Below are 57,671 nucleotides of genomic sequence, written 5' to 3'. Positions count from 1 at the left end.
CAGGAATATTATGGCTTTCCTTGGCGAGCACAACACGAAAGCCCGGAAAATACATGGCTGGCAAGCAAATTAAAATACGAACTCTATTACCGTGCTTTGGAAGATGTTTTCACATATGCTAAAGAATATGGAAAATCGAAAGGTATGGATGTTAAGTGCTATGTGCCTACGCACTCTTTGGTCAACTATTCGCAGTGGCAAATAGTCAGTCCCGAAGCCAGTTTAGCTTCACTGCCTTGTGTCGATGGATATATTGCCCAAGTGTGGACAGGAACATCGCGCGAACCAAATTACTATAATGGAATTCGCAAGGAACGTGTATTCGAAACTGCTTTTCTGGAGTATGGCAGCATGGAGTCGATGACAGCACCCACCGGGCGTAAAATGTTTTTCCTTACCGACCCTATCGAGGACTGGCCGCGCGACTGGGAAGACTATCGTCGTAATTACCAAGCCACTTTTACAGCCCAGCTTCTTTATCCCAATATGGCTAACTATGAGGTAATGCCTTGGCCCGAACGTATTTACGAAGGGCTTTACAGCGTTTCGAAAGGCAGTAAGGAAAAAGCCCGTATCCCCAGGGATTATTCTACGCAGATGCAGGTTATGATAAATACATTGAACAATATGCCTGTATCTACAAATAAGGTAAGCGGGTCTACAGGGATAAGTGCACTTATGGGTAATTCCCTGATGTTCCAACGTTTTCCTACACACGATGGATATGATGATCCTCAATTGGCTAATTTTTACGGGCAAGTGCTGCCTTTCCTGAAAAGAGGCGTGCCTGTAAGCATCGTACACATCGAGAATCTGGGTTATCCCGCTACATTGAAGGATACAAAAATTCTGCTGATGACCTATTCGAACATGAAACCACTAGATAAGGAAGCCCATAACCATCTTGCAAAATGGATCAATGACGGTGGAATCCTGATTTACAATGGTCGCGATAATGATCCGTTCCAGAATGTAAGGGAATGGTGGAATCTGGATGGGATGAAATACCCTACAGCATCGGCACACCTGTTCGAAAAACTTGGACTTGAAACTACTCCGGCCGAAGGGGAATATAAGATAGGGAAAGGGACATTATATATAGTCCGTCGAGACCCGAAAGAATATATACTGAATGCAGGAGGTGACGTCAAGTTGATAGACATTGTAAAGAACCAGTATGAAAATGTAGCTAAGGCTGGTAAGCTTCAGTTCAAAAACAACTTTCACTTGACACGAGGAAATTACGAACTGGTTTCTGTAATGGATGAAAGCGTAAGTAACGAACCTTTTACAATGAAGGGGTTGTTTATAGATTTATTTGATCCTCAACTATCCATTTTGTCCGGCAAAACGGTACAACCCGGCAACCAGTCTATGCTGTTCAATATCGAGAGTGTGAAAAATAAGAAAACACCTCAGGTTTTAGCTACTGCTGCAAGGGTTAGCGACGAAAAGCATAGCAAAGGAACGTATTCTTTTATTGCAAAAAGTCCGATAGAAACAGCCAATGTTATGCGTGTTTTATTACCTTCTAAACCAAAAGGTTGTGACATTCTCAATTCGGATGGCAGTAAACCGGCTTCTGCTTTATGGCAGTGGGATAAAAGTAGTAATACTGTTCTGATCAGATTTGATAATAACCCGGATGGCGTTTCTGTAAAAATAACTTATTAATGCCAATCGGAAGAAGAAAAATTTATCTATATAAGCCCCCCTACACCGCCCTCAGCCCCTCCAGCGGGAGGGGAGTAGAGCAAAACTAAAATGGGGAAAGGTAACAATGGAAAAAGTAACGAAAAGGTGTTACATGTGCACAGTATATGACAAAAAAAGATATTTCCTCGAAAGCCTGTAGGGGCGTAATATCTTACGCCCGATACAATCGACGGGCGAATAATAATTCGCCCCTACAAAGCTCATATTACAATGATTCAAATTTTTTGTCATGTACTGTGTACATGTGTTACTTTTTCACCTCACTCCCCGCTCTCTCCAAAGGGAGAGAGGGTTGCAAAGCCACGACAAGAGAGAGGAAAAAAGTAACTACGAGAAAAATGAATAAAACCTGTTACATGTGTTACTTTTTGGGGGATACAATATACCAGTGGACGAGTTAACGAATTGGTTTCTTGTAAAATAGAAACTTGTATCCCGTGTCTTGTTTACTTGTATCTAAGGAAAAAGTAACATTACTTACTTGCAGCCTTTACCCGATTTGTAAAATGAAAAAATAGTTGATGTATAATTAATATTAACCTATTAGTAAAAAAATGAAAATTAAAAACATCTTTGTTGCAACCCTACTAGGTAGCGTCCTTATTGGATGTAATACCAAAGAGGTTGCTTATCAGCCGACAACCGAGGTCGGTTTGCGTGCTCCGGCCTATCCGCTTATCACAATAGACCCTTATACCAGCGGATGGTCTTTTTCCGACAACCTGTACGGTACCCCTATTCGCCATTGGTCCGGGCAAGACCAACAACTGATTGGAGTAGTACAGGTAGATGGACAAAACTATCGTTTCATGGGAGAAGAAAAAGTTCCAATGCAACTTATCGTACCTACTTTCGAAAAAGAACATTGGGCAGCTCTTTACACTACCGATGCCCCTAAAGGAGAATGGACTGCCGAAAATTATGATGCTTCTTCGTGGAAAGAAGGTAAAGGATCGTTTGGTTCTCCTGGCCGGTTAAGAGCAATAACAAGCTGGAGAACTCCCGATATCTGGGTTCGTCGTGAAGTGAATATTGATGCCGATATGCTCAACCGTGATCTTTTTATAGAATATTCGCACGACGATGGTGTCGAAATCTATATCAATGGTTATCGCGAAGTGAATACCGGAAATTCGGCACGTGCAAATGTGATGCACCGTATGTCTGACGAAGCTAAAAAACGGCTTAAGCCAGGCAAAAACATGATAGCTGTTCACTGCAACGATGGCGGTGGGGAAAGCTTCCTCGATTTTGGTATCTGGATGCGTAAAGATAACGAACAAAAATTTGTACAAACAGCACAACAAAAGAGTGTGAATGTATTGCCTACCCGTACATTTTATAGCTTTGAGGCCGGAGGTGTACAGCTAGACGTTATTTTCACCGCGCCACTATTGATGGATAATTTAGACCTGATGACGCGTCCTGTAAATTACATTACATATCAGGCTAAATCTATAGACGGAGGAAACCATGATGTATCTGTATATATCGAAGGTAGTCCTCAGTGGGCACAGGATGTAGTTCATCAATTGGTAGTAAGCGAGCATGTTGATAACGGCAGCTTACATTTATTGAAGTCAGGAACAAAATCGCAACAAGTATTGGGCAAATCTGGCGACAATGTCCGTATCGACTGGGGATATGTGTATTTTGCCGCACCTAAACAAAGTAACATCACTTCGGCGATAGGTGTTGCTGCCGATATACAAGAGCAATTTGCCAAAAGCGGGGTGTTAAGCAATACATACAATCCTAGCACAACAGGTGACCTTACCGAGACTATGGAAGCATTATCAATCGCTCATCAACTTGGTTCGGTAGGAGCAGACTATTCTACAGGATATGTGATGCTGGCTTACGATGATTTGTATTCTATCCAATACTTCGGCGACAACCTTCGCCCTTATTGGAACCGTAGTGGTAATACAACCATTACAGACCAGATACAAGCAGCTGTTGAAGAATATTCTTCCATAATGGCTAAGTGTGCCGAATTTGATGCTAAATTGATGGACGAAGCTACTGCAGCGGGAGGTAAAGAGTATGCCGAACTTTGTGCATTAGCATACCGTCAGGCTATCTCTGCCCATAAGCTTGTTGAAGCTCCTAACAAAGACTTATTGTGGCTATCGAAAGAAAACTTCAGTAATGGTTCTATTGGGACAGTAGATGTCACCTATCCGTCTGCACCACTATTCTTGTATTACAATCCTGAACTTGCCAAAGGCCTGATGAACCAAATATTCTACTACAGCGAAAGCGGAAAATGGACAAAACCTTTCCCTGCGCACGATGTAGGTACTTATCCTCTTGCTAACGGGCAAACTTATGGGGGCGACATGCCGGTGGAAGAAGGAGGAAATATGCTTACCCTTACTGCTGCCGTAGCTGCGATAGAAGGTAATGCCAAGTATGCCGAAAAGCATTGGGATGTGCTTACTACATGGACAGACTATCTGGTGGAAAAAGGGCTTGATCCTGAAAATCAACTATGTACAGACGACTTTGCCGGTCACTTTGCTCATAATGTAAATCTTTCTGTTAAGGCCATCATGGGTATTGCATCTTATGGCTACCTTGCTGATATGTTGGGCAAAAAAGATGTGGCTGAAAAATATACAGGTAAAGCAAAAGAGATGGCTCAGGAATGGATGAAAATGGCCGACGACGGCGACCATTACCGTTTGACATTTGACAAACCGGGAACATGGAGCCAAAAATACAATCTGATATGGAATAAGTTGTTGAAGTATAATATCTTCCCCGAATCGGTGGCTCAAAAGGAGATTGCATATTACCTGACTAAACAAAATGTGTACGGGCTTCCGTTGGATAGCCGTCGAGAATACACCAAATCGGACTGGATTATATGGACAGCTACTTTAGCAGATGATGATGCTACTTTCCAGAAGTTTATCACTCCATTGCACAAATTCTATAACGAAACAACCGACCGTGTGCCAATGAGCGACTGGTATAATACCGACAATAAAACTCATGAAGGCTTCCAGGCTCGTTCTGTTGTAGGAGGATACTATATAAAAATGCTTGAAAACAAGCTAAATAACCTAAGCGGTAAATAGTGTTATTTTATGTCTGAGGTTATTCCTTTCTTCAAAGGGTAACCTCAGATTTTTATTTTAACAGATCGGAAAAAGATTTGCTATATTCTTCTCCTAAAGCCTTTTTATACTCCGCAGTGAAGAAGTAATACCTGCGTTTAGCTTCATCCTTCAAATCCAGCTTAGACAAAGACCTGATCAGGTAGTGTAATGCTTCCTCGTCTAAAGGATCGAGATTGAAAAAGCTATCGCATAAAGAAACGGTGGCAGGATAGTTTCCTGATGTATATGTCTTCTCCATATAATAATGGATGGTAGACTCTATCTTACTTTCAATATATTCTTTGAATGAATCTTGTGTTGAGGAGTCCTCGCTTTCCAGGAATTTTCCCCGAGAAATAATGGATATAAACTCATTCATATTCTCATCTAAACTGTCTCCAAGTACAATTTCGAGGCAACGTAGATAGTCGCAATAGCATTCGTCTGAAAATGTAATCTTGTATATTCCTTTTTCATGTATCAGGTTTATTCCATCAAGGTCACCAAGAATCTTCCTTAAATTATTTAAGGTCACCCCTCTTGAGTTTTTCGCCTTTTCGTACGATTTGTTAGGCCACAGATACTCACTGAATTCCTGCGAAGTTATACCTTTTTTGATGCTGTGATAAAGAATAAGGAAGAATGCTTGCCTCAATTTGGCACTAAGCATGTAATTAATCTCGCGGTTATTCCGGTCTATTAATGAAAACTCGCCAAAGAGATATATCGAATTGGGTTGAGTTTCAACCGGCATATTATCCTCTTTTATCTCAGGTTTCGCTAAAGGCGTATTCTTCAATACCACTTCAGCCTCCTTTTTATGTCTGCTCTTCCTTCTCAAGAAGAAGAATATCAGTGCCACTATAATTAATCCTAGAGCAGAAAGTATGATTGCCCGTATCCAATTTATAGGCTTTGACATATATAGTGTAAGTTCTGCCTCTGTTACGGGAGGGGATGAGATGGTGTATATTTGGGCTGTAGATCCAATGTCATTGTTTTCAAATTCCTGTACTATAGACACCAACTCGTTTGTCCGGGAATTATAGTACAAGTTTGCGTTTGTAGTAATTTTCTCCGACCGGATGGGGATAGAATCTCCTAACACTTCATATTGTCCGTCTGTAATCGAAAAACGATATAACTTAAGATATGAACGGGAAAAATGCTCCGGATAACATAATGTATAAAAACTATTGTCATTGGAGAAAACCATATTTCTTACAGGGACAACGTTTTCTTTATCCCAAGGTATTTCCCATAGTTTTTCAATGATATGGTTATCTAAGTTGATTCTGTACAATTCATAATAATAAACCCGCCCTACTGTCTGGTCTCCTGCCTTGTTTCCCATTCCACCAAATACATAGAGGTTTTTGTCCGCTTCATTATATCCCATCGAAGTGAAATACCGGGGAGTGATCACATCGCCCTTGAAACTGAGCTTTTTCCAATGCTGTGAAGATAAGTCGAATGAATAGAAGTTGTTGAAATACGAAATACCGCCGAATCCTCCAAATATTACATATTGCCCGTTTTTAGTATCCATATAATTGCTATGGTGGTGAAGCTGCATCGGTAAAACTTCCGATGTGACTGCTGTCCATTCATAGCTTTGTAGGTCCAGATAAGAAATTACTATATCTCCTTGTGGAGGATCGGCAACTTCGTAAATATATAATCTGTTGTTCTTGTAATCGATGAAATTCGTGCCGAGACGCATAGGCATCGGGCACTTGTTAGTGTATTTACTTGATCTTGATCTTGTTCTTTCTGTCCTTATATTGTAGATAGTTATTGAATCCTCGTTGAAATAATAAATATCCTGCGTTTCAGTATTAAAATTTGAACCTGCTACAGCATCAGACGAGAACGAAGGCTTCTTCTTCCAATAATATGCATCATTTATAAGCCACACCGGATTGGTTACATGGCCAATAACCTTTCGGTTTGAATCGTGGACAATTTCTCCATCACTTTCATTCAAAGGGAAATTGTATGCTTTTTCATTATCGGTAATAGTCAGGTTACATAGTTTGAACGCCGGCACATCAATAACATGTTCGCTGCGCCCAAAATAAATTACCGGCTTCCACATCTTTTCTTCTTGTGTTAGCTGTACAGATGCTTCATTGCCATTGATCCGCAATTTTACAGAATCTTTTTGCATATCGAACTCCACACGAACCTTTATCCATTGGTTCTCGTTTAGAATATCCTTATCAAAAGGTATAGATGTCAAGGTATTCTTACCTTCGTGATTGAGTTTGAAAACAGGATTGTTACCCTCCCCGTTATATGAAATATTATAAACCGCTCCAACTTTTTCGTCTTTAATGCGCACGAGGCTTCCTCTCGAACGAGGATCTTCTACTACAAGTTCAAAGTCTATTGTCAGGATATTCTTAAATGTCGGGATTACTTTGTCGAAAACATTATAAGAGGTCCTGTCATCTATTAAGGAATTATTCCCTTTAATATATAGACCTTGTGAAAACGTTTGAGAAGTATATGTGAAAAATAAGATAAAAGTAATAATTATGCGATAGCCCATCTATTTAAGCTTTTTTAAAGTTTTAGCCTTTACACAAAGATAAACATCTAGAATTTATTAATGAAATTTCAGAAGCAAAATATCTGAATTCAGAAGTAAGGTTAGTGTAATCAGAATCTCAATAACCCTTATTTAATCCTCAGTTAATCGTAAAAATATGATTGATACTTTATCTTTGTTATCATAGTTTTTATAATATTGAGTTGCAGAAATACCTGCATTCTTATGATGAATGTTCTTTAAATATTAGTCATTATTTTTACGTTATATCTGATAATTTATGAAAAGAAAGAATTATGTTTTGTGTGGTGCTATAATTGCAGCTTCTCTCTCCGCATTGAATTTGCATGCATCCGGATTGTCATTACCATTGGACAACACGACCGTCGTAAACTATGCTGCCGCAGATCCTGTTTACAAAACAAACCGTCCTTCGAAAGAAAAAAGGCTGTTTTTTTCTCCGGCTGTAGAAAACGAAATAATCAGGATTAAGAAACTCCTTGTTAATAAAAAACTTGCCTGGATGTTCGAAAATTGCTTCCCGAATACCCTTGATACCACAGTCAGGTTTGCAAAGGTAAATGGCAAGCCCGATACAAGTGTATATACAGGCGATATCCATGCTATGTGGCTACGCGATTCGGGGGCACAAGTCTGGCCTTATATACAGTTTGCTAATGAAGATGTATTGCTGAAAGAAATGCTGGCCGGTACTATTTTGCGCCAGTTCGATAGTATAAATCTCGATCGCTATGCAAATGCGTTCTATACCGATACGAATGAATCGGGGCACTGGAAGTCGGATATTACCGAAATGAAACCGGGTGTGCACGAACGCAAATGGGAAATAGATTCTCAATGCTATCCCATTCGTCTGGCTTATCAGTATTGGAAGACAACAGGTGATACAAGTGTCTTTCAGCAAGAATGGCTCGATGCTATCGAAAATATATTGAAGACTCTCAAAGAACAACAACGCAAGGATGGTGTTGGCCCATACAAATTTCAGCGCAAGACCGAGAGGGCTCTCGATACTCTAAATAATGATGGGCTAGGTGCTCCTGTAAAGCCTGTAGGGCTAATCGTGTCATCGTTCCGTCCGTCGGATGATGCGACAACACTCCAGTTCCTTGTTCCATCAAACTTCTTTGCCGTAACTTCTTTGCGTAAAGCTGCGGAAATACTGACAAGTGTGAATCGTAAGCCAGAAATAGCCAAACAATGTACTGAACTGGCAGAGGAGGTTGAAGCAGCTTTGAAAAAATATGCGACATATAATCATGCTAAATACGGGACAATCTATGCTTTCGAAGTAGATGGCTTTGGGAATCACCTGCTTATGGATGATGCAAATGTTCCAAGCCTTTTGGCTATGCCATATCTTGGAGATATGGATGTTAACGATCCTATTTACCAGAATACGAGGAGATTTGTATGGAGTGAAGATAATCCTTACTTTTTCAGAGGTAAAGCAGGAGAAGGCATTGGTGGCCCGCATATCGGCTACAACATGGTATGGCCGATGAGTATAATGATGAAAGCCTTTACCAGCCAGGATGACAACGAAATCAAATGGTGTATAAAGATGCTGATGGATACCGATGCAGGAACAGGCTTCATGCACGAATCTTTTCATAAGGATGATTCAACAAACTTCACCCGTGCTTGGTTTGCATGGCAAAATTCTTTGTTCGGAGAGCTTATCCTTAAGCTGGTGAACGAAGGCAAGACTGACCTGTTGAATAGTCTCGAAGATTGACTACTATTCTGAAGAATCGGATAGGTTTATCTGGTTTAATTGTCTGATAATTAATGAGATAGCCTCGGGTTGCCCTGGTGGCTATCTCGTTAAATGTTAAAGACTTATGACGGTTTTTTAGGCCTGAATAATGTGTTTAATTACGATTCTCTAGATAACACCCTGTGCCATCATCGCTTTAGCAACCTTCATAAATCCGGCAATATTAGCCCCTTTCACATAGTTGACATAGCCGTCGGCCTCAGTACCATATTTAACACAGTTTTCGTGGATGTTTTGCATAATCCATTTCAGTTTTTCGTCAACCTGCTCTTTCGACCAACTCAGGCGTTCCGAGTTTTGAGTCATTTCCAGACCCGAAACGGATACACCTCCTGCATTGGCGGCCTTACCCGGAGCGTAAAGTATTTTCGCTTTTTGGAATACTTCGATAGCCTCAGGAGTAGATGGCATGTTGGCGCCTTCCGATACTGCAAAGATTCCGTTTTCTGCCAGTTTCTTAGCATCTTCTCCGCTGATCTCGTTTTGAGTAGCCGACGGAAGGGCTATATCGGCTTTTTCGCCCCAAGGACGTGCGTTGGCTACATATTTGCAACCATAAGTTTCGGCGTATTCGCTGATGCGTCCGCGGTATAATTCTTTCAACTCTTTTACATACTCAAGCTTTTCTGCGGTGATTCCTTCCGGATCGTAGATATAGCCGTTAGAGTCTGACAGCGTAACAGGTATCGCGCCCAGTTCTATCAGTTTCTCGCAAGTATATTGTGCCACGTTACCCGAACCTGATACCAGGCAACGTTTTCCTTTGATATCTATATTTTTAGTTTTAAGCATTTCGAGTAGGAAATATACATTTCCATATCCTGTAGCTTCGGGACGGATAAGCGAACCACCGAATGTTAGTCCCTTGCCCGTAAATGTTCCTGTAAATTCGCGGGCAAGCTTGCGGTACATCCCGAACATAAAGCCTACTTCGCGTCCGCCAACGCCGATATCTCCGGCAGGAACGTCGGTGTCGGGACCTATATGGCGCCAAAGCTCTGTGACGAAAGCCTGGCAGAAACGCATGATTTCGGCATTCGATTTTCCTTTAGGGTTGAAATCCGATCCGCCTTTGCCACCGCCCATAGGGAGTGTTGTAAGTGAGTTCTTGAATGTTTGCTCAAAAGCAAGGAATTTCAGGATAGAAGGATTTACAGAAGCATGGAAGCGTATTCCCCCTTTGTAAGGGCCTATTGCATTGCAATGCTGAACACGGTATCCCATATTGGTACGAACATTTCCTTTGTCGTCTACCCATGTTACACGGAAAGAGAAGATCCTGTCGGGAATACAAAGGCGCTCTATCAGGTTGGCATTTTCAAACTCAGGGTGTTGGTTATATACTTCTTCTATAGATTCCAATACCTCTTGTACTGCCTGATGATATTCAGGTTCGTTGGGGAAGCGACGCTTCAGTTCTGCTAATACTTGTTCTGACTTCATTTTTATATTCGGTTTATTGATTTGTATAGAGTGCAAATTTAGTAAATAAAAATGACTTTTTGATATGTTTTTTGGTAAAAATCAAATATTTTTTTTATTTTAATTCAATTTATGCTTCATTTTATTATTTTGAATAGGCGAGAAGAATACAAGTAATCTGTGATTACGCGTGTGCAAATAATGCAATTCCGTAATTGGTGAATAAACAAGTTAGTTTCATTGTTACTTTTTCCTTAGATACAAGTAAACAAGATACGGGATACAAGTTTCTATTTTATAAGAAACCAACTGGTTAACTCGTCCACCGGTATATTGTATCTCCAAAAAGTAACACATGTAACAGGTTTTTTGCTATTTTTCTATTGTTACTTTTTCTATAGATACAAGTAAACAAGATACAAGGCACAAGTTCATATTTTATAAGAAACCAATTCGTTAACTCGTCTACTGGTATATTGTATCTCCCTAAAAAGTAACACTTGTAACAGGTTTTTTGCTGTTTTTCTATTGTTACTTTTTTCCTCTCTCTTGTCGTGGCTTGCAGCCCTCTCTCCCTTTGGAGAGAGCGGGGAGTGAGGTGAAAAAGTAACACATGTAACACCTTTTCATCACTTTTCCCATTGTTGCTTTTCTTCCATTTTAGCTTCGTTCTATTTCCCTCCCTTCGTTGGACTGTTAGGTTCAGGTATTTGTTTGGGTTATTCTTGTCTGTCATCCTGAGTGGCAGGGCAAACGTATTAAATTTATCCAAGCTCAATTCTGAGCTTCGTAGGGGCGAATTATCATTCGCCCGAAATAGAAAAAATCTGCGGACGAATGATAATTGCCTCCGTCGATTTTCAATTCGCCCTACAGTAGTCAAAACTGGAATATCATTTTTTCATGCGTTTACCCTGTTCTGAGTGGAACGAAGGATCTCTTGCTAGTTACGCTTTATAAGGCTTTTTAGGCAAGAGATGCTTCCTGTCGTCAGCATGACAGAGAGAGAATAATCAGAACTTGACAGCCCTACCTCCCGTTGGAGGTATAGGGGGCTTATATAGATAAACTTTTCTATTATTGATTGGCCTAAATAAGAAGCAATTTTGTCAATTAATTATAATCATACCGATAATTATATTAGGTTTGATGTTATCATATGGTTTTTTTCTTATTTTTGTCTTCAATAAAAATTAAAAAGAATAATGGTCTATCTAATCACCGGGGGAGCCGGATTTATTGGCTCTAATTTTGTAAAACATATGTTGGCAACATACCCTGAAGCCAAATTGATTGTTTTTGATGCTCTAACTTACGCCGGAAATTTAGGAACTCTATCAGAAGAATTGAAAAATCCCAATGTTATATTTGTCAAAGGCGATATATGCGATAGGGAGGTGACCGAAAAGATATTTTCGGAACATCAAATAGACTATGTTGTCAATTTTGCAGCAGAAAGCCATGTAGACCGCAGCATCGAAAACCCGCAGCTGTTTTTGCAGGTAAACGTACTTGGTACTCAGAACCTTCTCGACACTGCCCGCAAATACTGGACAACAGGCAAAGATGAAAATAATTATCCCACTTGGCGCCAGGGAGTCAAATTCCTGCAAGTATCTACCGATGAGGTATATGGCTCGTTGGGAGATGACGGGTATTTTACCGAAACCACTCCACTCGACCCCCGTTCGCCTTACAGCGCGGCCAAGGCAGGAGGCGACCTCATCGTAAAAGCATATGGCGAAACCTACAAGATGCCGGTAAATATAACCCGTTGCTCCAACAATTACGGGCCTTATCATTTTCCCGAAAAGCTGATACCTCTTATTATAAAGAATATACTGGAGGGCAAGCAACTGCCTGTATATGGCGATGGCAGCAATGTGCGCGATTGGCTTTATGTAGAAGACCACTGTAAAGCAATAGATGCCGTGCTGCACAGGGGACGGCTGGATGAGGTTTACAATGTAGGCGGACACAATGAAAAGAAGAATATCGACATCGTAAAACTGGTAATAAAGACCATACACGATATAATGGAGAAAGAACCAAAATATCGCGCAGTATTGAAGAAGAAAGAACAAACAGCCAACGGCGATATTGATATTAGCTGGATAAGCGACAATCTTATCTCTTTTGTTAAAGACCGCCAGGGGCACGATCACCGTTATGCCATAGATCCTACCAAAATATCGGAAGAATTAGGATGGCTGCCCGAAACATCATTCGATAAAGGCATTGTAAAAACCATATATTGGTATCTCGACAACCAGGAATGGGTAGAAGAGGTGACTTCCGGCGATTATATGAAATACTACGCACAGATGTATGGAAACCGTTAACCCAATGCAATTATATAATATTCCTCTATACTGTTGCCTTAGGGGCAATGCTTGCAGCCTGTTTAAGCGAACGCGCAGTTAACAGGCCATTGTTGAATCAATAACCGTCCAAATGGATTATTATAGTAAAACCCAATTAAAAGATTACAATTCATTTCAAACAGAAGCTATCGCAAAGATATTCTGTCAGCCTAAAAACGTAGAAGAACTCCGCAAATGCCTGCTGGATTACCCCAACGAAAATAAGTTGGTGATAGGAGGGGGGAATAACCTCTTTTTTACCAAGGATTTCGACGGGCTTGTTATCAATCCACAGATAAAAGGATTGCGCGAAATATCCGATGACGAAGAAGAGGACGAGGATATCTTCCTCGAAGTAAACACCTCTGAAAACTGGGACGAATTTGTCGAATATTGTGTCGTCAGGGGATTTGCCGGATTGGAAAACCTCTCGATGATACCTGGGACGGTTGGTGCGGCTCCTGTTCAAAATATAGGCGCCTATGGTGTAGAGGTGAAAGATGCGATCAGGGAAGTGGTTGCTATAGATATAGAAACAGGAGAAAGTGTTTCGTTTTCGAATGCAGAATGCGAGTTCGGTTATCGCGACAGCATTTTTAAAAGGACAAACCGGTATATTATAATCTCCGTCATTTTCCATTTGAAAAGGACTTTCGCTTATATACCTCGTTATTTCGACTTGAACAAAGAGTTGGAAGACAAAGCCGAGCCAACAATAGAAGATGTAAGGGAAGCCGTAATCCGTGTCCGTAGCCGCAAACTACCAGACGAAAAGGCTTTGCCCAATGCCGGAAGTTTCTTTAAAAACCCATATATATCGAAAGAACAGGCGGACAGCCTTATAAAAGACTACCCCGGTCTACCGGCATACCTGCAAAAAGACGGAATGGTGAAAACATCTGCGGCATTCTTGATAGATAAAGCAGGATATAAGGGGAAACGCGTCGGCGAGATAGGCACATATCCAAACCAACCTCTTATAATTGTTAATTACGGGTCTGCCGACGGAAACGATATTGTAGGTTTCATGCGCAAAGTACAGGATGCAGTCAAAAACGCGTTTAATATAATACTAGAGCCTGAGGTGAGAATATTCTAAAGCCTTTCAGGTATCTGGATATAAAGAATATGGAAGAAAAAAACAGCTTCAAGGCCGAGTTCTTCGAAGTTTTATACCAAAGCGAAGGTTCTTCATTTTGGTTTCGTGCAAGAAATAGGCTGGTAATCTGGTTGATGAAGAAATACTCACCCCGGTTTCAGCAATTCCTCGAAATAGGATGTGGAACGGGATATGTCTTAAATGGTATAAAGAAAAAGTTTCCGGAAGCACATTATACCGGAAGCGAATATTTTGCCGAAGGTCTCGGATATGCAAAAATGAGAATGCCGGATGTAAATCTGATTCAATTGGATGCAAAGAATATGGACGATAAAGAGAAATATGATGCAATTGGCATTTTCGATGTATTGGAACATATTGATGAAGACGAAACGGTTTTAAGAAACATATATAATGGACTAACCTCCACTGGCAAATTATACATCACAGTTCCCCAACATAAATTTATGTGGAGCAGCATTGATGTAAGCGCATGTCATGAAAGGCGATATACGCAAAAGGAATTGAAAAATAAGATGATAGAAGCCGGATTTGATGTAAAATATATGTCAGGTTTTGTATCTTTATTATTTCCTGCAATGTGGCTTTCGCGCAAGACACAGCAAGAAGAGGATATGGCAGAAATTAAGATAAATAAAATTATCGACAAGCTATTCTCATTCATTATGTATATAGAATACCTCATGATGCAATGCGGGGTCAGATTCAAGTTTGGAGGATCGATAATTGCTGTTGGAGTCAAAAAATAATAAGAAATAGAAAAAATAGAATATGGCATCATTTATTATAGAAGGCGGTTGCCGCCTCAACGGAGAAATTACTCCTCAGGGAGCGAAGAACGAAGCTTTACAAATTATATGTGCAACCCTGCTTACACCCGAAGAGGTTATCATTGAGAATATACCCGATATACTCGATGTAAACAACCTGATAGCCCTATTAGGCGAAATGGGGGTGGAAACACGCCGTGTAAATGAGGGTACATGGGCATTCAAAGCCGAAAATGTAAATATAGACTATCTGAGTACCCCCGAATTTATGAAGAAAAGCGCATCGCTCAGGGGCTCGGTAATGATAATAGGTCCGCTTGTAGCCCGTTTCGGCAAAGCTATGCTACCAAAGCCGGGAGGAGATAAGATCGGCCGCCGCCGCCTCGATACGCATTTTATCGGTATCCAGAAACTAGGTGCGGATTTCGTATACGACGATGCACAGCAAATCTACAACATAACAGCCGGCAAGCTGAAAGGGACGTATATGCTCTTGGACGAAGCTTCGGTAACCGGAACCGCCAACATACTGATGGCTGCTGTACTGGCAGAGGGCGAAACCATCATCTACAATGCTGCCTGCGAACCATATATACAACAGCTTTGCAAAATGCTGAACAGTATGGGGGCAAAGATAACAGGTGTGGGTTCTAACCTGCTCCGAATAGAAGGAGTAGAAGCCTTGGGGGGAACCAGCCACCGCATCTTGCCGGATATGATAGAAATAGGCAGTTTTATAGGAATGGCGGCTATGACTGCATCGGAACTAACTATCAAAAACGTAGCCTACGACGATCTAGGCATTATTCCTGATACTTTCCGCCGATTGGGTATACAGCTCGAAAGAAGAGGAGATGATATATTCATCCCTGCACAAAAAGAATATACAATAGATACCTTTATCGACGGTTCGATACTTACCATTGCCGATGCTCCGTGGCCGGGACTAACCCCCGACCTTATCAGTGTATTGCTGGTAGTTGCCACACAAGCCAGGGGAAGCGTACTCATTCATCAGAAGATGTTCGAGAGCCGCCTCTTCTTTGTCGATAAGCTTATAGATATGGGTGCGCAGATTATCCTTTGCGATCCTCACAGGGCTACTGTTATCGGAACAGGCAAACGCCCTATGCGGGCTACTACAATGACATCGCCCGATATACGTGCCGGAATCGCCCTTCTTATTGCGGCTATGTGTGCCGATGGAAAGAGCACTATACACAACATAGAGCAGATAGACCGTGGCTACCAGAATATTGATGTCCGGCTAAACCAACTGGGGGCAAACATTATGCGTCTCGATTAATCTAATAAATTATATATCAATCGTATTTTATTTACGCTATGACAGAAAATGAGAAGTATCTCTATGATCATTTCCTGATTAGTATAAAGTCAGGCTTTGATTCCCTTGAAGACATTATTGATGACACTCTCGAAGCCATAGAGGATGAGGGATGGGAAAGCGAAATCCCCGAGGAATGGGTAAAAGAAACCGTTACCCGCGAGTATAATAAAAACATGGAAGAGAGCAAGAAATGGCAGCATCCGACCGATACGGAAAAGCTCCATACTGTATTCGACAATCTTTGCAAGAAAAAGATTGTAGCTCTCCACAATGCAGGTTATACATTATCCGAAGCAGTTTACGACTGTCAGGAAGTATGGGCCGACCTGACCGATATAGGCATAAAGCCCATCGGATATTGCTACTATCATGGGCAAGACCTGGAACGGGTAATAGAAAGCGGCTCACTAAACATTGGTTTCGATGGCGAAAAACCTAAAAATGATAAGGAAGCAATTGCTATCGCCAATATCATCGTTGCCGAACTAAAATCCGCCGGATTCAACGTCAACTGGAACGGCTCGGCTTCGAAAAGAATCGAAGTTACAGGTTTCAATTGGCAGAACACCTTCACTTCCGACGAGGATTTTGAAGAAAAGTGGGGATACGAACGAGTATCTGAGTTGATGGAGGAATAGTACATTCTTATCACATATAAAATAAGCAGCAGGAGGTGTCCCCTAAGTAATAAAGGACACCTCCTGTTCTTTTGGAATAGTATTGACTTTACCTGCTGTTACTTTAATATTACTTTCTTCGTATACTTGCCCAACCGGATGTTTCCTTCTTCGAAAGTCTTGATAGGCTTGCCGTTTATCACTATATTTTCAAATACAACATCTTCTATATTCCTCTCATCGGAATAACCCTCTATGATGGATGGGTTTTCTTCTTTGTCGTTATAGTATATATTCTTGAACCGGACGTTTTTGATCCCTCTCCCCGGACCATTGCTATATTTTTCGTTGAACAAAACCCGCATATTGAATAACTGGCCTTCCTGTATCTTTTCTATTCTTATATCCGTAAAAGAGATATCCTGTACGAGATTGTGGTCGCTGATGCTGAATGCTATACAGCCCTGATAATTGCGGTCGTCTTCATCGTGTTCCAATATGTCGATATTGCTGAAATGGATATTTTCAATTACATTTCCTTCGTGCGACACATCGCCATGCAACCCGATATTGATGGGATGTGCCACATCAGCCCAAAGTATGGCATTTGTAATCTGGTAGTTGCGGGCATCACCGTAAAAATCCCACCTATGTCCGTAGATCGCTATACAGTCGTCGGAATTGCGCAGGAATACATCATTAACAGATACATCTGAGCAGCTCATCAGGTCGATGCCATCACTCCATCCCCGGCTGCTGAACGATTTCAGGTTGTTTATTTTCAAGCCCGATGTTTGCCCTCCATAAACCGTATAGTGTGTCGGGTTGACAACGGTAATGCCGTCTATTTCGATGTTTTTAGAAAATATTAGCTCAAAGCCACGTTGAGGATCATAGATAATACCCCTGCCCACAAATCGGACATTCTCTACCTTGTTGCAGATAAACTTTCCGTTGACAACAGCTCCCGGAGCCAGATAGACTGTAGTGTTGGACGGTATGTTGAATGCATCGTTGGGCGAATCTTTAGGCCTGTGATAGCCTGCTCCGAAATACATTACATTCGGGTCTTCCGGATTGGGTATTTCCTTTTCGGGTTCGTTGGCAAAGATGTGCAGGTTGTGCAGTTTGTCTCCGTTTACCTCCAGCGATAGTTTTTCCGGTTTGTCTAACGTGAAATAGATAAGGTTGCCGTCTTTCCTGCATTCTATACCTTTATCCGTTGGGCGTATCTTCACATCATTTACAATGCCGTTATTCCATTTTACACGTATCTCAACCTTACCTTCGAAATCGAACTGTACCATAGTGGCCTCCTGGGGCTTGTCCATATCCACTACAACTTTGTATTCGAACAGGTCTTGCCAATCTTGTCCGGGTATGCGGGCGCAAACAGTGAAGTCGTCGTTGTGCTTTGCATAGAATATTTCTTTGGGAACCGGCGCAATATTTAGTACCTGCGCTTTTATTGAGCAGGCCGTTATCAGCAGGATGCAGTGCAGTAGAATTTTTCTCATAGTTGATAGTTATATATTTTTCATTTTTCTTCTGGTCGGGAGAAGCTGCTAATGGCTTCAATTCTTATCGCAAAAATAACCAGAAGCACTTTAAGCCATGCGATGAATAGTTACAGATAGTGGTACAATTTGTAACATGAAACCAGAAATAGAGTCCTGTATCGTTTGTTGAATGCGAAATCGGGACGATAAACTGTAATGGATGCCTACTATTTTTATTTATTATTCTGTTTTTGAGCAAAGAGAATCTTCCCCCGGTCAGGATGACAGAGAGTGTGAAAAATTCAAATTTGTATCGTAAGGAATTGTATTTTACCTATCCTTATTTCTGTTTCATATTATCAGCCCTGTATTGCGATGGGGTAGTGCCAAATTCTTCTTTGAAATACTTGTTGAAATATTTCAGCGTGTTAAACCCAACAAGGTCGGCTATTTCCGACACATTGTATTGCGAATCTCGTAAATACTGTGCTGCCCTTTTCAGGCGTATGGCGCGGATAAAGTTGATTGGGCTTTGCCCTGTGATTACCTGTAGCTTACGGTAGAGGTGTACTCGGCTCAGTCCTATATCGCTGCTGAGTTCCTCTACCGAATATTCGGGATTGTCCATGTTTTTTTCTACGCAGGCAAGTGCTTTCTGTACCAGTTCTTCGTCGAGCGAGGTGATTGTAATACTGCTTGGCGAAATGTCTATTGTCTTATGAAATAATTCCTGACGTGTTTCCTGTTGTTCTATCAGTTTCTTTATACGGGTATGGAGAACTTCGAAGGAGAAAGGTTTCGATATATAAGAGTCTGCTCCGGCCTCGTATCCTTCTATTTTTGCCTCGTCGGAGCTCCTGGCTGTAAGCAATATCAGTGGGATGTGAGAGGTTTGTATATTCTTTTTCAGAAGTATGCACAGGGTGATTCCGTCCATTTTCGGCATCATTATGTCTGACACGATGAGGTCGGGCGATTTCTGTACAGCCAGTTTCTCACCTTCTTCTCCGTCGGGAGCTTCGATTACATTGTAGTATGGATTCAATTGTTCTGTCAGAAAACGGCGGAACTCTGTATTGTCCTCTATCACCAGAATTGTTTTTTTAGGGGCAATATCTATTACTTCCTCTGTTTCTTCGCAGTTTTCTTCTGCCGGAAGTATTTCTTGCCTGCTATCTGCCCAAGCCGGTATCAGGAATGTAAAGGTTGCACCTCCTTCTTTTTTATTTTCTACCGAAATTTCACCTTTGTGCAAGGATATATACTCATTTACCAGATGCAGCCCGATGCCTGAGCCTACCAGTTCGCTTTTTTGTTCGCTGCTCTGGTAGAATCTGGTAAATATTTTATTGATGTCTTTCTCCTGAATGCCCCGCCCTGTGTCCGAAACCGATACTTTGAGATATTCCTGCTCGTTGCGGAAAACCGTATTGGTTACTATCGTGATCGAACCTCCTTCGGGTGTGTATTTCAACGAGTTCGACAACAGGTTGTTCATCACTTTGTGCATCTTGCCTTCGTCCATATATATGTTTTCGGAATCGGCTCCCGAATCGATAATGAAGCTGATGTTTTTGGCCGAAACAGAATCTTTGAACTGTATGTATATATTCTGAAGAAAGGCTTTTATATTTACTCTTGTCAGCTTTAGTTCTTCTCCTTTCATTTCCAGTTTGCGGAAGTCGAGAAGCTGGTTGACAAGCGATAGCAGGTCTTTGGCATTGGTGTATATCGACCTTAGCTTGTCTCTCATACCCGAGTCTTTGGCGTCTTTTATCATAGTCTCCAATGGCATAAGTATCAGGGTAAGAGGTGTGCGGAACTCGTGGCTGATGTTGGTGAAGAAACGGAATTTCATCTGGTCGAGTTCTTCTTTTTGTTTCTGTTCGTTTATCAATTGCTGTTTCATCAGCCTTTTCTTGTTCTTCTTGTCTATCAGCGCCAGGCTGTAGATGATGGCTCCTACAAATAGCAGGCAGTATAAGACGATGGCATATATTGTTGCCCAAAACGGCGGTTTGATTATCACTGTCATTTCCGAAGCCTGTTGTCCCCATATCTTATCATTGTTGGCGGTATAGACTACAAACTTGTAAGTGCCGGGTGCAAGTCCGGTATATGTCACCTTTCCCAATCCTTCGGTTACTATTTCTGTCCATTCGTGGTCGAAGTTTTCCAGTTTGTACCTGAAATAAGTCTGCGAAGGGTTTATGTAGTTTAGTCCCGAAAATTCGAGGGTTATAAAGTTTTCGTTGTGGTTTAGTTTTATTTCTTTAGTCTGGTTGATAGGATATTCCAGTATGGTGCGGTTGTTGTACTTATCTCCCTCCTTTACAGGTGTGTTGAACAGGCTGAATGAAACAAACATGGGGGCGTATTTTGTCTCGTTGTATGTTATCTTCTGGGGGTTGAACAGGTTGAAGCCGTGTACACCGCCGAAATACATCATCCCATTACGTGCTTTTATGGCGGCATGATTGTAGAATTTTCCGCTTTGCAGCCCGTCTATAGGGCCGAAATTGACAATAGAGAATTTGTATTCTCCATCTACCTCTTTGGCCTCTATCTTGCTTATACCGCTGGCTGTAGATGCCCAGATAAGGCCGTTGGCATCTTCCAGTATGGCGGATATTGTATTGTTGGGAAGTCCCTCGTTGACGGTAATATTATACAATTTGTTACCCTTGTTGTCCCATATTTTTAGCCCGGCTTCTGTACCGTACCACTCCAGCGACTTGCTGTCGTTGAGTATGCAGTAATATTTTATACTTAAGTCTTTGAACTTAGGATTCTCAGGACTGTCTATTTCAGGAATCCACAGGCTGTCTTTCTGTGTGTCGTAATAGTAAATGCCACTTTCGCCGATTACGGCAAAGGAATCTTTATTTACAGGGTATATTTTGTAATCTATTTTATGGTAAGAAACTTTCGGATGGGTTTTGTACAGCATCTTAATCTCCCCGGTTTGCGGAAAAAATTCACCGACCCCTCCTGTAAAACTGACCCAGAATCGTCCATAACTGTCTTCGTATATATCGCGTGCCGTATTTTGTATTGGTTCCTGATCGTTGTCGTATATCCTTTGCTTGTAGTTCCTGATAGAATTTCCGTCGATGCAATACAGCCCGTTGAGGAATGTGGCGACCCATAGCCGCTTTTTACTGTCGCGGTAGAGGGAAAGGCACAATATATCAGACAGGCTTTTGTGTATTTGTTCTATCTTTTCTGTCTCGGGGGTATAGCGCGATAGCCCGTATTTTGTTCCCAATATGATGCTGCCATCTTCTTCTTCGATGAAACACCTGACATTATCGCTGGTCAACAGCGAACCATTGGGTACGACTTGTACCATCTGGAATTTCTTCCTGTTAGGCTGGTAATAACACAATCCCTGAAACAATGTGCCTACCCATACGCCATTATTGTCGTCGGCAAATACTGTATAGATATCATTCACCAATGTTGCCCCGTTGTCCAGATTCAAGCCTTTCATGGAGGTTATGGCAAATGTGTCGTGTTTTATATGCCTCAATTCGCCCGATGATGTGCCTAGCCATACATTCCCTTCCATATCCAGATCCATGCAGGTGAAGAAACTTGAATGCCCGCTTATCCTTGTTATTTCCTGCCACGACTGGTTTGTCCTGTTGTAAAGCGATACTGCCTTATTGTGCATCAGCCATACATCTCCGCTGCTGGTGGTGTGTATGTACAGGCGGTCGGTAGAGTCGTCTATTATATTGAGTAAGTGAGGGTCTTGCGAAACAAACTCGCGCGAAGTATAGTCCCAGCAGCGTATAAGTCCCGATGAATAAACCACCCAGCAGAAGTTCTTATATTGAGCCATTTCGCGAGGCACCCCAAATTCCTTGACAAAGGAATCCGTACCGGCAGTAATGGTGTGCAGTGTTTTTTGTGAAATATCGTAGAACAGAAAGTCATTATTTTCGGCAACAAACCAGAAGTTTTTCGAGTTGTCGATAAAGAGGTTCTTTATTCTCTTTCCTACTCCCATTTGGCTGAGTTCCTCACCAATATTGTAATTGTACTGGTTGGTTTTCAGGTCGAAGATAAGCAGATAGTCGCGTTCTTTCATCCATATCCTGCCTTTGTCGTCGTAGTATTCTTTGGGCAGCCTCCAGTAGTTCCATCTATATTCCAGATGCTTGTCGTGGTAGAAATTGTCGAATGTTGCGCCATTGTATATGTTCAGTATAGAGGCTGTCTTTATAGCCAGGCGGTTGTCGGGAGTCATGCTCAGGCTCCTGATCTGGTTGTCGGACAATCCATCGATTATATCCAGGTGCCTGAAAATATATTGCTGGCTGTTCGCGGTTTGTGTGGCAAGCAGGAAAATGAGTGGTATAAGGTATATGTATCGGTTTTTCATTATAATGCTGGTTTGTGAAATGAAAAATGTTAGGAAAACAGACTCTTACTATCTTCAAATTTATAAAAACTATTACAATAAACAGAGGTGTTTTGTTACATTTGGTATGTCAATTTGATACAGAGACAGACTTCCAACCCTAATCATTACTTGCTATGGACTCTCATCACTCTCCGATTTGTATTTATTAAAGGACTGGCTTCGATATTTAACACAATGTTACAAATCGTCCTAGCACCTGTAGCATTTTAACCGATATTCTTTTAAGTGTTAGCAATACATTTGTATTGTCAATAAACCATTAACTCTAATTCTTATGAACCTATTATTTATACAGTATCACAAACTACAATATTATATGGCTGGTACTAATTCTCTGAATCAGGAAAAACAAAATGAAAAATACTAATCAAATTCACTAAACAAAGAAGGAAATGTATGAACAGATTTAAATCTAAACTACTATGTAGTAAATGGGCAATATTAGCTGTTGTTATGTTGCTCGGCGGATCTTTCGGTTCTATTCTCAAGGCTGAATCGTATTCAGGCAACAATCTGATTGCGCAACAGGCCAACAGGACTGTGAAAGGAAATGTGAAGGATGCAACTGGAGAAGCCCTGATCGGGGTTTCTGTTTCCGTTCCTAATACAACTGTCGGTGTAATGACCGATGTAGACGGGAATTACACAATAAGTGTACCCGAAGGAGGCACACAGCTACGTTTCAGCTATATAGGCTTTAAGGAGCAGACAGTTAATATAGGAGGGAAAACCCGTATTGATGTTACATTGGAAGAGGATAACAAGGTGCTCGACGAGGTAATCGTCGTTGGTTATGGTACTCAGAAGAAAGCTACCCTATCAGGGTCTATCGAACAAATAAATAACAAAGCTCTGGAAAGCCGTGCTGTAACCAATGTAGGATTGGCATTGCAGGGGCAAACCCCCGGTCTGGTAGTGACCCGTTCTTCTTCTCGCCCCGGCAACGAAGGCTTGAACTTCAAGATTCGTGGCGAAACTTCTGTCAACGGTGCCGGTGTATTGATCGTCATAGATGGTGTGCCTGCGGTAAACGGTACTTCTTTTCAGAATATGAATCCCGATGATATAGAAAATATCAGTGTGTTGAAAGATGCATCGGCTGCCATTTATGGAGCAAGGGCAGCAGGAGGTGTAATCCTTGTTACCACTAAAAAAGGAAAAGGTAAGATTAAGGTAGATTACGATTTCAATATGCGTTTCACTACCACAGGGGTTAGTTCTTTCTCTCCCGATATGAAAGAATATGCAAGTATGTGGATAGAGGGAAATAAAGAAGAAAAAATTCCTAACTGGTGGAACTGGCTCACCGAAGAAAACCTGCTCAGGATGCAGCAGGGTATAGAAGGCATCTATTCTACGGCTCCTGCGTGGGGCGATATCTTTATCGGCAATGCAAACCGTATAGACGAAATGTTTGCCCGTCGCTATTCTTATCAGCACAATGTGAGCATATCGGGTTCTACCGATAAGTCGGACTACCGCGTTTCTGCCGTGTATGCCGACAATCAGGGCAACCTGGCTACGGCCTATGACGGACAAAAACAATTGAACCTTCGCTTAAATTATGGAATACAAATGACCAAATGGCTTAAGTTCGACACTTCTGCCAGTATGATCAAAACCGAGACCGAATCGCCATCCGTAGGGCTCGATGCTTCGCTCTATGGACAGGAGCCTCCATTCTTTCCTGCAAAGAATCCTTACGGCCAATGGTATGCCAACTATGGCACTATCGGCGACCGCCAACCGGTAGCTGCTACGTCTGATGGTGGACGCGATAATAAATCGAACCTGACTACCCGTGTCGACCTGAAAGCGACTGCCGATATCTGGAATGGCATTAGCTTCGAAGGTATGGTATCTTTCCAAAACGAAGAATACCGCAGAGACCGCTGGGTGACACCTGTTCAGACATACGATTGGTTTGGAAACCCTGTAAGCCGCATTGTGGATGCTACCAAGCCGTCGTTGATTTATCCTACCGATCCTCTTAATATCAAGGATATAAACAATCCGGGGTATCTGATGCAGGCTAATAATACATTGTATCAGTATTATTCGGGTTTGCTGAAATATAACAATACCTTTGCCAAGGTGCACAACATAAGCGGAATGTTTGGTATCAATGCCGAAAAATGGATGTGGAAAAATATGGCTACCGCCCGCGAATTGTTTGAAGACAGTGGTGTGTACGACCTTAATCTGGCTAGTGGAGCACAAGGAAACTCAGGAGGTAAAACCCAGAACGGGCTTTATTCATACATAGCGAAAGTTAACTATAACTATTCGGAAAAATATCTGGTAGAATTGATCGGGCGCCGCGATGGTAACTCCAGATTCTCGAAAGGAAATAAGTTCCGCAATTTTGGTTCCGGTTCTATTGGCTGGGTATTTACAGCAGAAGATTTTGTAGAACCCATTACTCCTGTCGTGAATTTCGGAAAGATTCGCCTAAGCTATGGTAGTTCGGGCAACGATAGTGGTATAGGAAACTTTGCATATGCTTCATTGATAAATCAAGGTATGGGGATATTGGGAGAACCTGCTTCTTCACAGGTTTCTACATCGTTGGCAAATGCAGGGCTGGTATCGTTGAACAATGTATGGGAGATAGTTTCACAGAAAAACATTGGTGTCGACCTTCACTTCCTCAATAGCCGCCTGACCGGATCGTTCGATTACTTTATCAAGGACAATAAAGATATGTTGGTGTCTGTCGAATATCCTCAGGTATTGGGCGGAACGGCTCCTAAAACCAACAATGGGCATCTCAATGTAAAAGGTTGGGAGGTGAATATAGGCTGGCGCGATAAAATAAAAGACTTTTCATATTATGTCAATTTCAATATAGGCGATACCAAGAGCTTGTTGAAGGAGATGGAAGGAGCTGATACGTACGTTGCCGGTAAGAATGCAAGGGTGGTAGGATATCCTTTAAACTCTTATTTCCTCTACCGTACCGATGGATTCTTTAAAGATCAGGCAGAGGTAGACCGTTATTATGCACTTTATGGCAAGAATGGCGCAGCGCTGGGAAATGTAGGTCAGGGTACGGTTACAGAACTTCGTCCGGGTGATACAAAACGTGTAGACCTCAATGGCGACTATGTGATTACAGGCGATGGTAGCAGCAACAGCGACTTGCAATATCTGGGCGACGCCAACCCTCACTATGTATTTGGTATAACAGTAGGCGGCTCGTGGAAAGGTTTCGACCTTAATGCATTTTTCCAGGGGGTGGGCAAACAATATATAATGCGTACCGGCTGGATGGCCTATCCGTTCTACGCACAATATACCAACCAGAACCCGAATTTCTTGGGCAAAACATGGACCGAAGAAAACCCGAATGCTAAATATCCTCGTATGACAACTTATCAGAACCGTGCCAAATGGAACTACGAAAATAACGATTTCATGCTGCAAAATAGCCGTTACCTGCGTCTCAAGTCGTTGGTCGTAGGATATACCCTTCCAAAAGTGTGGACAAGGAAGGCAAAACTTGAAAAAGTACGCCTTTACTTCTCAGGAAATGACTTGTGGGAAACTACCAGCATAAAAGACGGATTCGACCCCGAAATGGGAGAAACATCCAACAACAATGGATATCCGTTCTGTAGGACATGGTCGTTCGGTGTAAATATTGGATTTTAACAAGGTAACGATATAAAAAGATGAATTATATGAAAAAAATATTATATACAATGGCTTTTACCCTCCTGTTTGGGTTATCAGCCTGTCAGGATACATTCCTCGATCTCGACCCGCTCGATCAGAAGACAGATGTTGTGTACTTTAAGACTCCGGCACACTTCAAAGAGTATGCTACCGGGTTTTACGGTCAGCTCATCGGATGGCAATCGCGCTACGGGCACATCTATTCGCATATGGATGCTGCTACCGACCTGTCTGCGTATTTTGCTCAGTCGAGCGACGTTGGTACAGGGCAAATAATGGTAGGAACAAAGGATGACAGATGGAAAAACAGTTATGAAAATATCCGTACGGTCAACATCCTGCTCGAACGGGCGCTCGAATACTCTGGTAGCCAAAGCGATATTGCACAATTTGTTTCGGAGGCTTATTTCTTCCGTGCTTATACATACTTCTATTTGCTGAAATTCTTTGGCGGCGTTCCTATTGTAACCAAAGTATTGAATACCGATTCTCCCGAATTGTATGGCGCGCGCCATAGCCGCTACGAAGTGATCGACCGGATACTCTCCGATCTGGATAATGCTATAGCCGGATTGCCGCTCGAACAAAATATTTCGGGAGCAGACAAAGGACGTGTCAGCCAGTGGGCTGCCAAAGCATTCAAGGCTCGTGTGCTACTCTACGAAGCTACTTGGCGCAAAAACAACGGCACCAAGACCGACTATGAAGGATCGGCAGGGCCGTCGTCCGATCAGGTAAACAGTTTCCTCGAAGAAGCGATATCCCTGTCGGACGAGGTGATGAAAAAAGGTGGGTATGTACTATGGAATTACAACACACAGCTCGAAAACCTAAGCAGCCGCTACCTGTTCAACCTGGAAGATGCAGGCAGCAATCCGGCAGGATTGACCAAGCAGACCAACAAGGAGTTTATCCTATACGGAGTATATGACAATGTGCTTCGTCCGGGTGCTATAAACCTTAGCTGGACGGTATGGCAGATGTACCCTAGCCGCAAGCTGATAGATATGTTTCTTTGCACAGATGGTTTGCCGGCCGATAAGTCCGACAAGTTTATGGGCTATAAGAATGTTGGCGACGAATTTAAGAATCGCGATTACCGCCTCGAAGCTTATATTGGCAGCCCTAGCCCTACCATGAACCTGAATGGCGGAACTTCGGGCTATGGAAACCAGAAATTTGCTACTTACAATTATGGCAGCTACAGGAAAGATAAAGAAGAATCGGCCAACTATCCCGTACTTCGCTTAGCCGAGGTCTATCTCATCTATGCCGAGGCGCTGATAGAGAGGTATGGGCAGATAACCAACGCACAGTTGAACGAATCTGTCAACAAGCTCAGGGAACGCGCAGGAGTTAAAGGACTCACCACCGAAATGGCAGTTTTGCACGGTTTGGATATGAAAGAAGAAATCCGCCGCGAAAGAGCCGTAGAACTGTTTATGGAAGGGCACCGGTTCGACGACCTCAAACGCTGGGGGATTGCCGAAGCTGCCCTGAACGAATCGCGTTGCGGCATGGTGGTAGGCGATGCTTCGTATCCTACAGTCTTTGTCGACGACGAGGGCAATGCTACTTCCCGCTACGCAAAAAACACCTATGTTTGGGGAGAAGAAAAAGTGGAAACAGCAAAAGGAAAGCTGTCTTGTGTGGTTATCAGCAGCAAATCGAACCACTATTTTTCCAAGACACATTATCTATGGCCGTTGCCATCGGGGCAAATAGCCAAGAACCCAAGCCTGATACAAAACCCGGGCTATAAATAAACCTTAGCACGAGCTAATCAATTAATAGATTGAATATTATGAGACAGATAATAAAAAATAGTATAAATTTGTTGATATTTGCTTTGGTCGCAACATTATTTTCCGGTTGCGAAGAAGATCCTAAATTTAGCAAATATGTATATCCGCAGGCTGAGGTATCGCAGATGTACCCTTCCAGCGGATATGTTACAGAACAAGTGACCATTATAGGCAATAATTTCGGCGACCGTACCGAACCTGTAAAAGTGACATTCGGCGGCATTCCTGCCAAAAATGTACTCTCGTGCAAGAATAATGCTATTGTGGTGGAAGTTCCGGAAGGAGCGCTCACGGGAGAAGTTACTTTGCAATTGTGGACTAATCCGGCAATATCTATCGGTACATTTACCGTATTCCCTACGCCTACGTTGATATCTATAGCTTCCGATAATGCCGACTTTGGCCCTACGGTAGCAGTTCCGGGTGATATAGTAACCATTATTGGTACAGGCTTTGGCACAGATCAGGATGCGGTAAGTGTAAGCTTCAACGGCACACCGGCCAAGATCACAAGCTTAGAAGATGAAATGATTGTGGTAGAGACACCGGAAGATTATAAGTCGGGTGCGGTACTTGTCACTATCAATGGCTATACGCTGACAGGTACAGGGCTGATGAATCCAAATTCAGTGGGAGATGTTACAATGTTTTACCTGAAAAACTACAAACGTCCGTTTACACAAGTACCATACGAAAGCGGGCAGATAGGTGATGGCAAAGGGCTGGCTATCCCTACAGACTGGATAGTGAATGATGCCGCGAAAGTATTTGTAAATAAAAATGCCGATGCTGCGGCAGGCAAAGTAGGCGGTATGTTCCCTGGGGCTAATGCTTTAGGTATGCAGGTCGGATGGGGTGGAACAGGATCGGGCACATCGATAACCAATGGTAAGATGTACCAGACTACAACCCTTCCGTCGGGTGTTTACACTTTGGAGGTAACATATGTCGAGTGCAATGTTTCTACAGATGCTACTTATATTGTGGTAGCAGCGGGCGTCGGTTTGCCCGATACAGACCAAGTGGAAAGCAGTTCTATTGTTTTCACTAAATTTACACAGAACATCGGAGCTAGCAACCCTGCTGTGACCGAAACGCTTGAATTTACATTAGATAACAACACAGAGGTGTCGATAGGGATGTCTGCTACTTTTGGAAATAACAAGTATATTAAGATCAGTGATATCAAACTGAACCTGATAGAAAAAAGGTAAATTTAACCCAACCATTAAAGAGCAATGAATATGAAAAAAATATATAATTTTTTACTCCCTTTATTATTCCTGTTGCCGCTGATGACGGCTTGCGACGATGGCGGGGAAGAAGTCGTGAACCTTGAATATGAAGGACGGAATATAAGCGTTACAGGCGTTGCGCCGTCTTCGGGATATGCAGGTGAAAATATGACGATTTCGGGTACAAACTTTGGTATATCGAAAGAACTGGTTAAGGCTTATATCGGCGACGATGAGGTAGAAGTTGTCTCGTGCGATGATAATGAAATAGTGGTAAAAGTTCCTGAAAGTGCAACAACAGGGAAGATATCCTTGTCTATTTTGGGCAATAAGGTTGCATCAGATGTGATGTTTATTATACTTGGTAAACCGTCGGTAACATCAATAGAGCCTCTACATGGCTTTGTAGGCGACCAGATAGCTTTCGTTGGTACCAACTTCGGCACAAACAGAACCTTAGTTAAGGCTACATTTGCAGGTATGGAAACCACAGCAAAGGTTGTTTCGTGCACCAACGAAAAGATTGTGGTTGAAGTACCGGAAGGCGCAGCGACAGGAAAGATCAACCTGCAGATATCGGAACAAAAAGTAAATACTCCGGATGAGTTCACCGTATTGGAAAGAGCCACTTTCACAGGCCTATCTCCTGAAAGCGGATTCAGGAAAGGACAAGTGACCCTGACGGGAACCAACTTTGGCGGCAATGTAGAGGGTATGACCGTACTCTTTGGAGATAAACAGGCAACTGTGGTTTCTTGTACCAACGAAGAGATTGTGGTGACCGTTCCTGCAGATGCAGTAATCGGCAGCAATGTAGTTTCGGTGGAAACACCATATGAGAAAATAGAGACTACACAAACATTCACAGTGCTTCCAACTCCGACTGTTACATCTGTGTCGCCAGCGGCAAGCTATGTAGGGGGAACAGTGACCATCACCGGGACAGGGTTTGGCACAAAAGTAGAAGATGTGGAAATATACTTTGGCACGAAGCAGGCTGAAGTTCTTACCTGCACAGCCACTTCTATTACCGTGAAAGTACCTGCACCGGAAAATAATACGTTCGGAGATGTCGATTTCATATTGAATATCTTAGGTCTTGAAATCTATAAAGGTGAATTTACGATCAACGAAACGCCAATTGTTAATCCTTTAGATATCAAGTTGGTAAAAACAGGACAAACGATATCAATAACCGGATTGAGGCTTAATACTGCTACAGTAAAAGTTATGTTCGGAAGTATCGAAACCAGTCCGGTAAGCAATACTGGAACAACAATTCAGGTTGCTGTGCCTAACGGATTCGAAAGCGGAATGGTCGCACTCAAATTCGACGGAATACCCGATGCTCAGGATGCAGGCGAACTGGTGGTGATGAAAGCCGGTTTGGATATCACACAATATGTTTTGAAGAACTATACCAATCCATTCGAAAGAGTTGGCGATAAATATAAGAGCAACGAATGGGCAATGCCGGCTATCTGGGTAGTGGAAAATTCTGCGCTGAATGCCGGTGATGGAGGTGCAACGGTTGGTTTGCAATATATAAGCAAAAGTGAAACAAACACGGCACTGGTTCTACAAACAGACTGGGGATTTGCTACTACTAAGACCAACGGCAAAATATATCAGGTCACAACCTTGCCTGCGGGTAAATTCCGGTTTGTAGCAAATGTATCGGAGCGCAACATAAGCGGTTCGGCCTATCTGGTCGTATGCGAAGGCAGCGGTATTGCCAATACAGAAGATGTAGCTACCGGTACTCTTGGATATACCAGTGTTTCTAATACAGGAGCTTTGTCTGTCGACTTCGAACTAAGTGCCCAGAAAGAAATCTCTGTAGGCTTTGTTGCTACATTGACAGCAAAACAGCGTTATGTGAAAATAAACGACTTCAAAATAGAAGTAGTTGAATAATATTTTCAAAGCAAAAACAAATAATAGTTTCGTTAAACTAATAACCGAAAGAATATGAGAAAGTTATATTATATAATTGCTTTTGTCTTCCTTATGAGTTGCGGCAGTGGCGTCGACCTACCGGGAATTGATGCAGAAACAGATCTGGACAAAATACCTCTGCCCGAAGACGAAAGAGACCTCGTACAAATAGAATCGAAACCAGCAACCACCCCGATGATACATGTCGGGGGGCTACATACAGATGAAGACTTTGAGCGTGTAAGGACGAATCTGGAGAATACTCCGTGGAAAGAAGGTTGGGAATTGTTGAAAAACAGCAAATATGCTCAACTCAATTTTGAAACTTACCCTACCGAGATTATTGTCAGAGGAGGAGGCACCGGCGAAAATTATATGAATGCTGCTCGTGGCGCTGCGGCAGCCTACCAACTAGGCTTACGCTGGAAGATTGAAAACGATCCGCAATATGCAGAAAAGGCTATAGAAATATTGAATGCCTGGGCTCGGATTTGTAAAGGGCTTGGCGGTGATACCAATATATCGCTAGGTGCAGGTATTTATGGATACGAATTTGCCGTAGCAGGAGAGCTGTTGAGGGATTATGACGGCTGGTATGACGAAGATTTTAGTGCCTATCAAAAATGGATGTTAGATGTCTTTTATCCTGCCAATAAGGATTTCCTGGTGCGCCATCACAATACCAATCATCTCCACTATTGGGCCAATTGGGGGCTTTGTAATATCGCCTCTACTATGGCAATCGGTATCTTAGCCGACCGCCGCGATATTTATAATGAGGCAATAGAGCATTTCCAAAAAGGAGATACTAACGGGCGGTTGTCGCGTGCCATCTATTATGTTTATACCGGCGAATATGCCAACTTCGCGCAATTACAGGAAAGCGGCCGCGACCAGGGGCATACATTGATGTGCGTCGGGATGATAGGCACTATCTGCCAGTTGGCATGGAACCAAGGAGACGATTTTTATAGCTACAAGGATAATATGTTTCTCAAAGCCTGCGAATATGCAGCCTGCTATAACTATACTACAGACCATGTTCCGTATATGACTTATATCTGGCAAAAACAAAATGCCTGGGGCGGAATATCTCCTGAAGAGCAAACGGTATTGGGCGAAGGCGGAAGAGGCAATCTACGCCCGATATGGGCGCTCCCTTACTACCATTATTCTAAAGTAAAGGGGGTAGCTGATGCCGATAAATTTAAGTATACCGAGATAGGAAACAGCAGGTGCTTCCCTGAAGGTGGAGGCGGCAACTATGGGGAAAACAGCGGTGGATTCGATTCCTTAGGCTTTGGCACATTGATGTTTGCACAGTAAATAGATCTGGATAAAAGAGGTTTGGAGGCTGCAATTGCTTCCAAACCTCTTTTTGCGGTTATATATAACCTATTCCGGTTTATATTCGGCGTTCTTTATTTCTTGTTCAGATTGCTGGGCGGCACGCCGAAATGTTTCGTAAAGCAACGGGTAAAGTACTTAGGGTCGTTGAACCCTACCTCATAGGCTATCTCCGATATATTCATATTCCCTTTACTTTTCAATATCATCTCGCGGGCAATATTTAGCCTGTAGTTGCGGATGAAATTGCCTGCCGACTGGCCTGTGAGTGTCTGCATCTTTTTGTTCAACAGACTCTTACTTACATTCATGGCATTGATAAAGTCATTTACCTCGTATTCAGTATTCTTATAGTTTTCTTTGACTATCTCCAACGCTTTCTTCAGGAACCTTTCGTCGTTAGATTCCTCTGCTATATTCAGGTCGCCGATATTCATATTCATACTGAATTTGCGTTGATACCGTTTGCGGGTGTCCAGCATGTTCTTCACCCTTGTCAGCAGAAGTTCTTCATCGAAAGGTTTTGCAAGAAACTCGTCCACACCTATTTTATAGCTGCTGATCTGAGTTTCCAGCGATGTTTTTGCAGTAAGCATCAAGAACGGAATGTGCGATATAGATAAATCGGCTTTTACCTTTTGCGAAAGTTCGAGCCCATCCATGACAGGCATCATTAGGTCGCTGATAATAAAGTCTATGGAATTGCTTTTTAATACATCCAATGCCTCCGCTCCGTTTTCGGCTTCAGCCACATGATAGTAATCAGATAAAATGGAGGTGATATATTTTCTCATGTCCATATTGTCTTCTACTACGAGTATTGTAGTATCCTGTTTGTTGGTTAGGGGTGATTGTATGTCTTCTTCCTGTTCCGGCTCTTCGGTAGGGTCGGTTTCGACCTTGTTTAACGCGAAATAGTTGGCTATGTCTTCTCTCTTTATCGGTATCAGCAGCCTGAACGAAGCTCCCTGGTTATGGTTGTTCTTCGCATAAATCTTACCTCCGAGAAGGGTTACTATATTTTTGCACAGGTAAAGACCTATTCCTGTTCCGCTTTGGCCGTAGACTGGATATTTATCGTGGTCTTTCGACTGGTAGAAGCGGTTGAAAATACGGTTGAGGTCTTCATCCTTGATGCCAATACCTGAGTCTTGTACACAGATATATAGCTTTTCTTCGTTGGTCTTGTCATCGGTAACCGAGCCTACATACAATCTTACAGTTCCATTGTCGGGCGTAAATTTAATGGCGTTAGACAAAAGGTTGGTTATGAGTTTTCTTACAGCCTCTTCATCGAAAAGGATGTATGGGGACGCGACTCTATAGACCGTCTTTATTATTATACCCCGCTCTTGGGCAAACGATTCGAACGGTATGAGTATCTCGTCTATAGATGCGAGGATATTGCCTGTCGTAAGGTTTATCTTCATATTGTCCGACTCCACTTTCCTGAAGTCCATAAGCTGGTTGACAAGCGATAGCAGGTGCTTCGAGTTTCTGGCCACATATTGCAGTTGTTCTATAACCTTAGGGTTTGTACTTAGCTTTAGGGCCCGTTCTATGGGGCCTATTATAAGGGTGATAGGAGTCCTGAATTCGTGTGTGATATTGGTAAAGAAAGCGATGCGGTCGGTCATGGCCTCCTGCACCTTCTTCGACATGCTTATCAATTGGCGGCGTTGTGCAGAGATTTTTTCGTTTTGGGTGAACAGTACATTGTTCTGCAATTTCAGTTCTATGGCTTGTTCTTCGAGTAGCTTCTTCTGGTTCTCCAATTCGCGGGTGCGTTCTTCTACTTTCCGGTGCAGTATTTCCCTTTGATTTTTCAGCGAGTTTACCCTCCATTTGTAGAATTGCACAGCCAGGATAACCAATAACAGGATAACAAGCCCTATGAACCAACTCGTCTTGTAGAAAAACGGATGCACTGTGATTTCTATTTCGGCAATATCGTTGCTCCAGTCGTAAGACCTCGACATGCACCTTACCTGCAACTTGTAAGTATCGGGGCGCAGGTTTGTGTAACTGATAAAGCGTCGGTTGGCATCGGTTTCTACCCAGTTGTCGTCGAATCCCAACAGGCGGTAAGAGTAAATAACTGTGGAGGGATTGTCGTAATCGAGTGCGGAAAATTCGATGGAAAAAGACTTATCGCTTTCGTGCAGCTCTATACGGTTGGTGTATGATATGTCTTTGTCTATATAATTATTACCGTCGTACCAGATGGTACTGTTTAGTATTTGCAGTTTGGTGAACACCACTTTTTGCTGGTTTGACGAGGTGTACTGATGACTTCCTTTTAGTTCGATAAGCCCGCCCATACTCCCGAAGTACATATTTTTACTTGAGGGCGATTTGTAAAAGGCATTCCAATAAAACTGGTCGTTAGCCAACCCGTCGTTCTTCGTATAGTTCGAAAAACGTCTTGTCATGGGATTATAACACGATATGCCGCGTCCTGTACTTACCCATATTAATCCCTGTTCGTCTTCAAGAATGCCAAATATAGTATTGTTGGCTATACCCTGCGAAGTAGTATAGATTTCGGAGGTATATTTATCTCCGTTCAGTGCCAGTTTGCACATGCCATAACCGTTGCTGCCTATCCAGATGTCTTTGTCTTCAGCTTGGTATATGGAGGTGATGTTCTTAAGGAACCATTTGTTTATCTCCTCGTTGTCTAGTTCGAGGAAGCGGGCAGGGCAGGTGTAATTTGTATGGTCGAATGATTTTATGTCTACCAGGATCAGGCCGGCCGAACAGCCTATCCACAATTGGTTGCGGTCGTCTATTATGCAGCCGAGTGTACCCATTATGTTTTGTGTTATCTCATTGGGTAAGGGTGTCCGAAGGTTTCCGGTTTTTATATCGTAGTAGAGTATATTCCTGTTGGTACATATCCATATACCGTCGTTTACCGGGTCGTATTTCAATATTCCGATATAGTCCAGTCCCGGATTGGTCAGATGTCGTGGTGCGATTACCGGAGACTTTTTGATGTCGAATATACTGATACCTCCTCCCCATGTTCCTATCCACAGGTTACCGTATCTGTCTTCCTCTAGTGTGCTTACAGAGTTGTGACTGAGGAAATTTCCACTTGTTGTGTAATGTATAAACTGTTCGTGGCCTTTGTTCCTCAGGTTCAAGCCTCCTTCCACAGTGCCTACCCAGAGGTTGCCGTTGTGGTCTTCGTATATTGCATTTACGGGATTGGCCGAAAGGCTGTTCTTGTCAAGTGGAATATGCGTGTAATTGCGAACGGCAAGCCTTCTTTTGGTCATCCTGTTTAGCCCGCCTGCTTCTGTGCCTATCCACAGGTTATTGCCATCGGGCAGGATACAGTTTATAAAGTCGTTGTTGAGTGTTTGTTCATTATTGTGATGCGACAGTCGTTCGAAGTTGTCGTTCGATGGATTATATACATTCAATCCCTTCAGGGTGCCTGCTATGAGAGTGCCTTCACCGGTAAAGCACAGGTCGGTCACCATGTGTTGCGATATCGAACAATCGTCTGCCGGATTGTGAGTGTAGTGTTTTATCGACTTGTCCGACAGGTCGTACCTGAATAGCGCATTTTCTGTGCCAAACCAGATGTAGTTTTCCTTTTTCAGTATGGTAGAGATGAATAGTCCGGGCCCCAGCTTCGGTATTTCAGGTATCAGCTGAGGCAGCAGGCTATTGTTTCGGGTGGGTATTATTTTGTATATCGACCCATTGTTGCCTGCCCATATCTCATCGTTTATCTCGCAGAGGGTCGTAAAGAAATGATGCGAAGCATTGTCCTTTGCTGTTTGGGAGATGTTTCGTACCTCTCCGTTGTTGTCGAAATCTATTTTAAATATCCTGTCGTTGGATAGTAGCCAGACAGCACCTTTGCTATCTTTAAAGACAGTATTGATCGACGGGTTTGATAATACTTCTGCCAGATCGTTAACGTGTGACAAACCGCTTTCTTTCAATGTTTCCAGACTGATTATATCTATCCCATTGTTCGAAACTACCCACAGGCGGTTGTAATCATCCTCTATCGACTTCCTTATAAAGTTGCTTTTCAGCGAAACCGGGACGCTGTTGACATTGAAAGTGACAAACCCGTAGCCGTCGTAGCGCGACAATCCCCCTCCTTGTGTCGATACCCAGATAAAGCCGTGGCTGTCTTTAAATATATCGTCGATAAAGTTGCTCGGCAACCCCTGGTCGATAGATATAGCGCTGAATATATATTGGGATGCTACAGGATTGTTTTGTGAAAATGTCGTGCTATTTGATAACAGGCCTGCCAATATACCTAATAATATTATAAGGTTATTTTTCATGACTTAAGGTTTTGGTCTAGTAAAGTTATGAATAATATATCAGAAATGTATTTTTCACACTTAAAAATTGATTTGTCCACCTTAAATGGTCAAATGTCCACCTTAGATTTGGTTGTCCACCTATATATTTGTGATAGGAAAACCTGTAATCAAAAATATAGATTTTTAGGAAATCATAATTTATATACATTACAATAAATTCTAACACTGTGAAAATATTAAAGTATTTACTGCTCTTTATCTTTGTTGTTTCTGATATTCAGGCAACTGTTCAAGACACGATCTTCCGTGCCGAAAGCAATCCTGTTTTCAAATATAAATATACAGCCGACCCTGCGGCGTTAGTCTACAACGATAGGGTATATATCTATGCCGGGCACGATGAGTGTCCGCCTCCTCATCAGCATTACCAACTGAACGAATGGCTTGTCTTTTCGTCCGGCGACATGGTAAGCTGGACAGAGCATGCTGTTCCTTTGCGTGCGAGCGATTTTAAATGGGCTAAGGGCGAAGCGTGGGCATCACAGGTTATCGAAAAAAATAGTAAATTCTATTGGTATGTAACAGTGGAACACGGTACTACTCAAGGCAAATCAATTGGTGTCGCTGTTGCCGATTCGCCAATAGGGCCATTTCGTGATGCCAGAGGGTCGGCTCTGATTACAAACGATATGACCACAGAATATACCGGTATTTCGTGGGACGATATAGACCCTACTGTGTGGATAGACGACGACGGGCAGGCTTATCTCTTCTGGGGAAATACACAATGCTATTATGCCAGACTGAAAGACAATATGATAGAGCTAGACGGCCCGGTGATGCCGGTTCACTTACCCAATTTTACCGAAGCCCCGTGGATACACAAGCGCAATGGGTGGTATTATCTGTCTTATGCCCAGTATTTTCCCGAAAAGATCGGATATTCCATGAGCCGCAGCATACATGGCCCTTGGGAATATAAAGGCATATTGAACGAAATAGCTGGAAACTCGAATACCAATCATCAGGCTATTGTCGAATTTAAGGGACAATGGTATTTTATATATCACAACGGAGCTATACCAACCGAAGGGGGCAGTTTCCGCCGTTCGGTTTGTATCGACAGACTGTACTACAACGACGACGATACCATGAAGAGAGTGCAGATGACATCGGAAGGAATATTTTAATTCAAAATTTGTTATACAATATTTATTTACCATGAGAAGAATTATACTGGCTTATTTATCCTTGTTCGTCTGTATAACGGCATTTTCTCAGCAAAAGGCTGAAGTTGTTGTAAATACGGATAAAGGGAAATATCGAATCAACAAACACATCTACGGGCATTTTTCCGAACACCTCGGACGTTGCATCTACAACGGGCTTTGGGTGGGCGAAAATTCGCAAATGCCCAATGTGAACGGTGTGCGCAAAGATATAATAGACGCCTTGAGGCACATCAAAGTTCCCAACTTGCGTTGGCCTGGAGGATGCTTTGCCGACGAGTATCATTGGATGGATGGTATCGGGCCGAGAGCAGATCGTCCTAAAATGGTTAATACCCACTGGGGTGGCGTAGTAGAAGATAACAGTTTCGGCACACACGAGTTTCTTAACCTTTGCGAAGCGCTGGAAACCGAACCATATATCTGCGGAAATATGGGGAGCGGCAGTGTGGAAGAGATGTCGAAATGGGTCGAATATATTACATTCGATGGCGAAAGCCCGATGTCGAACCTAAGAAAGAAAAACGGACGCGAAAAGCCGTGGAAAGTTAGCCTTTGGGGTGTAGGAAACGAAAACTGGGGTTGCGGAGGTAATATGACCGCCGAAGGCTATGCCGAAAACTACCGTCGCTATGCTACATATTGCCGCAATTATGGCGAAAACCAATTGTATAAAATAGCAGGAGGGCCTAATGTAGACGATTATCACTGGATGGAGATAATGATGAAGAATATCCCGCACCATATGATGCGCGGCGTATCGGTTCACAACTATACATTTACTTACAGTTGGGAAAATAAAGGCAATGCGCTCGGATTCAATGAAGACGAATATTTCTCCCTGCTCGAACATGGTATGAGGATGGACGAGATAGTAACCAAGCATGCTGCTATTATGGATAAGTACGATCCTGAGAAGAAGATAGGGATGATTGTAGACGAGTGGGGTGCGTGGTATAACGTAGAGCCGGGAACCAATCCGGGATTCCTCTTCCAGCAGAATACACTGAGGGATGCCCTTCTTGCCGGGACTATCCTTAATATCTTCCATAAACATTGCGACAGGGTACAAATTGCAAACATTGCGCAGTTGGTGAACGTATTGCAGGCACTATTCCTTACAGAGGGCGACAAAATGTTGCTGACACCTACCTATCATGTATTCGATATGTACAAAGTTCACCACGATGCAACCATGTTGCCGGTAGATGTTATCAGTCCATCGTACAGCCGTTTAGGAAAAGATATTAAGTCTGTTTCTGTTTCTGCGTCGAAAGATGCGAATGGGAAAATCCATGTTTCGTTTGTAAATATCGACCCGAACCAATCGGTGGAACTTACATGCAATATCAAGGATTTGAATAATGGCCGTTTTGTCTCAGGAAATATAATTACAGCACCTCGCACCGATGCTCACAATACTTTCGATAAACCGGATCAGGTAATGTTGAGAGACTTTAAAGATGCTAACCTGAAAAACGGAGTGCTTACAGTTAAAATCCCGGCAAAATCACTTGTCACTGTCGAACTGGACTGAATCTGATATAATGAATTAAAACACTTACTTGCGGTATTATGAAAACTATTTTAAACACCTTGCTTTTGGGGTGTACAGCACTTTTTATGTCTTGTTCGCAGAAACCTTTTGTGCCAGTGCATAGCCAAAATCCGTGGGAGGATGACTATTCGGCTATGTCCGATATGAAGGATTATAAGCAATGGGGAACATATAATGTACACGACCCTTCGTGCCTGCTCGTCGGCGATACATATTATATGTATTCTACCGATGCCATCTTCAGGTTAGACAGCGTTGCTATAAAAAACGGCAACCTTCCTTTCGGCTATATACAGGTTCGTAAATCGAAGGACCTGGTAAACTGGGAATTTGCCGGATGGGCTTTTGATGAAATTCCTGTAGAAGCCAAGCAATGGGTATTGGAACAAAGCGGAGGAGTAGGGGCTAGTAATATCTGGGCTCCATATATCTGCGAATATAAAGGAAAATACAGGCTGTATTATAGTGTCTCTGCTTTTGCCAAGCAAACATCGTACATTGGTCTTGCCGAATCCGATTCTCCCGCAGGGCCGTGGGAACTGAAAGGATGTGTAGTGAAAACAAAAACAGGCGATGAGATGAATGCCATCGACCCCAGCATCGTTACCAATCTCGATAATGGAGAGCAATGGATGCACTATGGATCTTATTTCGGTGGATTGCACTGTGTGCAACTCAATCCCGAGACGGGATTGGCCATGCATGAAGGGGATCAGGGGCATCTGACGGCGCGCCGTTTCAACGGGAAGAAAAATAATATCGAAGCTCCTGAGATTATATACAATCCGGCTTTGAAGCAATATTTCCTTTTTGTATCCTACGATCCTTTGATGACCACCTACAATGTCCGTGTCGGACGTTCAGATAATCCTCAAGGGCCGTTCTTCGACTTCTTTGGCAAAGATATGCGCGAGGAAGAAGACAACTATCCGATACTTACATACCCTTATCAGTTCAAGAACCATGCAGGCTGGGCGGGCACGGCTCATAATTGTGTATTTACGGACAAAGATGGCCAGTTCTTTATGGCTCATCAGGCGCGGCTTCGTCCCGATAATCATATGATGGATCTCCATGTACGCGATATGTATTGGACTGCCGACGGATGGCCTGTAGTTTCTCCTCAGCGGTATGCAGCAGTGCCTCAGCGTCAGATTACAAAAGAAGATCTGGCAGGCGATTGGGAAATTCTCGTAATAAAAGGTGAAGCTCCATCGAGAGACCTCGAAGCAGGACAGATACTATGGGGCGAGAACAAGTTGAAGGAGGATGAAGAGAATAAATCAATTGTAATTACCATAAATAATGATCTTTCCATTTTGGGAGAATTAAAACGAATGTGTAAATTTGACGACATGAATTTGTTGACAATAGCCACTTCCGATACTGCGAGCTACACTGTACGTCTGTTTATGGGACAAGACTGGGAAAACCAAACACAAACTATACTGTTCACAGGACTGAATACCGAAGGACATTCTGTTTGGGGTAAAAAAATAAAATGAAGTTAACCTGAATTTATAACTCATAATTGATAAAACTATGAATATATCTATTACAAAGAGATTTATATCTCGTTGTTGTGCCGTTTTTTTAATGGCCATGATGTTCGTATCCTGCCAGGATATGAACAAATGGGACGATCCGTCGGGTAATCAGAAGGTGCCCAAGCCCGAGCCGCCTAAAGACACATCTGCAAAATTGCTAGCTAAATATACCTTCGAAAATGACCTGGTAAATGAGCAGAATGCTGGCGAGGCAGGGCAGTTAATGGCGCAATCTCAAGGCGTTAAGCCGGTGTTCGAAAATAATACGGAAAGAGGAAGTACCGTTTTGCATCAATATTTCGGGTATCAGAACGACGGGGAAGGCGTGGCATCTATTAGCTATACTCATTTTCCCAATCCATTGAAAGATGCAGAGGACCTCTATGGAGCGTCGGTTTCCCTATGGGTATATCGCAACGATGGAAATGTATGGGATGGAATCTGGTCGTTCCTCGATGACGACAATTCTGACGGTGTTGACGGACGTTTATTCTTTTCCCCTAATACTTACCTGGGCTTTAATGGAACCGGAGGCTGGTTCGACTGTAATAAGTCTGACGCCCTTGTTACTGATGCAATCGCTGTGGGGGAATGGAATATGGTGACTGTGACTATAGATATGGATGGCTTTTCCATTTACGTAAATGGAAAATTAAAGTATAAGGTATCGGCAGAAGGTGAGCTATCGGATACCGGGGCATGGAACTCAGATACAGGAGGTGCCGCCGCCACTTTCGACTATAACAGTGTAGTGAGTGTCATCAAATCTGCAGATCACTTTTATCTGGGATATGGTTCATTCTGGGGGTCTGCCGATCTGCTTATAGATGATTTGTTGATCTATAAAAATTCGTTGACAGCAACAGAAGTTTCGGCCCTATACGATTCTTACTCAGGACTTGTAGCCTATTACAATTTTGAGTCTAATCTCAAAAACCTGATCAATCCTCAACACGAAGGGGTATTGACCAGTCGAGGGACAGGAGCCCAGCCTATATACCAAGCTGATAGTGATAAAGGAAGTACTGTACTCCGCCATTATTTTGGTGCAGTGAATAATGAGAGCTATGCCGAATTTCCTAATCCGCTGAAAGGACAGAATATTCTGGGAGCTACCGTTTCGTTGTGGCTAAACCGTATGGATGGAAATGTATGGGATGGAATCTGGTCGTTCCTCGATCTTGATAATTCTGATGGAATTGACGGGCGTCTATATATGACTCCGAATGCTTATTTGGGATTCAATGGGACAGGAGGATATTTTGATTGCAACTGGCCTGAAACCCCAACGAATGCGATTCCTATGAATGAATGGGCACAACTGACTGTGACAGCCGATATTGATGGCTTCGCCATATATGTCAACGGTGTAAAGAAATATACTCAAAGCAGTTATGCAGCATGGGGTGCAAATGATGGAATTTCTTCTGCCGATTTTAATTTCAACCATGTAATCAACCTGTTAAATTCTGCCGATTATTTCTATTTGGGCTATGGCTCATGGTGGGGATCTTTGGATATTCTGGTTGATGATCTGATGATTTATAATAAGACATTGTCCGAATCACAGGTTAAGGAACTCTATGAATCGAGTAAATAAGGAATCTAATATGAAACATATGAAAAAATACAAATTTCAAAAAAATGCAGCTACAATGAAACATGTGTTGATGCTATCCATGTTTTGTCTGCTGAGTCTGGCAACGTGGGCTCAATCCCAGGTTGTGACAGGTGTCGTAAAAGATGTGACAGGTGAGCCGGTAATCAGTGCCACAGTTCAGATAAAAGGGACTATTACGGCTACCATGACCGATATCGACGGAAAATATTCTATCAATGCTGAGCCGTCTGCTACACTTATTTTTTCTTCTGTAGGATTTATTTCTCAGGAGATACTCGTAGAAAACAAAAAGACAATCAATGTAACATTGCGCGAAACCGCACTCCAGCTCAACGAAGTTGTAGTCGTAGGCTACGGGCAACAAAAGAAAGAAAGTGTGATAGGTGCTATATCTTCCATCAATTCCGACGAATTGTTGAAGTCTGCTTCTCCTAATATTACACAAGCAATGGCCGGAAAAATACCGGGTTTGATTACTAATCAGACTTCTGGTGCTCCCGGTTCCGACGATATGCAGCTATTTATCCGCGGACGTGCCTCTTTTGCCGGCGACAACCAGCCGTTGATAATGGTAGATGGCGTAGAGCGTTCGTTCTCTCAGATTGCGCCCGACGATATCGAGAGTATTTCTGTATTGAAAGATGCTTCGGCAACAGCAGTCTATGGTGTACGCGGGGCAAACGGGGTTATCCTTGTCACCACCAAGCGCGGGCGTGAGCAGAAACCTGTAGTCAGCCTTACTGCAAACTTGCAGTTGCAGACACCTACCTGTAAGGATACTTATCTCGATTCTTACAACTCAGTTACATTGCTCGAAGAGGCTTTGGCCAACGATGGGTTGGCGTCGCAATTCTCGGCACATGATATAGAAATGTATCGCAAATCGAGTCTGGGACAGCTCTCTCCTTTCGAACAACAACTATATCCTAATGTCGACTGGTACGATCAGGTATTGAAGAGTTCTTCGCCGTCGCAACGCTACAATGTTAACATTCAGGGAGGTACAAGGCGGATGTACTACTTTGCCTCTGTCGAATATTACGGACAGAAAGGGTTGTTCAAGAATTTCAACAACTATGGATATAAAAAGAGTTCTAACCTGAGTTTCGACCGTTACTCGTTCCGTGCCAATATGGACTTCCTGCTTACCAAAGACCTGACAGCATCGGTTAATATCGGAACTCGTTTCGAAGAGCGTAAAGGGCCGAATATTATAGAAAGAGACGACTATAACGATGTGTTTTATTTGTTGAACCACACTCCGGGATGGCTTTTCCCTGTAAAGTACGATAATGGGCTATATGGCGGAAATGCACAGAACCAATACAACGTGGTTGCACATCTGGCACAAGGTGGATTCTACCAGACAACAAACAATATCAACGAAACCAACTTTATCGTCAACTATAAGATGGATGCCATCACCAAAGGGCTTTCGGCTAAGGCTATGGTATCTTTCGACTACGAGACCACTTACGACCGTCGCTTCAACGCAGGATATGCTACATACGAATTGATAGACCGTTCGCGCCCCGAATTTGAGGATAGCTATACACGCTACAACGAAGATCAGGAAATTTCCTATGTGGGTAATATCCAGACTACTATCCAAAAATTGTATATGGAGTTTGCGTTGAACTATGCACGTACTTTCGGCAAACACGATGTTACTGCACTGTTCCTTTACAACCAAAACGATTACAGGTACCAGGCAGAACTCGCCAAACGTTATCAGGGAGTCGTTGGGCGTGCTACTTACAACTACGACCGCCGTTATTTCGCAGAGTTCAATGCCGGATACAATGGGTCGGAAAACTTTGCCAAAGGCCGCCGTTTCGGATTTTTCCCGTCATTCTCACTTGGCTGGATGCTTTCTAACGAGAAATTTATGGAAAAGACAAACACGTGGCTCGATGCGCTCAAGCTACGTGCCTCTTATGGTGAGGTTGGTAACGATGCATTTAAAGACGCCAACAACAACGATTTGCGTTTCCTCTACATCCCTTCGTGGACACAGCTCAACCCTGCATATACATTTGGCGATACAAATTCGCAAATGGGTATTTACGAAGGGCGTTATCCAAACTATCTGGTGACATGGGAGCGTGCGCGTAAATATAACCTTGCATTCGAATCGAGTATGCTCAACGGTTTGTTGGCTGTAAACTTCGATTGGTTTCAGGAAAGGCGCAACGATATTCTCACCAGTTATCTGACCAAGCCTTCGTGGATTGGCGTAATCGACTATGCTCCTGCCAACTTAGGAAAAACCAAGAACGGCGGTTTCGAACTTGAAGTAAAGCATCGCAATAAAATAGGTAAGGTCAATTATTTTGTAAATGCAACTTTTGCAAGGGCTAAAAATGAGATCCTTTATAAAGACGAAGCTCCGTTTATGACGGATTACCGCAAGCGCGAGGGGCATGCTATCAACCAATACTTCGGGCTTATCTGCGATGGATTTATTACTCAGGCTGATATAGATGGCGGGCAACTTGCACAGTCATCTTTCGGAAACACACAGGTGGGTGACCTCAAATACCGCGATATGAATGACGACGGATTTATCGACGAGCGCGACGAAACATTTATCGGCTACAGCGATATACCTGAAAATACATATAGCCTTACCCTTGGAGCCGATTATAAAGGATTTGCATTCAGCGTATTGTTTCAAGGTGTGAGCAACGTTTCACGTTACTACGATGCCGAAGCGCAATTTGCCTTTGTAAACGGTGGTAAAGTAAAAGAACATCACTTCCAACGCTGGAATCCGGCAAGGTCGGAAGCCGAAAACCTGGCAAATGCTAAATACCCGTTGCTGCATTACGATAGCTTTGGCAACCACAACCAGCGCACCAGTTCGTTCTTCCTCAAAAACGGTGAATTTCTCCGAATCAAGAATATCGAATTGAGTTATTCCCTGCCGATACAGCTTATCAAGAAGTGGTATATGAGCGAAATGCGTTTTTATGTAAATGCCAATAACCTGGTTACATGGGATAAACTGGATGGGCTGACCGACCCGGAAAGTAACGGATCGAACCGCTATCCGATAATGAAGACATTTAATTTCGGAGTTAACATCAAATTTTAATACTGAAGCAATATGAAAAAATACTTTTTATATACTGTTTTTGTCGCCATTATCTCCGTAGGTCTGTTCACATCCTGTGAAGACGCATTTGGAGATTTCCTCGACAAGCAACCGAGCAACGAGTTGACCGAAGAAGAAGTCTTCGGTAGCTGGAAAAATACCGAAGCATTCTATTATGATATATACAACTTTCTCCGCAATGGCATTAGCCGGATCAACAGCTCGTGGATGGATTCTGCTACAGACCTTGCAGAAACAAGCTATTCGAGAGGGGGTACGCGTACAAGCTTCAATATAGGCAACTATTATGCGTCAGCCGGTGCGCCCGAGCTGACCGATACATGGGGGCATTACTACAGAGCTATACGCAAGTGTAATCTCCTACTTGAGCGTATAGGCGATGTTCCTCTCGACCCAAGCGAAACCCAGGCCGACAGAAACTCTAAAGTAAACCAGATAAAGAACGAAGCGCGTGTGCTGCGTGCCTATTTCTATTGGGAACTGACTCTGCGCTATGGTGCTGTGCCTATTATAGAAAGTTCTCTCGAACCCGAAAAAGATAATCTGGATATCAAACGCCCGGAATCGGTAAAAACCTGTTTCGAATTTATTCTTAACGAATTGAACAATTCTTATGAATATCTGCTGGATGATGTGATCGATGACCCCAAAAATCCAAACAACAACGATGATGCACCACATATTACGGCCGACTTTTTAGGACGTATGACTAAGGGAATCAACCTAGCCTTGACCAGCCGTATAAAGTTATACCTGGCAAGTCCCCGTTATCAGTCGTTGGGATTGGCTACATGGCAGGATGCTGCTGACGCTGCCGATTTGTTTATCAATTATTTCGGACATAAAGGCAAAAGCCGTTATGTATTGTTCACCGATACCGATGCGCCTAAAGCCTATCAGCTGGCCACTAATCGCCGGGCAGTTGACGGAAATTCCGAAGTAATATTCTGGCGCAACGATGCAAAGGGAGACTGGTTCAGGGCCGAAGCACCTATAGGATTTGGAGGACAGGGAGGATTATGCCCTTCGCAAAACTTGATAGACATGTATGATATGGCCGATGGATCTTCGCCTTTCAGCCAGTATGACGAAACCGGTGCGCCGGTATATGCTAATGGAGTGCCGCCGATAAACGCTTCGTCGAACTACGACGACGGCCATCCGTACGAAAACCGAGACCCCCGTTTCTACAAGACAGTATTGTATAATGGTGCTACGTGGTGGAACAGGGCAATAGATGTAACAGAAGGCGGAACCGACAACCCTGTGGGGAATGCAAATGCAACACCTACTGGTTATTACAATCGCAAATATATGGACGATACGCAAACTCACCCAGTAACAGGGGGTGTTATGTACCGCAACTGGATCTTTATCCGTTATGCCGAAATACTGTTGAACTATGCCGAAGCTATGAACGAAGCGAATGGCCCTTCTCCAGAGGTGTTCGAAGCCCTTCAGATGCTTAGGGATAGAGTAGGTATGACTACGCAACTGTCCGCCCGTGCCGACTTGCAGAATAAGGAAAACCTGAAAAAGTTTATCCGTAAAGAACGTACTGTCGAACTGGCTTTTGAAGACCATCGTTCGTGGGATCTTCGCCGGTGGAATGTGGCAAAAGAAGCTCTGGCCCGTCCTATCTATGGTATGACTATAACTAAAAATGGTAATGGATTCAACTTCGAACGGAAAATAGCTCAGGAACGTGTATTCCAGGATAAGATGTACCTGTACCCTATACCGGAAGAAGAAATATGGAAAACCGGTATGGAAAACAATCCAGGCTGGTAACCGACTGATTTAATAACATTAATATTTATGATACTTATGTGTAATTCCATATATAAAATATTCATGAAAACACAACGTGCCTTCCTTTTGGCTCTGTTGCTTACATTAGTCGGTCAACAGGCTTTGGCACAGAATGATACAAGAGTCCTTAGCGGACGGATTGTAAACACGGACGGCATGCCGGTCGAAGGGGCTGTAGTAAATGTGGTGGAAGAAACCCGTATTGCAGTGACAGACAAGAACGGTTACTTCAAACTGAAAAAAGTAAAGCCGTCGGACGACCTTATAGTAACCAAAAAAGGCTACAAAAGCAGCAGCGCTGTAGCTGATTTCGATACCGATTTCGAAGTGGTTATAGAGAAGGAAACCGATGAGTACAAACAGATGATGGCAATGCCTTACCAAAATATTCAGAAGAAATTTGTATTAGGCTCAGCATCTACTACCACAGGTGGCGAGTTGGAAAAACATCCTGTAACGGTTTTGCAAAATGCTTTTGCCGGAAGCGTGACAGGTATTCAGACGTATGAAGCCCGTTCCGAACCGGGATGGTCGGAAACAGACCTTTATATACGTGGCTTACGCACAATGAACGCCGGAGCAAGGAAACCATTGATAATAGTGGATAATGTAGAGCGCGACTTATCTTTCCTCGATGCTTACCCTATCGAGACGGTAACAATATTGAAGGATGCAGCCTCGACGGCTATCTACGGTATGCGCGGAGCCAACGGTGTAGTTTTGGTAACTACCAAGCGAGGCGAAGCAGGCAGAACACGTATTAACTTTACGCAGGAGCTTGGCTTTCAGGCTATCTCAGGCATCCCTACTTCTCAGAATGCATATAACTATGCTCTGACAATGAATCAGGCACGCTACCTCGATGGTATGCAACCTATGTTTTCCGACGAAGATATTGAATATTACCGTCAGGCTGCCAATGGAACTCTCGACCCGTCGCTACGTTACAAATATATATCAACCAACTGGCACGACGAGATATTAAGGTCGACAGCACCACAACACCGTACCAACCTGAATATAAGCGGAGGTAACAATTTTGCACGCTATTTTGTCTCTATGTCTTATCTTCGTCAGGAAGGTATGTACGATTCTAAATGGACTGAATGGAATCCGGGATATTCTACACAACACGTACTAAACAGGTTTAATCTGCGCTCGAATATAGATATTGACGTAACCAAGTTTCTCAATGTATCGTTAGACCTCGGAGGACGGATTGATAATATACGCCAACCATTGGCCTCGACATGGTCTATCTTTACGATGGCTGCCGAAAGCTTGCCTACAAACCCTGTATTTACACCCAACGGATCGTTTTATGTGCCTACCGAGAATATAGATAAGAACCCTGCTGCTTTGATTGCAATGACTGGGGTCGATGTGAACAGGCGCAGAAACCTGTATTCGAATGTGACAGTAACAGGCGATCTCGATTTTGTAACCAAAGGATTGAAAGCTAAATTTACAGCCGGATTCGATGCTTATAATACATTCCGCTATACACAAAGCCAGAATTTCGACGCCTATTGGTACGACCGCAACTCAGGCGATGCAAGCGACCCCAGCTCATACAGGTACGACCGTATGCGTACAGCTACTGCTCTGGCAAACCCTGTCTCAGAGCCTCGCGATATGAATTATAATATCAACCTGATAGGGGCACTTACCTACGATAATGTATTTGCAGGCAAACATGCAGTAAGTGCACAACTGATGATGCGTACGTATAAGAATGTATTGGAAGGTTACCAGTCTTCTAAACGTTATCTGACATACGGTGGTATTGCAAATTATATTTACGATAATCGTTATGCTGTACAGTTTACAGCCTCATATATGGGCTCAGACAACTATGCACCGGGCGAACGTTATGCATTCTTTCCGGGGCTAAGCATCGGATGGATAGCCTCTGAAGAAGATTTTGTGAAGAATAAGGATATAAACTTATTGAAGTTCCGTGCTTCTCTCGGGCGTTCGGGACAAGCCGAAACAGGCATACGCCGTTATCCTTATCAGTTTGAATACCTGCAAGGAGGAGGTTATAATTTTGGTACGTCTCAAAGTTATCTGCAAGGTGTATATGAATCTGCTGCCGGTAGCCGCAATGTGAAGTGGGAATTATCGGATATGCTCAATCTTGGTGTAGATTTTGATTTCTGGAACAAGAAACTCTACGGTCAGATAGATGTATTTAAAGAATGGCGTTCCAATATACTGATATCTCCTGCCGTACCCGATATATTTGGTATGGCCATACCTCAAAACTCGTACGGAAAAGCAGAAACTAAAGGTATAGAAGTTACCTTGGGCCATCATGGCAATCTGGGTAAGTTCAACTACTTTGTAGAAGGAATGCTGACCTATAATACCAATAGGATAACAGAAATGCAAGAATTGGCTCCCGCATACGACTATCAGGCCAAAACCGGGAACAGGATAGGGCAGGCTCAGATATTCATGGTATCTCACCTGGCCAACGACCAAAGCAAGATTGCTACTTCTCATCAGGATGCAATAGACAATCCTGACAAATATCCATACCAGGGAAGTCTAAAACTGGGTAACGCCATCTATATAGATCAGAATGGCGACCGCGTGATAGACAGCTACGATATGGTTCCATACGGTTATGGCGATCCTAATGGCGCTCCTATCCCCGAACTTATCCCATCTATAAAACTGGGACTGGAATGGAAAGGATTCGATGCCCGCGTATTGCTTACCGCTTTCCTTAACCGTACAGTAGCATGTCGCGAAAATATGGACTATGGCTTCGGATGGGGAGGAACAGCAACTCATGAGGTTACCAATACATGGGGATACTATACCGACGATCCTAACGATCCGCGCAATCTGGAAGCAAAATATCCTCGTTTGTCGACCACATTCAGCGCAAACGACAGAAGTTATCCGCGCAACCAAACTTCTATCTGGATTCGCAATGGCAACTTCTTGTCGTTGAGGAATGTGGAAGTTGGTTATTCGTTGCCCGAAAAACTGATAGCCAAACTGAATATGACAAAATGCCGTGTATATTTTAGCGGTTACAACTTGTTTACATGGAGCCATTTCGATAATGGATTCGACCCGGAAAACCCTACAAATTATATATGGGCTTATCCTAAAACAAAATCATTCTCAGTAGGTATTAATATTGGATTCTGATATCTTAAAAAAAGAACAAAATGAAACACATAAATAAATATATTGCATTATGCCTTCTCTGCTTGTTGGGGGTTACGTCCTGCGACTCATTTCTGGACAAAGAATATGATGCATCTTTGCTGGAAAACCAGGTGTTTGAAAACGCAACGTTGACCCGCCAGTTTTTGGCCAATATATATACCAGCCTTCCCGACGGTATTGGTTTGTATCATATTGATAACGTGCAGTTTTATGGCGCTTCGCGGGATTGTATGACCGACAATGCCACCTCATTTTGGAGCGAACATGTTTACCGGAAAATCAACTCCGATAGTTATACCGCCAACGACCATATGCTTCTTGGCTTCTGGGGAACTAATTTTGCAGGTATCCGCAAATGTAACCAGTTTCTCAGAAACATTTCTTCAACAGTTATTCCCAATACCGAAGTTGAAGGTGACGACAATAAGTTATACGATCGTTTTAGGGCAGAGGCCATATTACTTAGGGCATTGTTCCACTTCGAACTGGTAGCCTATTTTGGCGATGCTCCTATTCTCGAAGATATTGTATTCGACCTGGACAATCCGGAAGCTATGAATGTAAGCCGTTCTAATTCGGCCGACGTACTGAAGTGGGTTGCCGACCAGTGCGACCTGATCAAAGACGTAATCCCTTTCCGCTATGTTTCGGAGGGTAATTGGGGCAGGGTCAATGGTGCTACGGCTTACGCCTTGAAGAGCCGCGCACTCCTCTACAGGGCAAGTGCATTGAACAACGAGGAGAATAAGACTGAATGGTGGGCCGATGCCGCCGACGCTGCTAATGAGTTTATTACGAAAAATAAATTGTCGTCGAACCCTTTCAAGCTTTACCCTGATTATCAGAAATGTTTTTATGAAACTCCTTATCAAAACGATGAGATTATCATGTCGCGCTCTATCTGGTACACGAATACGTTGGAAACAAACCTGCTGCCGGAAGGATTTTCGGGTTGTACAGGGCGTACTAACCCTACGCAAAACTTTGTAGACTGTTTCGAGATGGCCGATGGCAAGAAAATCGACGATGCCGGTTCGACCTACGATCCGCAGAATCCTTATGCAAATCGTGACCCGCGCCTCGAAGCTACTATCTTCCATCATGGTTCTGTTTGGGGACGTGCCGACTATAACGAGCAACGGGCTATCGATGTGCATTTCAATAGTGCGAGCGATAAAGGAGCCGACTACAGGGGATCGTTCGGGGGGACATATACAGGTTATTATTTAAAGAAATTTGTCAATCCGGATTTGATAATGCAAGACAAGAAAACTTTTGCGCATTCGTGGATTATCTACCGCTATGCCGAAATATTATTGAATTATGCCGAAGCAAAGAACGAATCGCTCCCTGCACCCGACAATTCGGTTTATGATGCTGTAAACGAGGTACGTATGCGTGCCGGTATGCCAAGCCTGCCTGTGGGATTGGATAAAGACCAGATGCGTAAACGTATCCGTAACGAACGCCGGGTAGAGTTAAGCTTCGAAGATCATCGGTTTTTCGATGTGCGTCGCTGGAGGTTATACGATGGAGTTACATCAGGCAATGAGGCAGCCAAGCCTTATTACGAGCAGCTCATAAATATGTATGGAGTAGAGGTTACTATAGATAATGGCAAGCCTGAATTTACATATGGGACAAACGCTAATCTCGAAGGCCGGGTATTCAATGTGCCTAAAAACTATCTGTTCCCGATACCATATAGCGAAACACAAAAAGCACCAAATCTGGGACAAAATCCGGGATGGTAACCAATAGTTTAAAAGTTAATATGATCCGGCCGCGAAGGGTTTCTATCCGGCCGGAATAAAATAAAAAGAATATGATTGATTGGAAGAATATATTATTAACAGGATGTGCCGTCTTTCTATTGGCAGCCTGTTCCGACGATGATGATAATGGATCGGCCGAGCAGCCTGTAAATCCTCCTGCAGAAACAGAGTATGTTGCACCGTCTTATGCCGACGATTATGGGGCTATTTCGGGCTGGGATAAAAGAGCAGAATGGAATTTGGCAAATGTACACGACCCTAGTGTAGAGAAATGCGGCGACTATTATTATATGTACGGTACCGATGCTTCTTATGGCAATGTACATGCCGGACACGGGCATTTTCCTGTACGTCGTTCAAAAGACTTGGTAAACTGGGAGTTTCACGGTATGGCTATGCAACAAGACAGGCCGTTGTGGGTCAGAGATACTATAAACAGCCTGAGAGCCAAAGCCGGCTTAGAACCACTGATCGACGATCCTAGGCTAAACGGCTTGAATCTGGGTTATTGGGCGCCTGTTGTCCGCAAAATGGGGAATAAATACAGGATGTATTATAGCATTGTTGTCGATCATTATATAAAGACGGGAGTTTCTACTGCCGTCGAACATTCATTCGATAACTCATGGACTGAACACGCCCTTATCGGAATGATGGAATGCGATAACCTTGCAAACAATATATGGCTCGACAAGGGAATGGTAATCCATTCGGCAACCGACAAAGGAACAGACTGGTATCGCGCCAGCCTGAACAGTTGGGGTGATGCCTATTTCAAGTGGAATGCCATAGACCCTTCTGTTATCGTTACGCCCGAGGGCGAGCATTGGATGATATATGGTTCGTGGCATTCGGGCATTGTAGCTGTAAAGCTAAATCCCGAAACCGGAAAACCTGATAAGCTTGAGACGCTTGCCGATTTTGGCACACGTGTAGCCCGTCGCGTCAACAATAGCGCTTACAGGTGGCAGGGGCAAGAAGCTCCGGAAGTTATTTATAATCCCGAAACAGGATATTATTATCTGTTCCTTGCTTACGACGAATTATCCGTGGCATACAATACGCGCGTTTGCCGCTCGAAAAGTATAACCGGTCCTTATGTGGGTTATGACGGGAAAGACATCTCTACTGGCGGCGATTGCTGGCCTATACTCACACATCCGTATAAATTCAACAACCATCCGGGTTGGGTAGGGATTTCGCACTGCTGTGTTTTCCAGAATCCAGATACTAAAGAATGGTATTATAGTTCGCAAGGACGCTTGCCGGCAAATACAAATGGGAATGAATTCAGCAATGCAATTATGATGGGGCATGTGCGCAGCATTAAATGGACAGAAGACGGCTGGCCTGTAGTCATGCCGGAGCGTTATGCGGCTGTTCCTCAGGATGAAATAACCGAAGCAGACCTTGTGGGTTCGTGGGAAAACATCTTCCTTAACTATCAGTTCCAAGTTCAGCAAGCATCTACTATATTGACGCTTTCGGCAGATAAAAAGGCATCGGGTGCTATTACCGGCAATTGGAACTACAATGCCGAAACCAGCACGCTTACAATTGGTTCATACAAACTTATTGTACAACGCGAACTAGATTGGGAGGCCGAACCTCGTGTTCCTACTATCGTATATGCCGGGTTGACCGAAAAAGGAATATCCATCTGGGGTAAAAAAGAGCAATAATACTTTCTACGAGTATTTTTCATTAGCATAATTGAGTTGATATGATCTTCCCTGCATTTTCAAAGAAAGAATGATGCGGGGAATTTCTTTTTATGCTTGTATTTCGATCTTTGGGTATGTTTTAAAACATGTTTTGGCTGGTGTTAACTCATACACTTATTTTATATCTTGCAAGTGTTTTAAATACACTTATTAAGGGGCGAAATTATATTGGATACTAAGAGTCTGTTTAAATTTTATAGCAAATCTTTTTTATAGCTATTTTCAGATGGATTTTACGTGTTTTGCTCGCTGGTTTAGCGGGCTAAACCGAGAGCAAAATATGGGAAATACGCTAAAAAGAGCATAAAAAAGTTGCTAAGAACTATACTAAAGAACCTATAAGAAATATTTTCGCTAAAATTTAAACAGACTCTAAAAAAGATGGAATTAATCTAAACAATAAAAACAATGGTGAAGAATTATTTAAAAATTATGAGTCTGGCTTCGCTGATTGCTTTCGGACAGTCGGCTGTAGCCCAGCAGGTTCACGAATTTAATCTGGACACAAAAAAGGTTGGCGCACCCATACAGTCTACTATGTACGGGCTGTTTTTCGAAGATATAAACTTCGGCGCCGATGGAGGCCTGTATGCAGAATTGGTCAAAAACCGTTCTTTCGATTTTCCTCAAAACCTGATGGGATGGTACACTTTCGGAAAAGTGGAAGTAAGGAAAGACAATTCTCCCTTCGACCGCAACCCCAATTACCTTATCCTTTCCGATCCCGGCCATGCGCACAAACGTACTGGTATCGAGAACGAAGGCTTTCGTGGTATCGGCTTTAAGAAAGATGCTACATATCGCTTCTCGGTATGGGGCAAGAAGGTAAGTGGCGATGGCGACCAAAAAATCAGAGTAGAATTTATCAATTCTAAAAATGATATTATCGGAAGTCAGGAATTGGCAATAAACTCAGCCGACTGGAAAAAATATGAAGTGGTGATGCCGGCAAAGGCTACCGAAGAAAAAGGACGTCTTCGTATATTCTTTACTACAGGCGGGTCTATAGCTGTAGACCATGTTTCACTTTTCCCCACAGATACATATAAGGGGCGTGAAAACGGGTTGAGAAAAGACCTTGCAGAGGCGCTTGCCGATATTCATCCGGGTATTTTCCGTTTTCCGGGCGGATGTATTGTAGAGGGCACAGACCTCGATACCCGCTACGATTGGAAAAAAACAATAGGACCTGTCGAAAACCGTCCGGTGAATGAAAACCGGTGGCATTATACATTCCCTCACCGTTTCTTTCCCGATTATTTCCAAAGCTATGGCTTAGGCTTCTACGAATATTTCCTTTTATCTGAAGATATGGGTGCAGAACCTCTTCCTGTATTGAGTTGCGGCCTGGCTTGCCAGTATCAAAACGAAGGCGAGCATTGCCATGTACCTGTAGGAGAATTGGATTCTTATGTTCAGGATGCCTTGGATCTGATAGAATTTGCGAATGGGCCTGTTACATCAGCATGGGGCAAAGTACGTGCCGATATGGGACACCCTGAGCCTTTCAATCTGAAATATATAGGTATCGGAAACGAGCAATGGGGCAAAGAGTATTCCGAACGTCTCGAACCGTTTGTGAAAGCTATCAGGGCTAAATATCCGGCGATGAAGATTGTCGGAAGTTCGGGGCCTTCGGCCGATGGAAAAGAGTTTGATTACCTATGGCCCGAAATGAAACGCTTAAAAGTGGATCTGGTAGACGAGCATTACTATAAAGAGCCGGACTGGTTCTTGAATAATGCAGCCCGCTATGATAACTACGACCGCAAAGGTCCTGCCGTATTTGCCGGTGAATATGCTTCGCACGATCATCCTACAGGCAAACAGAATAACTTCCTGTCTGCTCTTTCCGAAGCTGCGTTTATGACAGGCTTGGAGCGCAATGCCGATATTGTACATATGTGTACTTATGCGCCATTGTTTGCACATGTAGATGGCTGGCAGTGGAATCCTGATATGATTTGGTTCGATAACCTTCGCATGATGAAAACGCCCAACTACTATGTGCAGCAGATTTATGCGCAAAATAAAGGTACTAATGCTATGAGCCTTGTTTGGACTGCCGATAAGAAAGCTGTTACCGGACAGGAAAGCCTGTATGCTTCTGCGGTTTACGATAAAGACACCAATTGCTATATCGTTAAGGTTGTCAATACATCGGATAAAGCGAAAGATGTGAAAGTGACTTTAGCCGGAGCCAAAAAGAATGCAACGTTCACTCTTGGCGATTGCTTGAAGATGCAAAACAGTGATATGAAAGCAATAAATACACTTGATGCTCCAATGAATATAGTTCCACGGAAGGCTACAGCCGCTATTGAAGGTAATGCATTGGTTGCTAAGACCGAACCTCAGTCTTTCAATATTTATAAGATAAAACTTTAATATAATATCTATTAATAAAGGAATCCAAGTTTATTGCCGATAATGTAATATCTGGATTCCTTTATTCATTATAAACTGATATACTAAAACATAAAGAATCAAAATCTAATGAACACTATCCCCTTATTAAATCGCGGCGCCGACAACATCCGCATTTTATCTGCCTCTATGGTCGAAAAAGCCAACTCCGGACACCCCGGCGGAGCTATGGGCGGCGCCGACTTTATCAACGTCCTTTTCTCCGAGTATTTAGTTTATGACCCCGAAAACCCGCTCTGGGAAGGCCGCGACCGCTTCTTCCTCGATCCCGGGCATATGTCGCCCATGCTTTACTCCACCCTTTGCCTGGCAGGTAAATTCACCCTCGACGACCTCCAGGGCTTCCGCCAGTGGGGCAGCGTAACCCCCGGCCACCCCGAAAGAGACCTCACCCGCGGCATCGAAAACACCTCCGGCCCACTCGGGCAAGGACACACCTTCGCCGTAGGAGCAGCCATAGCAGCCAAGTTCCTCAAACACCGCTTTGGTGACTGCATGAACCAGACTATCTATGCCTTCATCTCCGACGGAGGCATCCAGGAAGAAATATCACAAGGTGCAGGCCGTACAGCCGGCCACCTCGGGCTCGACAACCTGATTATGTTCTACGACTCCAAC

At 43.1% G+C, this 57,671-nt stretch carries 28 protein-coding genes and 1 pseudogene (1 of these 29 running past the window's edge); 24 read left to right on the top strand and 5 right to left on the bottom strand.

Annotated elements, in window-relative coordinates:
* Together D0T57_RS01180 and D0T57_RS01175 are read left to right on the top strand one after the other, a co-directional pair.
* Positions 1–1,674 carry the 3' portion of a hypothetical protein gene (locus D0T57_RS01180; RefSeq protein ID WP_163270037.1) on the top strand. Its footprint begins 513 nt before the window's first position, so the window shows 1,674 of its 2,187 coding nt (coding positions 514–2,187); its start codon lies beyond the left edge, outside the window; the stop codon is at positions 1,672–1,674.
* A gap of 596 nt (positions 1,675–2,270) precedes the next feature.
* The gene (locus D0T57_RS01175) at positions 2,271–4,802 is read left to right on the top strand and encodes a glutaminase family protein (RefSeq protein ID WP_163270035.1); all 2,532 of its coding nucleotides are present in this window, start codon (positions 2,271–2,273) and stop codon (positions 4,800–4,802) included.
* Between the two features lie 52 nt (positions 4,803–4,854).
* Here D0T57_RS01175 and D0T57_RS01170 read toward each other — a convergent pair whose 3' ends face one another.
* Positions 4,855–7,377, bottom strand: coding sequence for a kelch repeat-containing protein (locus tag D0T57_RS01170; RefSeq protein WP_163270033.1), 2,523 nt, complete (start codon positions 7,375–7,377; stop codon positions 4,855–4,857).
* 280 nt (positions 7,378–7,657) lie between these two features.
* Here D0T57_RS01170 and D0T57_RS01165 point away from each other — a divergent pair, with 280 nt between their 5' ends.
* Positions 7,658–9,136, top strand: coding sequence for a glycoside hydrolase family 125 protein (locus D0T57_RS01165; protein ID WP_163270031.1), 1,479 nt, complete (start codon positions 7,658–7,660; stop codon positions 9,134–9,136).
* A gap of 150 nt (positions 9,137–9,286) precedes the next feature.
* Here D0T57_RS01165 and D0T57_RS01160 read toward each other — a convergent pair whose 3' ends face one another.
* Positions 9,287–10,621, bottom strand: a complete 1,335-nt coding sequence (locus D0T57_RS01160) for an NADP-specific glutamate dehydrogenase (RefSeq protein WP_163270029.1) — start codon at positions 10,619–10,621, stop codon at positions 9,287–9,289.
* A 1,181-nt stretch (positions 10,622–11,802) separates the two neighbouring features.
* Here D0T57_RS01160 and rfbB point away from each other — a divergent pair.
* The 5 genes from rfbB to D0T57_RS01135 all read left to right on the top strand — a co-directional run bounded on the left by rfbB (position 11,803) and on the right by D0T57_RS01135 (position 16,839).
* The gene (gene rfbB / locus D0T57_RS01155; RefSeq protein ID WP_368666891.1) at positions 11,803–12,942 is read left to right on the top strand and encodes a dTDP-glucose 4,6-dehydratase; all 1,140 of its coding nucleotides are present in this window, start codon (positions 11,803–11,805) and stop codon (positions 12,940–12,942) included.
* A gap of 112 nt (positions 12,943–13,054) precedes the next feature.
* Positions 13,055–14,062 carry a UDP-N-acetylmuramate dehydrogenase gene (gene murB, locus D0T57_RS01150; RefSeq protein ID WP_163270026.1) on the top strand — a complete coding sequence of 336 codons (1,008 nt, stop codon included), beginning with the start codon at positions 13,055–13,057 and terminating at the stop codon, positions 14,060–14,062.
* Between the two features lie 29 nt (positions 14,063–14,091).
* Complete coding sequence (locus D0T57_RS01145; protein WP_163270024.1) at positions 14,092–14,832, top strand: bifunctional 2-polyprenyl-6-hydroxyphenol methylase/3-demethylubiquinol 3-O-methyltransferase UbiG; 741 nt, start codon at positions 14,092–14,094, stop codon at positions 14,830–14,832.
* A 22-nt stretch (positions 14,833–14,854) separates the two neighbouring features.
* Positions 14,855–16,159 carry a UDP-N-acetylglucosamine 1-carboxyvinyltransferase gene (murA, locus tag D0T57_RS01140; protein WP_163270022.1) on the top strand — a complete coding sequence of 435 codons (1,305 nt, stop codon included), beginning with the start codon at positions 14,855–14,857 and terminating at the stop codon, positions 16,157–16,159.
* Positions 16,160–16,197: 38 nt separating this feature from the next.
* Positions 16,198–16,839, top strand: coding sequence for a hypothetical protein (locus D0T57_RS01135; RefSeq protein WP_163270020.1), 642 nt, complete (start codon positions 16,198–16,200; stop codon positions 16,837–16,839).
* Between the two features lie 98 nt (positions 16,840–16,937).
* Here the strand turns inward: D0T57_RS01135 and D0T57_RS01130 are convergent, their stop codons facing one another.
* Together D0T57_RS01130 and D0T57_RS01125 are read right to left on the bottom strand one after the other, a co-directional pair.
* Complete coding sequence (locus D0T57_RS01130) at positions 16,938–18,335, bottom strand: glycosyl hydrolase family 28 protein (RefSeq protein ID WP_163270018.1); 1,398 nt, start codon at positions 18,333–18,335, stop codon at positions 16,938–16,940.
* 322 nt (positions 18,336–18,657) lie between these two features.
* The gene (locus D0T57_RS01125) at positions 18,658–22,707 is read right to left on the bottom strand and encodes an ATP-binding protein (protein WP_163270016.1); all 4,050 of its coding nucleotides are present in this window, start codon (positions 22,705–22,707) and stop codon (positions 18,658–18,660) included.
* A gap of 438 nt (positions 22,708–23,145) precedes the next feature.
* Between D0T57_RS01125 and D0T57_RS01120 the strand changes: the two genes are divergently transcribed.
* The 5 genes from D0T57_RS01120 to D0T57_RS01100 are packed head-to-tail and all read left to right on the top strand — an operon-like array spanning position 23,146 to position 32,731.
* Positions 23,146–26,403 (top strand): TonB-dependent receptor, encoded by a 3,258-nt coding sequence (locus tag D0T57_RS01120; RefSeq protein WP_255490454.1) that lies wholly within the window; start codon positions 23,146–23,148, stop codon positions 26,401–26,403.
* A 29-nt stretch (positions 26,404–26,432) separates the two neighbouring features.
* Positions 26,433–28,193 carry a RagB/SusD family nutrient uptake outer membrane protein gene (locus D0T57_RS01115; protein ID WP_163270014.1) on the top strand — a complete coding sequence of 587 codons (1,761 nt, stop codon included), beginning with the start codon at positions 26,433–26,435 and terminating at the stop codon, positions 28,191–28,193.
* Between the two features lie 38 nt (positions 28,194–28,231).
* Positions 28,232–29,446, top strand: coding sequence for a DUF5013 domain-containing protein (locus D0T57_RS01110; protein ID WP_163270012.1), 1,215 nt, complete (start codon positions 28,232–28,234; stop codon positions 29,444–29,446).
* Between the two features lie 30 nt (positions 29,447–29,476).
* Positions 29,477–31,384, top strand: coding sequence for an IPT/TIG domain-containing protein (locus D0T57_RS01105; RefSeq protein ID WP_163270010.1), 1,908 nt, complete (start codon positions 29,477–29,479; stop codon positions 31,382–31,384).
* Between the two features lie 54 nt (positions 31,385–31,438).
* Positions 31,439–32,731 (top strand): alginate lyase family protein, encoded by a 1,293-nt coding sequence (locus D0T57_RS01100; RefSeq protein WP_163270008.1) that lies wholly within the window; start codon positions 31,439–31,441, stop codon positions 32,729–32,731.
* Positions 32,732–32,826: 95 nt separating this feature from the next.
* Here the strand turns inward: D0T57_RS01100 and D0T57_RS01095 are convergent, their stop codons facing one another.
* Positions 32,827–37,071 carry a two-component regulator propeller domain-containing protein gene (locus tag D0T57_RS01095; protein WP_163270006.1) on the bottom strand — a complete coding sequence of 1,415 codons (4,245 nt, stop codon included), beginning with the start codon at positions 37,069–37,071 and terminating at the stop codon, positions 32,827–32,829.
* Positions 37,072–37,286: 215 nt separating this feature from the next.
* Here D0T57_RS01095 and D0T57_RS01090 point away from each other — a divergent pair, with 215 nt between their 5' ends.
* The 11 genes and pseudogenes from D0T57_RS01090 to D0T57_RS01040 form a co-directional block, all read left to right on the top strand.
* Complete coding sequence (locus tag D0T57_RS01090; RefSeq protein ID WP_163270271.1) at positions 37,287–38,243, top strand: glycoside hydrolase family 43 protein; 957 nt, start codon at positions 37,287–37,289, stop codon at positions 38,241–38,243.
* A gap of 31 nt (positions 38,244–38,274) precedes the next feature.
* A complete protein-coding gene (locus tag D0T57_RS01085; protein ID WP_163270004.1) occupies positions 38,275–39,819 on the top strand; it encodes an alpha-N-arabinofuranosidase in 1,545 nt (514 codons plus the stop codon).
* Between the two features lie 38 nt (positions 39,820–39,857).
* Positions 39,858–41,345, top strand: a complete 1,488-nt coding sequence (locus D0T57_RS01080; protein ID WP_163270002.1) for an arabinan endo-1,5-alpha-L-arabinosidase — start codon at positions 39,858–39,860, stop codon at positions 41,343–41,345.
* A gap of 37 nt (positions 41,346–41,382) precedes the next feature.
* The gene (locus tag D0T57_RS01075) at positions 41,383–42,987 is read left to right on the top strand and encodes a LamG domain-containing protein (RefSeq protein WP_221412269.1); all 1,605 of its coding nucleotides are present in this window, start codon (positions 41,383–41,385) and stop codon (positions 42,985–42,987) included.
* Between the two features lie 55 nt (positions 42,988–43,042).
* On the top strand, positions 43,043–46,105 hold the full coding sequence (locus D0T57_RS01070) for a TonB-dependent receptor (RefSeq protein ID WP_163270268.1): 3,063 nt from the start codon (positions 43,043–43,045) through the stop codon (positions 46,103–46,105).
* 12 nt (positions 46,106–46,117) lie between these two features.
* Positions 46,118–47,917 carry a RagB/SusD family nutrient uptake outer membrane protein gene (locus D0T57_RS01065; protein WP_163269998.1) on the top strand — a complete coding sequence of 600 codons (1,800 nt, stop codon included), beginning with the start codon at positions 46,118–46,120 and terminating at the stop codon, positions 47,915–47,917.
* A 63-nt stretch (positions 47,918–47,980) separates the two neighbouring features.
* Entirely contained in the window at positions 47,981–51,106 is a 3,126-nt protein-coding gene (locus tag D0T57_RS01060) for a TonB-dependent receptor (RefSeq protein WP_255490452.1), read from the top strand.
* Positions 51,107–51,126: 20 nt separating this feature from the next.
* Entirely contained in the window at positions 51,127–52,881 is a 1,755-nt protein-coding gene (locus D0T57_RS01055) for a RagB/SusD family nutrient uptake outer membrane protein (protein ID WP_163269996.1), read from the top strand.
* A 71-nt stretch (positions 52,882–52,952) separates the two neighbouring features.
* Positions 52,953–54,584, top strand: coding sequence for an arabinan endo-1,5-alpha-L-arabinosidase (locus D0T57_RS01050; protein WP_163269994.1), 1,632 nt, complete (start codon positions 52,953–52,955; stop codon positions 54,582–54,584).
* Between the two features lie 450 nt (positions 54,585–55,034).
* Positions 55,035–57,014 (top strand): alpha-L-arabinofuranosidase C-terminal domain-containing protein, encoded by a 1,980-nt coding sequence (locus D0T57_RS01045; RefSeq protein ID WP_255490451.1) that lies wholly within the window; start codon positions 55,035–55,037, stop codon positions 57,012–57,014.
* A gap of 108 nt (positions 57,015–57,122) precedes the next feature.
* A pseudogene (locus D0T57_RS01040) lies at positions 57,123–57,671 on the top strand (transketolase); the annotation flags it as partial.

It is taken from the genome of Dysgonomonas sp. 511 (genome assembly GCF_010501105.1).
Taxonomy (GTDB): Bacteria; Bacteroidota; Bacteroidia; order Bacteroidales; family Dysgonomonadaceae; genus Dysgonomonas.
This window is presented reverse-complemented; position numbering and strand designations above follow the sequence as displayed.

What these genes read in the sequence shown, in the direction of transcription:
- murB (WP_163270026.1), top strand. Translation starts at nt 13,055, where the DNA reads ATGGATTATTATAGTAAAACCCAATTAAAAGATTACAATTCATTTCAA.
- D0T57_RS01050 (WP_163269994.1), top strand. Translation starts at nt 52,953, where the DNA reads ATGATTGATTGGAAGAATATATTATTAACAGGATGTGCCGTCTTTCTA.
- D0T57_RS01120 (WP_255490454.1), top strand. Translation starts at nt 23,146, where the DNA reads ATGAACAGATTTAAATCTAAACTACTATGTAGTAAATGGGCAATATTA.
- D0T57_RS01070 (WP_163270268.1), top strand. Translation starts at nt 43,043, where the DNA reads ATGAAACATGTGTTGATGCTATCCATGTTTTGTCTGCTGAGTCTGGCA.
- D0T57_RS01125 (WP_163270016.1), bottom strand. Translation starts at nt 22,707, where the DNA reads ATGAAAAACCGATACATATACCTTATACCACTCATTTTCCTGCTTGCC.
- D0T57_RS01075 (WP_221412269.1), top strand. Translation starts at nt 41,383, where the DNA reads ATGAATATATCTATTACAAAGAGATTTATATCTCGTTGTTGTGCCGTT.
- D0T57_RS01130 (WP_163270018.1), bottom strand. Translation starts at nt 18,335, where the DNA reads ATGAGAAAAATTCTACTGCACTGCATCCTGCTGATAACGGCCTGCTCA.
- D0T57_RS01080 (WP_163270002.1), top strand. Translation starts at nt 39,858, where the DNA reads ATGAAAACTATTTTAAACACCTTGCTTTTGGGGTGTACAGCACTTTTT.
- murA (WP_163270022.1), top strand. Translation starts at nt 14,855, where the DNA reads ATGGCATCATTTATTATAGAAGGCGGTTGCCGCCTCAACGGAGAAATT.
- D0T57_RS01160 (WP_163270029.1), bottom strand. Translation starts at nt 10,621, where the DNA reads ATGAAGTCAGAACAAGTATTAGCAGAACTGAAGCGTCGCTTCCCCAAC.
- D0T57_RS01170 (WP_163270033.1), bottom strand. Translation starts at nt 7,377, where the DNA reads ATGGGCTATCGCATAATTATTACTTTTATCTTATTTTTCACATATACT.
- D0T57_RS01165 (WP_163270031.1), top strand. Translation starts at nt 7,658, where the DNA reads ATGAAAAGAAAGAATTATGTTTTGTGTGGTGCTATAATTGCAGCTTCT.
- D0T57_RS01175 (WP_163270035.1), top strand. Translation starts at nt 2,271, where the DNA reads ATGAAAATTAAAAACATCTTTGTTGCAACCCTACTAGGTAGCGTCCTT.
- D0T57_RS01115 (WP_163270014.1), top strand. Translation starts at nt 26,433, where the DNA reads ATGAAAAAAATATTATATACAATGGCTTTTACCCTCCTGTTTGGGTTA.
- D0T57_RS01060 (WP_255490452.1), top strand. Translation starts at nt 47,981, where the DNA reads ATGAAAACACAACGTGCCTTCCTTTTGGCTCTGTTGCTTACATTAGTC.
- D0T57_RS01055 (WP_163269996.1), top strand. Translation starts at nt 51,127, where the DNA reads ATGAAACACATAAATAAATATATTGCATTATGCCTTCTCTGCTTGTTG.
- D0T57_RS01110 (WP_163270012.1), top strand. Translation starts at nt 28,232, where the DNA reads ATGAGACAGATAATAAAAAATAGTATAAATTTGTTGATATTTGCTTTG.
- D0T57_RS01135 (WP_163270020.1), top strand. Translation starts at nt 16,198, where the DNA reads ATGACAGAAAATGAGAAGTATCTCTATGATCATTTCCTGATTAGTATA.
- D0T57_RS01145 (WP_163270024.1), top strand. Translation starts at nt 14,092, where the DNA reads ATGGAAGAAAAAAACAGCTTCAAGGCCGAGTTCTTCGAAGTTTTATAC.
- D0T57_RS01095 (WP_163270006.1), bottom strand. Translation starts at nt 37,071, where the DNA reads ATGAAAAATAACCTTATAATATTATTAGGTATATTGGCAGGCCTGTTA.
- D0T57_RS01065 (WP_163269998.1), top strand. Translation starts at nt 46,118, where the DNA reads ATGAAAAAATACTTTTTATATACTGTTTTTGTCGCCATTATCTCCGTA.
- D0T57_RS01085 (WP_163270004.1), top strand. Translation starts at nt 38,275, where the DNA reads ATGAGAAGAATTATACTGGCTTATTTATCCTTGTTCGTCTGTATAACG.
- D0T57_RS01045 (WP_255490451.1), top strand. Translation starts at nt 55,035, where the DNA reads ATGGTGAAGAATTATTTAAAAATTATGAGTCTGGCTTCGCTGATTGCT.
- D0T57_RS01105 (WP_163270010.1), top strand. Translation starts at nt 29,477, where the DNA reads ATGAAAAAAATATATAATTTTTTACTCCCTTTATTATTCCTGTTGCCG.
- D0T57_RS01100 (WP_163270008.1), top strand. Translation starts at nt 31,439, where the DNA reads ATGAGAAAGTTATATTATATAATTGCTTTTGTCTTCCTTATGAGTTGC.